Genomic DNA, 56,223 nt, shown 5'->3' with positions numbered 1-56,223 from the left:
ACCGCAGAAGCCTTTGACGGCTACGACAAAGAAGATGTAGCCGGTTTACTGAAAGATCGATTGCAACAAGCCAAAATCGATCTTGATGGTGCTCTGGATGCCGTTCGCACCCTTTGCGAACCAGTAAAAATGCCACGCAATCAACTTGATTATCAGCATTATTTCTGTGGGGAAACAGGAGCATCGATAGAGCAGTTATCTGAGAAAGAAGCTTTACGTCTGACATTGTATCAATCCGTGGCGAAGCTTATCCGCGCTTTTACCAATCTGGCAGGTGAGCTAACAGATGCTGGTTATAGCGAGCAGCAGGCAAATCAAATCCGCATAGATGTTGAGTTTTATACAAAAGTCCGCGACGAAATAAAAATAGCCAGTGGCGATTTCGTGGACATGAAGCAGTTCGAGCCAGGTATGCGGCAGATGCTGGATCTTTGGGTGGATGCCGATCCTAGTGAAACCCTTATGGATTTTGAGGAACTAGGGCTGCTTGAGTTGATTATTGAACGCGGAGAAGAAGCACTGGATGGACTTCCAGCCGACATGCGTGGCAACCAGGAGGCGATGGCTGAAGCGATTGAAAATAACGTTCGCAGAACCATTGTTGATGAAAACCCAGTCAACCCGAAATACTACGAAAAAATGTCGGTGTTGCTTGATGAACTGATCGCACTTCGTCGTCAACAGGCGATCTCCTATCAGGAGTATCTGGAGCACGTACGTGAACTGGCGAAGCAGGTTAAACATCCGCAGTCAGGTAGTAAAAGTACTTATCCAGCAAGTATTGATACCCTCGCCAAGAAAGCGTTGTATGACAACCTCGGGCAGGATGAAGTGTTAGTTATAAAGATAGATACTGCAGTACGTCACACTAAAAAGGCCGACTGGTATGGGGATCGTTTTAAAGAGCGCGAGATCAGCTTTGCTATCGCAGAAGAAATTAAAGATTATTCAGTGACGGTCGCGGATGTTATGGCTCTGGTGAAGGCACAAAAGGAGTACCGCTGATGCCATTGGTTACCTTTGGTGAGCTCACTGTGGATTTACAGCGTAAAAAAATTAAAAACCTGCATATCAGCGTACTGCCTCCGGATGGCCGAGTAAGGGTATCGGCCCCCATCTCACTGTCAGACACCGCTATTAGGATGGCTGTAGTAAGAAGGCTGGTATGGATCCGACAGCAGCAAGCACAATTTCAGGCTCAGCCCCGCCAGAGCGAGCGCGAGATGTGCAGCGGTGAAACGCATTATCTCTGGGGAAGAGGCTATCGGCTGGATGTAGTTTTGGTAGATAGGACCGCCGAGGTGAAACTTAATGGCGGTTGGATACGCATGAAAGTACCCCCACATTACGACACTGTCCAGCGGGAAACAGTTCTCAACCAATGGTATCGTGGCATTTTGAAACAAAGACTGCCTAAGTTAATGGCAAAATGGCAGACCGAGATGAAGGTTGAAGCGAGCTTTGTTGGTATCAAGCGTATGAAGACTAAGTGGGGTAGCTGTAACCCTCAGTCTTCGCGTATCTGGATCAATCTCGAACTGGTTAAAAAGCCTCCTGAATGCCTTGAATTCATTGTGGTCCACGAACTCGTTCATCTTCACGAACGTAAACACAACGAGCGTTTTATCGGCCTGATGAACATGTACTTACCAAATTGGCGCGAACACAGAGCTAAGTTGAATAAAATGCCCTTGGCTTATAACCATTGGGGGTATTAACCTTTATATCTATAATAGATATAAAGGTTATTCAATGAATAGTAATGCGTTCTGCCTTTTATCCTAACGACACTTCATACAGCCTGAAATAGGATTTAATCGAAGCTAGAATCGGCGACTAGCCTTTTTAGCCCGAGGTTTTGTGAGTATAGTTGAGCTCTATAGGGGAAATTTTTTGCTCTTTAGTGAGTTGTAAAGATTTGATATTTACTCTCTTCTCATTCGTACAAATTTACATCCACCTGGCGAATATCCTACCCAAAACGCAAATAACATGCCAATAACTTGCTAGCCACAAGTTATTGGTAACTATCTTTTATAAATTTTTCACGTAGGTTATGATCGCGAATAGTACTTTTATTGTCGGCGACGCTTAATTGCTGCCACTACAACTTCGACTACATCTCGTGCTCTGTGTTGTTCTAACTCTCCCAAAGCACCAACCAACATGGAAAGCTTTCCACCACGTGCTTCTAAGCGCTCGGATAGTGCGCGCTTTTCTACCACTCCAACATCATTGAGCTTTACGCCGCGAATAGTCCGTTTTCCCTCGGGGGTCTTACCATGAAAAAACCATCCTTTTTTAATTTCAATATGTTCCGAATAGTTGTGAACATACGGGTTGACCCACCGAAACTCCGCAGAGCTAGTTGGAAAATTTACATTGCCCAATATCTGATTTTTCAAAACAGGACAATAAGCATTATAGGGAATTCCACGTATCATATAACGCTTTGAAAACCGCTTTGCCCATGTAGAGAAATAGCCATTTTTATTTGTGTTGCATGTTCCACAAGCCAGTGCTAGGTTTCGAATCTCAAATGTGTAAGCAGGATATCCGCCCTTATCCACAAAATGCTCAATATGTGTTGCATAGTCATGGTACATGAGGCGCCGACAAAAACAACAACGTGCGAATTGTGATTTCCTAAGTGCTTTTTTTATACCTACTTTGAAGCTACTAACTTGATTAGTACCAGAACTCCACGTAAGACCGGATAAAGTAGCTGCACTTGTACCATCCGGATAATTCGGTACTGGCTCAATTCTCTCAAACCCGATATTAATCACACTGGATCCTTTTCAAGAAGCGCATTTATAATATCAATCATCGGATCCTCTAGTGTCAACGAATCCCGAATATACTGTAGTTTCGGAGTCATTAACTCAAACTCAGGATTATTAAAATCACCTCGTTCCACAAATGATATAGCACGCTGTACAGTATCAACAACAACCCTATTACGACTGGACCCAACACCGAATTGGGATAAGAGTAACTCATCTGATGATGCACCGTAGCTTACGATTCTTAACTGGGCTTCTTCATCCGTTAAATCCACTAAGGTGCTTCCTTCAAGCGCGGAGCCTACAATTAGTGGCGAATGAGTAGATACAATAAGATGGCCTTCAGTCATAACTTTTTCACATATGTCGTATACAGACGACATTAAATCTCGTTGCCATTGTGGGTGAAGATTATTTTCAGGTTCATCAATGAGTAGTACTGCTGAATCCACAAGTGTAAAACCAATTCCCATTATAGTGGTAAACATGTGGAACTCCCCGGAGCTCAATTCATATATTGAAAAGGTTTCTCCTGAGCGTATTTTGTTGATTTTTACTTCAGCCAAACTCAGTAAGTCAGTAAGAAGACCTAGCCGCAAAACATTTGAGCTTACTTGACTGCAATGAGGTCCATCACTGTCAATAGTTAACTCTACCCTCCGTTTACCAGTCGTTAACAAGTTTTCAAGGTCTCTAAATTCCTCATGACTAAACTCAGCTAGCAGCCATTGAGCAGTCGCATATGACACATCTGGTAAAGATCTTGATGATGCGCGAGCTGAATCACTATCAGGTGTTTTTCTCTCAATCTCATTACGTAAATTTGCAAGTTCTTGACGCTTAGTAACCCGTGAATTCAAAACATAATTGATTGAAGGATAAATACCCGCATATTTGTGCGCAGCAGAAAAAAACTGCCATTTATAACGCTCTATGCGGCTAGGGCAAAGCGCATAACTAAGCATTGTTTCCAGGGGTGCTTTTTTACTCAAAAGGTTCGAGAAAACACGCTGTCCAAAATAGGTATAGTGAGGTACATCAAAAGCAGTATGCACCCCACTGGATAATTCTTTCTGTGGAAAGCGATCGGCCAATGAACCTGATATGCACAAAAGTTGAACGGGATTCATGTGACTTTGGTCGTTGTTGATGCCTACAGGCTTCGAGCTAACCACCAAGTCAGATACAATTTTATTGAGAAGCGTACTCTTGTAAGAACCATTTTCCCCCGTTATCAATGACATTTCAAAACCATGCCCCAGGAGTTCTCTTTCTGGATGCAGCAGCTCTATATGCTTCAAGTCCCCATGCCAAGTTTTGAACTGCACGGTATTAACTACAGTCATAACCCTCTCTCTCCTGATAAATATTTATATCCATAGTATTTATGGGTATTTAATGAATAAAAGGTTGAAACCCTACTGCTAATGTTACAAAATGCGTCCCATCTCAAATTACAGAGTAAGTCATCAAGGAGACTTCTCCGCTCTGTTCTTAGCTATCCACATAATGCCACTCCAACACATCCCGATACTGCGCATGGTTGTATACATGAGCTAACTGTAACTCTATCCAAAGCCTTGTTCATATAGGATCGTACTCATCTGTTTGTTGATCTTACTGCGCTCAGGGAATATCCGTTGGTACTGACCAGCGCTGGTGCGGAGTTCCTCGAATATATCTGTTGATATGGGACCATAATAATTCAGCGATAAGAAACCTCCGGCTAAAATATACCGTAAATGTCCGTAGGACATTTATAGCATCAGGATGATAAGGAATTTACAAAATGCCATTGGTCCAAGTATGAATAAACTTAATAAACGTGCTGATTGACCAAAACTCTCTACCTGCTGCGGTTAACAGAATTATGACCAAAAGAATGACGACAGCAGAAGTCATTCTTTCTACCCGGCGATATGACCCCATAGCATCTTTTACGGGACGACTAGCTAGCTCATGATAGTCCTGCTCATCCAGAAATCCATATAACTTAGTGCGCCATGTCGTTCTTACTCTTTCAAGCAGTGAAATAGTTTGCCTGTTGATATAGACAGACATTCCATACGAGATAACGATATAAATTGCAATGCCACAAAAAACCAAGGCGTAGACCTTTTGTAACCCAGCTGATTTGGCAGCATCCAGACTGTAACGAACGACCAGGACACTAATGACAAGAGCCATATCTTTCCAAAGAGTGGAAGATAATTCTCGGGATTGCTGAATAATCTTTTGTGTATCTTCAGTCAGCGTTTTCCGCAAATCTCCCAAGGATTTCATAGTGTCTTTACTACCACTCCGAATATGTGCCTTGTACAATAACCGCGCTGACTCTAGTGCAGAAGGGAGACGGAGCATTATACCCTCACAGAAGTCAACATCTGCAGGCCACTCTCTGGCCAATTCGCTGGATAGAAACGTATGTTTGAGCTCTGTTTCATTTCCCTCCAAGAAAATCCACTTTGCCGCCTCCTGAATAATATCAAAAGAAGGTAGCGCTAAGGTTTCATCGCCAAATGCTATTTTTCTTGGCGGCTTACCGGCAAGCCCTACCATCATTTTTTCAGCAGAAAAAAGCTCATTCGCAAAACATTTCAATAACTCGCGACATCCAATTGATTTCCATAGCGTTAATGCTTCATCAGCTGTTTTCCCTGAAGTTTCAAGTATCCAAGGGGCAATGGCATCCGGAGGTAGAAATGCTGTTGAATAACATTTGATGATGCTTTTTGTTACTGAGGTTTTTTTGGCTGTATTATTGCAACTAGTCTGAACCGGTAGCATCTCTTTCCACGGGAGTACAGACCAGCAAAGTGTCTGAAATTCTTCAGTAATAAACAGTCCATAAATATATTTATACTCACAGAGTTTGTTGTCTTGAAGTAAAAAAGTTCGCCACCCCTCGAAGGTGAAGAGCCTCAGTATCCCCGGGAGCTCATTACAGGTAATGGTGATGTAGTGTTTCTGGCCTGATATCCCCTCTCTTGGGTGAATAACATCCCGGCTCTCATCGACAAAAATAATCCTGAGATCTTCTGCATATGCATCCACTACTTCTCCCCATAGCTCAAGGGATTCATTATCCATTGTGCCGGAAATAAATAATTTACGGATGGACAGCTGATGGTCCTCCGTGATCACCAGGTCAGATGAATGACGTGAGTGGTCTATTGCCTTACCGATTTTTTCCAGTATCGATGTCATCTGTCACAAGCCCTGCCGTCACAATTACAATTCGTTTTCGCCCGTCTTCCATAGTTTCGACTATTGGCGCATTCTCTTCATCGTAGATAACGATAACATCTTCAAGAGTTTCCAGTTTTCTTTTACGTGGCTTCTGGATGTTATCCGGAATGATGCGGAAAGATTCACCCGAAATTCCTAAGTCCTTTATCTTACGGAAAAAATACTTAACCAGAGCGTGATCTTCTTCTAGGGGACCAAAAATCTGGGTCAGCAAGGGAAGTGCTTCATCAGTGTTAAAGTCCTGCTCGCCATGGCGTAAAGTTTCATAAATTTTGTTAACGCCGCTGCGCTTGATCTCTTCAGGTAGTAAGTTACGATGTTTCTTGTAGACATCTTTTAATACGGTAACCAGTTTATCGCTGAGATCAGTTGGGTCATTGACGCGCTTGACCTGCAGAAAGCGTTCAAAATAGACAGAGATGTTGGTACGTTTGCTGCGATCTCGTACGACAACTAGCCCACCCGGAAAACCTTCATTCAGGCGTACCAGTGCAATCTTCTGCATGGCTTCGGCTTTTTTTACGAAACTCTCACGAAAACGTTCGAGTTTTGGGACCTGAAACTCATCTCCTTCAGCATCCAGCACATAACGAACCACATCTTCATTATCATATTTAATTAGCGCATACAGTTTCTCATCGCTGAGGGTATGAAGTTCGAAAAGGAAAAAAACGCCCATACTGGCATTCTTCGTATGATGGTGAGACTGGAAATCGCTTGCCAATAAGGTGGATTGCTCAGTAAAACAGGTGGTATCGGTGTCTGCATGGTCCCTGATGATCCTAAGGATTCGTTCTGTATTGGATAATTCCTTGAAATGGAACATATTGCCACTCAGTGCAGATTTAATCCGTTCCAGAAAGAAATCAACATGCGCCGGGGGCGAAATTTCACTAAGTAAAACAGGAATTTCCAATTCCCCGCCAACCACATGAAAAATCATCTTTTTTATTGATAATGCGTTGATTTCTTCATCCGTTAAAAAACTCATATTCAGTTCCCAAGATAGTGTTTTTATTTATTAGCATAAGTCACTTTACCTAAGCGTAGAGCGATTCGGGGCACGAATCTAGCATTGGATAGTTAAACTTTGGTTGTTTATCTTATGCTCTCGCAGGACAGAATATACGTCAAAATAAAATAATAAAAATATGAACCCGGTGGCATTAGCCACCGGGTTCAATATGATTTCTCAAGGTTTTCTGGCAAAATCAAACGGACTCACCGCCTTCTCCCGATTAGCATCAAGATAATCAGCCCACCACTGCAGCATTAGCCTGCGCTCCCCCAGATGCTCGGCCTTATGAATGTAAGCCGCACGCACAGAGTTACGCTCCTGATGACTCATCTGCCGTTCTACCGCATCCTTCGACCACAATCCCGACTCAATCAGTGAACTACAGGCCATGGTTCTGAAACCATGACCACATACTTCAATCTTCGTGTCGTAACCCATAACCCTCAGTGCTTTATTCACTGTATTCTCACTCATCGGCTTACGTGGATCGTGATCGCCAACGAAAATCAGCTCACGGTTTCCACTCATGCTTTTGATCTTTTCCAAAATGGCGAGAGCTTGACGCGACAAGGGAACAAGATGAGGCGTCCGCATCTTTGAACCACGCTGAGAATGTTTAACGCCTTCCAGTGGTTCACGCTCTCCCGGAATCGTCCACATAGCGGTTTCAAAATTCACTTCTGACCAGCGCGCAAAACGCAGTTCGCTTGAACGAATGAAAACTAACAGCGTGAGTTCCACAGCCAGCCTAGTTAATGCTCTTCCAGTATATGTATCAATACGATGAAGCAATTCAGGAATACGACTGAGGTCTAGCGCAGCGCGATGCTGCCGTTTAGCAGTAGCTATCGCTCCAGCAATATCTTGTGCGGGGTTGTAATCGATTAAACCGTTCTGTACCGCAAAGCGCATTATTGCCGTTGTTCGCTGTTGAAGACGCGCAGCTACTTCAAGACGTCCTGACTTCTCCACAGCTTTAATTGGAACCAGTAAATCGCGAGTACCAATATCTACTATATTTCGCTTCCCTACTGCGGCAAATAAATTGTCTTCCAGACTTTTCAACACTCTAGCACTGTGTGATGGAGACCACTTCTGATTGCTGGCGTGCCAGTCTCTAGCTACCACTTCAAAAGTTATCGCTTCTTGTTCCTGCTCTACCTGAACGGCTTTCTTGTTCTCACTAGGATCTACACCGTTAGCTAGATGCTTACGGGCTTCGTCGCGCCGTGCCCGGGCATCAGCCAATGACACTTCAGGGTATTTCCCCAACGCTAGCATCTTTTCTTTGCCGCCAAAGCGATAGCGTAGCCGCCAGTATTTTGAGCCGTTAGGATGAACCAGCAAAACCATCCCGTCACCATCGGTAAGCTTATAGGCTTTTGCTTCAGGCTTAGCCGTACGAACCTTCACATCACTCAGAGCCATGTTGAGTATCCTTTCAAGGGTTCTGTATGGGTACAAACATTATCGAACCGGGATATACCCGCATTTGTACCCACATCAGTAAGTTGATGTAGATTGAATCAGGTTGACTTATGTTGACTGAAAAAGCGAGGGAAGCCTTGCGGGGACTGGATTTTAGATATAAAAAAAGACCTCAGTTGAGGTCTATTTACATACTAATGGTGCCGAAGGCCGGACTCGAACCGGCACGTCTTTCAACGGTTGATTTTGAATCAACTGCGTCTACCGATTTCGCCACTTCGGCACGAAGAGGTATGCGGAAAACGTTGTGGATTATACCTGTCGCTGGCTACCTTGCAAGCGCCGCTCTTCCCTTCCCTCGCTGAGTGCTGAAAAAAACAGCGGCGGTTCAATCCTTTGTCTGGCCCTGCACGTCTGCCCGTCGCCGTTCTGTATCACAAATTCACTAAATCTATCGTTGTTCGGTTTACATCACCTTTCATTTGTTATGTGATCCCGTTACGGGTTTCAGTAACCCACTCCCCCTCTGCTTTGCCGGACAACCAGGACAGGTGTATGCGTTTTTATCAGGCCGACCCCACGCTTGAAAGCTACTGGCGCGGTGTGATCCTTTTTGGAAGCAACTTCGCAACTTACAAATTTGCTCTCGCGCATGCGCTTTATGATGTGGAACGGCACAGCACGCTTGTCCTGCTCGAAGATCTGGCCGTGCCGTTCAGCAAGCATATCTGTGAACACCTCAAACAGGCACCGAAGCAGATCCTCAACGAGAAGAATCCCGGCAAGTTTTTAAGCGCCTGCATGCAGTTCAACAACGGCGAGATCTCGCCAGAGGAGCTTCGGCAGATGACCGTGCGCTACGGCTTCTCTGTGGTGCTGGATAAGTTTCACAACGTGAAGGGCGGCGCTATTGAGAAGCGCTTTTACCTGAAGCAGGGCGGCGCGCAGAAGGGCATTTTGCTGACGGACGAGTTTTATCAGCTGGCTGAATCCGCGCAGTTTCAGAATCTGGTGCAGGAAACCGATGCGCGCTGGCGCCTGGTAGAGAAGGCCTGGGAGATGGCGCTGCCGCCTAAGCTGCTGGATGTGCACTACGACGCACAGCAGGAAGTGCTGTTCACGAAGCTCAGGAACGACAGGATTACCCTCACCAGCTGCCGCAACAGCCTTAACGGCTACCAGAAGGGCTACTGTTTTTACTGTAGCGCGCCCGTTAGCCTGCATTCCGGGGATGCCCAGCTGGCGGAGGTGGACCACTTTATCCCGCTGATGACGCAGAAAGCGCTGCCGGGCATTAACCTTAACGGCGTCTGGAACCTCGTGCTGGCCTGTCGGGAGTGCAATCGCGGCCCGAACGGCAAGCACGCGCAAATCCCTAATCTGGAACTGCTTGAACGGCTGCATACCCGTAACGAATACTTTATTAACAGCAGGCTGCCGCTGCATGAAGCGATTGAAAACCAGACGGGCAGAAACGAGGCCCTGCGCAAAGGCTTTCTGAACGCCCGCTGGAACGAAGCGAAAATCGGCACCAGCCAGCCCTGGAAACCAGCCGCTAACGGGAACATTATTCTCTGATGACCATTAACTACTACCAGACCCACGCTCAGACCTTTTTCGACGGCACGGTGAATGTCGATATGGCATCACTGTATGACTCCTTCACGCGCCACCTGCCGCCGGGCAGCCGGGTGCTGGATGCGGGCTGTGGTTCCGGGCGCGATGCGAAGGCATTTCATGAAATGGGCTATCAGGTGGATGCTTTTGACGCATCTTCCGGGATGGTTGCGCTGGCGCGCCAGCATACGGGTCTGCCCGTTGAGCTGATGTCGTTCGGGGAGGTAAGCGCCTGCAATATTTACGACGGCATCTGGTGCTGTGCTTCCCTGCTGCACGTCCCTGCCGCCGGGCTGCCCGCCGTAATGCAGAAGCTGGCGGATGCGCTTAAGCCAGGCGGCGTCTGGTATGTGTCATTCAAATACGGGAATAGCGAGCGCGAAAAAGATGGGCGGCGGTTCACCGATATGAATGAGGCAGGCCTGGGCGCGGTGTTGAGCGGCATTCCGGAGATACAGGTTGTCGAACTTTGGACCACTCAGGACAAACGCCCGGACAGGGATGAAGTGTGGCTGAATGCCATTTTGCAGAAGCCTGGCCCCACCTGATCCCGGTGGAAGACGCTTACGCTTTTCCACCCTACAAAGGCGTCGTGGTGTTATCCCCCACGGCGCCCAACAAATTCCGAATCCTCCAGACAGCACATTACGTGATCACCCTCCGCGCTCCCCATGTTCTACACTTCCAGACTGAACCTTCGCTTAAGGAAACCACATGTCCATTATCAAAAGTTACGCGGCAGCCGAGGCCGGTGCCGAACTGGAGCTTCACGAGTTAGACGCGGGCGAACTGCTGCCAGAGGACGTTGAAGTCAAGGTGGAGTACTGCGGTGTCTGCCATTCCGACCTGTCGATGATCGATAACGAATGGGGCTTCTCCCAGTATCCGCTGGTGCCGGGCCACGAGGTGATTGGCCGCGTGCATGCGCTGGGCAGCGCCGCTCAGGATAAAGGGCTGAAGGTCGGGCAGCGCGTGGGCATTGGCTGGACGGCGCGCAGCTGCGGGCACTGCGATGCCTGTATCAGCGGTAACCAGGTTAACTGCCAGGAAGGCAGCGTGCCGACAATCATGAATCGCGGTGGCTTCGCCGATAAAATCCGCGCCAACTGGCAGTGGGCCATTCCGCTGCCGGAATCCATTGATATCGAGTCCGCCGGTCCGCTGCTGTGCGGCGGCATTACCGTATTCAAACCGCTGCTGATGCACCACGTGACGGCCACCAGCCGCGTGGGCGTGATCGGTATCGGCGGCCTGGGGCACATCGCCATCAAGCTGCTGCACGCCATGGGCTGCGAGGTGACGGCGTTCAGCTCTAACCCGTCGAAGAAAGAAGAAGTGCTGAAGATGGGCGCGGATAAAGTGGTGAACAGCCGCGATCCGGAAGCGTTAAACGCGCTAGCGGGCCAGTTCGATCTGATCATCAACACCGTTAACGTCGATTTAGACTGGATGCCGTACTTCCAGGCGCTGGCCTGGGGCGGCAACTTCCACAGCGTCGGCGCGGTGATGACGCCGTTCCAGGTGCCTGCCTTTACGCTGATCTCCGGCGACCGCAGCGTCTCCGGCTCGGCAACCGGCTCCCCACACGAGCTGCGCTCGCTGATGAAGCTGGCGGGCCGCGCCAAGGTGCAGCCGCAGATTGAGCTGTTCCCGATGTCGAAAATCAAAGAGGCGATTCAGCATGTGCGTGACGGCAAGGCCCGTTACCGCGTGGTGTTAAAAGCCGATTTCTGATGCGATGAGGCCCCGATAAGGGGCCTTTTTTATGGGGATATTCGCCGGATGGCGCTTCGCTTATCAGACCAGATTTTTAAAGACTTCGGCCACGGCAACCGCACCGGGGTCTTTCACACCGTTCAGGTTGCCGCTGTTCACGTACGACGAGCGACCCGCATGCGCCTTTTGCATCTTCGCGGTGTCATCCGCACCTTTTTCTGCGGCCTTCGCGGCGGCCTTCAGGTCTTTGCTTTGCAAGGCTTCCAGCGCGGGTTGTAACGCGTCGATTAACGTTCTGTCGCCCAGCTCTGCCCCACCGTAGCGCTTCATCTGCGCAAGCCCGAACAGTAAGGACTCCGGCAGCGGTTTTTTCTCGCTCACCTTCTGCCCGGCGGCGGTGAAGAAGATGGACATCAGCACGCCGCTCGAGCCGCCCATCACCGTTGCCAGCCGTTCACCCACCAGCTCCAGCAGCGCCGCCGTGTCGTTCAGCGGCAGTTTGCCCTTGTCGTTCAAGTGCGCGATATCGCGCGCCCCTTCCGCAAACGTCGAACCCGTGTCGCCGTCGCCCACCTTCGCATCCAGCGCGTTCAGGTGGCTCTCCTGGTCGATAAGCGTTTTGGTTACGCTCGCCACCAGCGCCTTCACGGCTGCATTTTCAGAGGCTTTCGGCTGCCCGCTTTTGCTGAGCACCTTATGTTTTTGCAGCGGCATGCTCTGGAGTTTAACCAGCGGCTGCCAGCCCGCCGTCTCCACGTCCGCCTGCAACGCTTTGATAAATTTGTCGTTCAGCACGATGGCCGAAAGAGAGAAGCCTTTCATGTCCAGCGCGCTCACCAGCGGCGCGGGGCCAATCAGGTACTCCAGCTGATCTTTCAGCGCCGAGTACGCCAGCTCTTTGGTCAGCAGCGCCATCTCCAGCGACGACACGCCGCCCAGGTTGTTGACCAGCACCGCCAGCTTCGCCTCTTTGCCCGTCTTTTTACGCAGCGGCTTCACCAGCGCGGCGATAATCTCTTTGCTGTTCTGCGTGTCGACCGTGCTGGCCCCCGGCTCCCCGTGGATGCCCAGCCCCAGCTCGACGTGGCCGCCTTTAATACGCCCTTCTTCTTCGTCGCTGCCCGGCAGGTTACAGGTCTGCATGGCCACGCCGATGCTGGCGATGCTGTCGCAGGCTTCCTGCGCAATGGCTTTAACGTCGCTGAGGGACTTGCCCTTTTCTGCGGCGTAGCCCGCAATTTTATGCACCAGCGCCGTTCCGGCGATGCCGCGCGGCTGTTTGTTATCCGGCAGCGAGATATCGTCGCCGACAATCACCATCTCGACCTTCAGGCCGTGCTTTTTCGCCTTCTCCGCCGCGAGGCCGAAGTTCAGGCGGTCGCCGGTGTAGTTTTTGACGATCAGCAGGCAGCCCCGGTCGCCGGTTACCGCCACAATCGCATTCAGCACCGCGTCCACGCTCGGCGAGGCGAACAGGTCACCGCATACCGCAGCGGTGAGCATTCCTTTGCCTACAAAGCCGACGTGCGCCGGTTCATGGCCGGAGCCGCCGCCGGAAATAATCGCCACTTTGCTTTTGTCCCAGTCGTTGCGGACGACCACGCGGATGGCGGGGTCGATATCCAGGCGCGTCAGATTGCGGAATCGGGAACTGATGATAACGCCTTCAATGGCGTCGTTGACCAGCTGTTTGCGGTCGTTATAGAAGAATCTGGACATAGGTTCCTTAGAATCTGAAAAACGTATGCAAAGCATAGTTCTTCCTTCGAGGGCTGCCGCAAACATGGGAATATGCTGATGACGTAATTTATCTGCTTGCTATGCTTATGGAAAATACCTGAGGGAAACGACAAATGACCGCGCCACTGCTGATTGCCCGCACCACAGAAACTGAACTTAGCCTGCTGCCGAATATGGCCAACCGCCATGGGCTGATCACCGGCGCAACCGGCACGGGTAAGACCGTTACGCTGCAAAAGCTGGCGGAATCCTTCTCTGAAATCGGCGTGCCGGTATTCATGGCAGACGTAAAAGGCGATCTGACCGGCGTTGCCGAAGAGGGCGCGGAGTCAGAAAAGCTGCTCGCCAGGCTCAATAAAATTGGTGCTACGGGCTGGTCGCCGCACGGCAACCCGGTGGTGCTGTGGGACATCTTCGGTGAGAAAGGCCACCCCGTGCGTGCAACGGTGTCGGACCTGGGGCCGCTGTTGCTTTCCCGCCTGCTTAATCTGAACGACGTGCAGTCCGGCGTGCTGCAAATCATCTTCCGCATCGCGGACGACCAGGGCCTGCTGCTGCTGGACTTCAAAGATCTGCGCGCCGCCACGCAGTACATCGGCGACAACGCGAAATCCTTCCAGAACCAGTACGGCAACATCAGCAGCGCCTCCGTGGGGGCCATCCAGCGCGGGCTGCTCCAGCTTGAGCAGCAGGGGGCGGAATACTTCTTCGGCGAGCCGATGCTGAATATTAAAGACTGGATGCGCACCGATGCCAGCGGCAAAGGCATCATTAATATCCTTTCGGCAGAGAAGCTTTACCAGATGCCGAAGCTCTATGCCGCAAGCCTGCTGTGGATGCTTTCGGAGGTTTACGAACAGCTGCCGGAAGCGGGCGACCAGGACAAACCTAAGCTGGTGTTCTTCTTTGATGAGGCCCACCTGCTGTTTAACGATGCTCCACAGGTGCTGCTGGACAAAATCGAGCAGGTTATCCGCCTGATCCGCTCCAAAGGCGTGGGCGTTTACTTCGTTTCCCAGAACCCGTCGGATATCCCGGATACGGTGCTCGGCCAGCTGGGTAACCGCGTGCAGCATGCCCTGCGCGCCTTTACGCCAAAAGATCAGAAGGCCGTTAAGACCGCCGCGCAGACCATGCGGGCAAACCCGGCGTTCGACACTGAAAAAGCGATTCAGGAACTGGGCACCGGCGAAGCGCTGGTCTCCTTCCTCGATGAGAAAGGCAGCCCGACGATGGTCGAGCGCGCCATGGTTATTGCGCCCTGCTCGCGCATGGGGCCGGTGACGGACGACGAGCGTAACGGCCTGCTGAACCACTCGCCGCTGTACGGGAAGTACGACGAGACGGTGGACAGGGAGTCGGCCTATGAACGTCTGCAAAAAGGCGTTCAGGCGGCGGGTGAAAAGCAGGACGCCCCTCCGGCGAAAGGCGCAGCGGTTGCGGTGGACGACGGCATTCTCGGCGGGCTGAAAGACATTCTCTTCGGCACCACCGGTCCGCGCGGCGGCAAGAAAGACGGCGTGGTGCAGACCATGGCGAAGAGCGCCGCCCGTCAGGTCACCAACCAGATTATCCGCGGCGTGCTCGGCAGCATTATGGGCGGCCGGAAGCGTTAATTTTGCGTGCGGAATGCCCTCATTCTGCACTCGTTCCAGTCCCCTCGCCTTAGGGTGAGCGGCTCGATCCAGTCCCCTCGCCCCTCCGGGGAGAGGGTTAGGGTGAGGGGGAAGGCGTCACCGACCTGCCCCCACTCATTCGTTCTTTGAATCCCGTCACAATCGCCGGATCGCTTTTTTCCATTCCCGGCACGTCAGGCTAAATTACTAACTCATCCGACCACATAATAATAACGACATCCCAGGAAGAGAATATGAGCTATCCGTCGCTGTTCGCCCCGCTAGATCTCGGCTTTACCACCCTGAAAAACCGCGTGCTGATGGGTTCCATGCACACCGGCCTTGAAGAGCATCCGGACGGTGCCGAACGGCTGGCGGCGTTTTACGCCGAGCGCGCCCGGCACGGCGTGGCGCTGATTGTCACCGGCGGCGTTGCCCCCTCGCCTTCCGGCGTTGGCGTAGAGAGCGGTGCGGTGCTGAACGATGCCGGCCAGCTTGCCCATCACAAAGTGGTGACGGACGCGGTTCACCGTGAAGGCGGCAAAATCGCCCTGCAAATCCTGCATACCGGGCGCTACAGCTACCAGCCAAATCCGGTCGCGCCGTCTGCTATTCAGGCGCCGATCAACCGCTTTAAGCCCCATGCGCTCATCCACGACGAGATCCTGACGCTTATCGAAGAGTTCGCACAGTGCGCCAGCCTCGCCAAAGAGGCCGGGTACGACGGCGTGGAAATCATGGGCTCCGAAGGCTATCTGATTAACCAGTTTCTGGCCGCCCGCACCAACCAGCGGGATGACGAATGGGGCGGCGACTATTCACGCCGCATGCGCTTTGCCGTGGAAGTTGTGCGGGCGGTGCGCGAAAAGGTCGGTGCTGACTTCATCATTATTTATCGCCTTTCAATGCTCGATCTGGTGGAAGGGGGCGGCACGTTCGATGAAGCTGTCCTACTGGCGAAGGCCGTTGAGCAAGCCGGGGCGACGCTGATTAACACCGGCATCGGCTGGCACGAAGCGCGCATTCCAACCATCGCCACGCCTGTTCCTCGCGGTGCGTTCAGCTGGGTGACGCGCAAGCTTAAGGGCGTGGTGTCGATCCCACTCGTCACCACAAACCGTATTAACGATCCGCAGACCGCCGAAACGATCCTCGCGGCTGGCGACGCGGATATGGTATCGATGGCGCGTCCGTTCCTGGCGGATGCCGAGCTGGTGTCGAAGGCGCAGCAGGGTCGCGAAGACGAGATTAATACCTGCATCGGCTGCAACCAGGCATGCCTGGATCAGATCTTCGTCGGCAAGGTGACCTCCTGCCTGGTCAATCCCCGCGCCTGCCATGAAACCAAAATGGCAATTGTGCCTGCGCAGAAACGTAAAAAGCTGGCGGTGGTCGGCGCTGGCCCGGCAGGGCTGGCGTTTGCGGTTAACGCGGCGGCTCGCGGACACCAGGTCACGCTGTTTGACGCGGCGGCAGAAATCGGCGGCCAGTTTAATATCGCCAAACAGATCCCCGGCAAAGAAGAGTTTTACGAAACGCTGCGCTATTACCGCCGCATGCTCGCCCTGACCGAAGTAGACGTTCGCCTGAACCAGTACGTCACCGCCCCCATGCTGGCAGGGTTCGATGAGGTGATTCTGGCCTGCGGCATCGTCCCGCGCATGCCGCCAATCGACGGGATTGATCATGAAAAAGTCCTGAGCTATGTCGACGTGCTGCGCGAAAAGATGCCGGTCGGCAGGCGTGTCGCCATTATCGGCGCGGGTGGCATCGGCTTCGATACGGCGATGTATCTCAGCCAGCAGGGGGAGTCCACCAGCCAGAATATCGCCGAGTTCTGCGTTGAATGGGGGATTGATACCAGCCTGCAGCATTCTGGCGGGCTACGCCCTGAGGGCGTACACCTGACCAAAAGCCCGCGGCAGATAGTGATGCTGCAACGTAAAACCAGCAAACCGGGCGAAAATCTCGGCAAAACTACGGGCTGGATACATCGCACTACGCTGCTGGCGCGCGGCGTAAAAATGCTGGCGGGCGTGAGCTATCAGCGCATTGATGATGCAGGGCTGCACATCACCGTGGGCGGTGAACCCCAGTTACTGAAGGTGGATAACGTGGTTATCTGTGCAGGCCAGGATCCGCGTCGTGAACTAGCTGAGCCGCTGCGGGAGCAGGGTAAAACATTGCACCTGATTGGCGGTGCGGATGTGGCGATGGAACTGGATGCCCGACGCGCGATTGCGCAGGGCACCCGTTTAGCGCTGGAGATTTAGCGGGTGCGGCCTAACTTCACCGCTTTAAGCACAACAAACTTATTATTACCGATAATCGTTTCGCAGTTACCAAAGATTTTTTTCAGCTTGCGGAAATAGTCCAGGTGACGGTTAGCCACGATGTACAGCGCGCCGTTGTTCACAAGGCAGCGGCGTGCGTGGTGGAACATCTCCCACGCCACCTGGTCGGTCAGTGCGTGCTGTTGGTGGAACGGCGGGTTACACAAAATAGTATTGAAGCGGTAAGGCTCCACGCCGGACAGCGCGTTGTTGATCATGAACTCGCAGCGATCGAGGTTTTCCGGCATGTTTACTTCAACGTTCATGCGGCTTGATGCCACCGCCATCGGGGATTCATCCACGAACACAACGTTTGCTTCCGGGTTCTGGTCCAGCAGGTGAAGACCGACCACGCCGTTGCCGCAGCCCAGATCGACAATCTCACCTTCCAGACCGGTCGGCAGATTCTCGATAAAGAAACGCGCGCCAATATCCAGGCCCGTGCGGGAGAAGACGTTGGCATGGTTGTGAATGGTCCACGGCGTGCCTGCCAGCTTCCAGCTCAGGGTTTCCGGGGCATCCTTCAGCTCTGGGTTCGTAAAGGTGCCGTTAATCAGGCGTGCCTTTTTCCAGGCAAGCGTGGTGGTGGTTGGGCCAAGAATTTTTTCGAACAGCTCAAGCGTGGAATTGTGGATATCACGCGCTTTGGCACCGGCAATAATGCGGGTATCCGGCGTCACCACTTTACGCAGCGCGCGCAGTTGCTGTTCCAGCAGGGCCAGCGTTTTCGGCACTTTAATCAGCACCACGCCTGGGGCATCCGGGTAGTTCGCCGTGCTGTCCAGGAAGGTGACACTGGATTCGATAATGTCGTTCAGGCTTAAGTTCTGACGTGTGGCCAGCTCGCTCAGATACGAATCACTAATGCTGTACGGCTTGTGCCCGGCCAGTACGGTTGCCAGCGTACCGAAGGTATCGTTAAAAATCAGGACCGGGCCGCTGATTTCGGTGTCGTCCAGCTGTTGCAGCAGATAGTCATCCGCCGCTTCCCACGCCTGTAGCGGGTTGACGTCGTCCGTTTCCGGGAAACGTTTTAGTGTCAGTGAACGGAAACCGTTGTCTGATTGGCTCATCGGCCCTCCTGGATGGTAAAATTTGGTGTGATCCCCTGAATGGGGGCGTGAGTATACCCTTTTTTCCTTCCGAAGAGCGTGTGAATGAGTGAACTGACTTACTTAAGCGGCTACCCCGAGCACCTGCTCGCCCAGGTTCGTACGCTGATTGCGGAGCAACGTCTCGGTGAAGTGCTGCAAAAGCGCTACCCGCAGAGCCACAACATCGCCACCGACAAAGCGCTCTATGCCTATACCCAGGATTTGAAAAGTCAGTACCTGCGCAACGCGCCGCCGATCAATAAGGTCGCCTACGACAATAAAATTCACGTCCTGAATAATGCGCTGGGGTTACATACCGCCATTTCCCGCGTGCAGGGCGGCAAGCTCAAAGCGAAAGCCGAGATTCGCGTGGCGACGGTGTTCCGCCAGGCGCCCGAAGCGTTTCTGCGGATGATCGTGGTGCATGAACTGGCGCACCTGAAAGAGAAGGATCACAACAAGCAGTTTTATTCGCTGTGCTGCCATATGGAACCGCAGTACCACCAGCTCGAGTTTGATACGCGCCTGTGGTTGACCGAGATGGCGCTTAAAGGATCCGGTGGATGACACTGCCGCTTATCCACCCTACAAAACCGGCCCGTAAGTCGGATAAGCGCCAGCGCCATCCGACAAATCCGACACCATAATAGAGAATGGCGCTTGCTTTGATCCCCCCTCCAAAGCCTATAGTAACGGCTGGTTAATTCGGAGATAACAACGCTCATGATCAGATTCGCCGTGGTTGGAACTAACTGGATCACCCGTCAGTTCGTCGATGCCGCCCACGAAAGTGGCCACTACAAGCTCACCGCCGTTTACTCCCGCACCCTCGAACAGGCCCAGGCCTTTGCCAATGACTATATGGTGGAGCATCTGTTTACCGATCTGGAGGCGATGGCAAAAAGCGATGCTATTGATGCGGTTTATATCGCCAGCCCGAACGCCCTGCACGCGCCGCAAAGCATTCTCTTCTTAAGCAACAAAAAGCATGTCATTTGCGAAAAGCCGCTCGCGTCTAACATTCGTGAGGTGGAGGCGGCCATAGCCTGCGCGCGCGAAAATCAGGTCGTCCTTTTCGAAGCCTTTAAAACCGCCAGCCTGCCGAACTTTATCGCGCTGCAACAGGCGCTGCCGAAAGTGGGCAAAGTTCGCAAAGTGCTGCTCAACTACTGCCAGTATTCCTCCCGCTACCAGCGTTATCTGGACGGCGAGAACCCCAACACCTTTAATCCGGCATGGTCGAACGGCTCGATTATGGATATCGGCTTTTACGTGCTGGCCTCCGCCGTAGCGCTGTGGGGCCAGCCGCACTCGGTGAGCGCCACCGCAAGCCTGCTGGAGAGCGGCGTTGACGCTCACGGTTCCGTGCAGATGAACTACGGCGATTTTGACGTGAACCTGCTGCACTCTAAGGTCAGCGATTCGGCGATCCCGAGCGAAATTCAGGGCGAAGAGGGTTCGCTGGTTATCGATAAAATCTCCGAATGCCAGCGCATTACCTTCGTGCCGCGCGGCGGCAAGCCGCAGGATCTGTCGCAGCCGCAGCACATCAATACTATGCTTTACGAGGCCGAAACGTTCGCCCGTCTGGTGACGGCAAACGAAGTGAATCACCCAGGACTTGTGACCTCGCGCATCACTTCTGCGTTAGCCACAGAAATCCGGGCGCAGACCGGGGTGAAGTTCCCGGCAGACGACGTCCCGGCGTCCGTCACGGCGTAAAGCTGTGTAAAACAGGGGTAGCATGATATTGACCGGAGTAATGGTTCGTAATATTTTGTTACTCGCAAAGGGGAGTAACTTCATTGCCGGTTAATCGTCATTACGGTGCGAAAGCACCCGGTTACCGGGCAATGCGAATGGCTTTTTATCGAAAAGGCTATTCCGCGTTGTAAGTGAGACCTTGCCGGAAGGCGAGATCCCTGTTGCAAGCATTAGCGGCTGGCGTCTTCCGACGTTGGCCGTTTTTGTTTTTCAAGGAATCACTTTTATGAATAGTGTCGGCACACCATTGCTGTGGGGCGGTTTCGCCGTCGTCGTCGTCATCATGCTGGCAATCGACCTGCTGCTGCAGGGGCGGAAAGGCTCGCACACCATGTCCATGAAGCAGGCTGCGGCCTGGTCACTGGTGTGGGTTTCACTCTCTTTGCTGTTTAACGCCGCTTTCTGGTGGTACCTCACCGGCACCTCCGGGCGCGAAGTGGCGGATACCCAGGCCCTTGCCTTCCTCACCGGCTACCTGATTGAAAAAGCGCTGGCGGTGGATAACGTCTTCGTGTGGCTGATGCTGTTCAGCTACTTCTCCGTGCCTGCCGCTTTGCAGCGCCGTGTGCTGGTTTACGGCGTGCTGGGTGCGATTGTGCTGCGTACCATTATGATCTTCACGGGCAGCTGGCTAATCACCCAGTTCGAATGGCTGCTGTACGTCTTCGGCGCGTTCCTGCTGTTCACCGGTATCAAAATGGCGCTGGCGAAAGAGGATGAGGCGGGCATTGGCGACAAACCGCTGGTGCGCTGGCTGCGCGGCCATCTGCGTATGACGGACAAAATCGAAGGCGAGCATTTCTTCGTGCGCAAGAACGGCCTGTTGTTTGCCACGCCGCTGCTGCTGGTCCTGATTCTGGTTGAACTGAGCGACGTGATTTTCGCGGTCGACAGTATTCCGGCTATCTTCGCCGTGACCACCGATCCGTTCATCGTGCTGACCTCTAACCTGTTCGCGATTCTGGGCCTGCGCGCCATGTACTTCCTGCTGGCGGGCGTGGCTGAGCGCTTCTCGATGCTGAAGTACGGCCTGTCGATTATCCTGGTGTTTATCGGCGTGAAGATGCTGATTGTCGACTTCTACCATATCCCGATTGCGATTTCGCTGGGCGTGGTGGGCGGTATTCTGGCGCTGACGCTGATTATTAACTCGGTGGTTAACTACCGGAATGACCAGAAGAAACTGGCTAAGTAAACTTGTCGGATGGCGCTGCGTTTATCCGAACTACAAAACCATCTGGTGACGTAGGGCGGATAAGCGAATGCGTCATCCGCCATTTTTGACAACTGCCGACAATGTCACAATATTGTTACGTAATAGTTATAAAACCTGAATGACCGCTAAGTTTTTAGTGATAAACACTTCCTGACCCGCCGCTTTTCCTTATACTCGACCAGGCAAACATACTTTATTACATCCGATCATACAGGTGCCTCAGAGTACGGATTCAGGATGGGACGACACACAACAGGAAGGTAAGACATGGCAACACAATCTCCAGGACTTCTCCGGCGTCTGGCGCAGGGCAGTCTGGTTAAGCAAATTCTCGTCGGACTGGTGCTGGGTATCGCGCTGGCGCTGGTTTCTAAAGACGCGGCAATTGCCACCGGCTTACTGGGTACGCTGTTCGTCGGCGCGCTGAAAGCCGTGGCCCCGGTGCTGGTTCTGATGCTGGTTATGGCGTCCATCGCTAACCACCAGCACGGGCAGAAAACCAGCATCCGCCCTATTTTGTTCCTCTATCTGCTGGGCACCTTCTCGGCCGCGTTAACCGCCGTTGTTGTCAGCTTTATCTTCCCCTCAACGCTGCATCTGACTACTGGTGCCACGGATATCGTGCCGCCGTCAGGCATCGTTGAAGTTCTGCGTGGCCTGCTGATGAGCATGGTATCCAACCCAATTGATGCGCTGCTGAACGCTAACTATATCGGTATTCTGGTGTGGGCCGTGGGGCTGGGCTTTGCGCTGCGCCACGGTAACGAAACCACTAAAAACCTGATTAACGACGTTTCCAACGCCGTGACCTTTATCGTGAAGGTGGTCATCCGCTTCGCGCCGATTGGTATTTTCGGCCTGGTAGCCTCTACCCTTGCCACCACCGGTTTCGCCACGCTGTGGAGTTATGCGCAGCTGCTGCTGGTGCTGATTGGCTGTATGCTGGGCGTGGCGCTCATCGTCAACCCGCTGCTGGTCTGGTACAAAATCCGCCGCAACCCGTATCCGCTGGTATTGACCTGCCTTCGTGAGAGCGGCGTTTACGCCTTCTTTACCCGCAGCTCTGCGGCGAACATTCCGGTGAATATGAACCTCTGCGAGAAGCTGAATCTGGATCGTGATACCTACTCCGTGTCGATTCCGCTGGGTGCAACTATCAACATGGCCGGTGCGGCTATTACTATTACCGTGCTGACGCTTGCTGCGGTTCATACGCTGGGCGTGGCGGTAGATTTGCCGACGGCATTGTTGTTAAGCGTAGTGGCTGCGGTTTGCGCCTGCGGTGCGTCCGGCGTGGCGGGTGGTTCACTGCTGCTGATCCCGCTGGCGTGCGGCATGTTTGGTATTCCGAACGAGATCGCCATGCAGGTGGTCGCGGTTGGCTTTATTATTGGCGTACTGCAGGATTCTGCCGAAACGGCGCTGAACTCTTCGACGGACGTGCTGTTTACCGCAGCGGCCTGTCAGGCCGAAGATGCGCGTCTGGCAAATAAAGACCCGCTGCGCGGTTAACTCTTCCCCTCCCCGTCGGCAACGGCGGGGATTTTTACTCCTGCTCCTGCACTTTCTTCTCGACAAGGAACGGGTCAATCCCCCGCTTCTGCATCCGCCAGAACCGAATAATATTCAGCCCGTTCATGATCAGAAAGCTGCCCTCAATGAGCGTGCCGCCGATCGATCCCAGCCAGAAGTTATGCGTCACCCAGCACGCCGTGGAACACCACATGACGCAGCGGGTGGTAAGCCCTTTGCAGCGGAACAGCGCCCAGGTACTGGCTACGGTGCCGACAATCGGCAGCAGCTCCATCAGATGGGTGAACTTCGCAAGCCCGAGGCCCAGCGTCAGCGCGATAAACAGGGACATGATCCACACGCTGCGGGTTCGCAGCGAGATAACGGTGCGCACGGCGTTGAGTTCGGCGCTGAAGCCCGCCGGGGTAGCGCCCATAAGAAAGAAATGCAGCCCGATGATGGCGCTGTAGCCTGCCAGCTGAAGCTTGAAGCGCCGCTCGTCGCGGTTGATGAACGTCGTGATGCCGACGGCAAAGGCGAGTACGCCCACGCCCTGGGCGATCCAATACGCGGTCATGTTCTGTCCTTGCCAGCCTCCGGCTGTGTCTGGTACGCCTCTACGTAGGGGGAGTAGCGGCAGCGTCATCCACCAGAAAATCGACGGGCGACGCGCTGCTTTCCAGCCCGGAGTTACAATGTTACTCCGCTTTTAAAGATAGCAAGTTCACGGAAGTCGTTGCGTTCATTACAGGTTTTTTTGCCGTTGGCGATGTCAACGATACGGTCGATGAACTGATTAAGCAGGGTCGGCATGTCGCTGCCGTGTAGTAACTGCCCCGCGTCAAAATCAATCCAGTGCGGTTTTTTCGCCGCCAGCTCGCTGTTAGTGGCGATTTTCACGGTTGGCACAAAGCCGCCGTACGGCGTGCCGCGTCCGGTGCTGAACAGCACCATATGGCATCCCGCCCCGGCCAGCGCGCTGGTCGCTACCGCATCGTTGCCCGGCGCGCTCAGCAGGTTCAGGCCCGGCGTTTTCAGCCGTTCGCCGTAGCGCAGCACGTCCACCACTTCGCTCTCGCCCGCCTTTTGGGTGCAGCCGAGGGATTTCTCTTCGAGCGTGGTGATGCCGCCAGCTTTGTTACCCGGCGACGGGTTTTCGTAAATCGGCTGGTTGTGGGCAATAAAGTACTGTTTAAAGTCGTTAACCATGGCGACGGTTTTATCAAAGGTTGCTTCGTCGCGGCAGTGGCTCATCAGGATGCGTTCGGCGCCGAACATTTCCGGCACTTCCGTCAGCACCGTGGTGCCGCCGTTCGCCACCATATAGTCCGAGAAGCGCCCGAGCATTGGGTTGGCAGTGATGCCGGACAGACCGTCAGAGCCGCCGCACTCCAGACCGAACTTCAGTTCGCTGAGCTTGCCCGCCTCGCGCCTGTCGTGACGCATTGCTTCGTACAGCTCCTGCAGCTGCTCAAGCCCTGCTTCCACCTCATCGTCCTGCTGCTGGCAGATCATAAAGCGCACGCGCCCGGAGTCGTATTCCCCCAGCGTTTCGCGGAAGGCGTTCACCTGGTTGTTTTCACAGCCCAGGCCGATAACCAGCACCGCGCCCGCGTTCGGGTGATGCACCATGTTTTGCAGCATGGTGCGGGTGTTGATGTGGTCTTCCCCCAGCTGGGAACAGCCGAACGGGTGGCTGAACAGGAACACGCCGTCGATATCTTCCGCGTCGTTGTTCTGCTTCAGGAAGCGATTCTGGATCTGCCGCGCAATGCCGTTCACGCAGCCGACCGTCGGCAGGATCCACAGCTCGTTACGCACCCCGACCGCGCCGTCGGCACGGCGGTAAATATTTACGTCACGATCTGCGGCCTGCTCCGCAAGTTCCAGCACGTCAGGCTGATAGCGATATTCATCCAGATCGCTGAGGTTGGTGCGCGCATTGTGGGAATGAATATGCTCGCCCGCTTCAATGGCCGCCAGCGCATGACCAATCGGCAGGCCATATTTAATCACGTTCTCGCCCTGGGCTATGGCCCCCAGCGCAAACTTATGGCCGCGCGCGACCGGCTGGCGCAGGGTAATTTCCGCGCCCTCAACGGCAATCACTTCGCCTTCTGCCAGGTCCACTAACGCGACGGCGACGTTGTCCTGCGCATGGATCTTGATGTATTGCATATCAGCCTCGGTCCCGACTAGTTCAGTTCAATGCCGAAGTATTCTTTGGCGTTGTTAAAGCAGATGTTTTTCACCATGCCGCCCAGCAGCTGGATGTCCGCCGGTGCCTCACCCGCAGCAACCCAGCGGCCAATCATCTGGCAGAGGATGCGGCGGAAGTATTCATGGCGGGTGTAAGACAGGAAGCTGCGGCTGTCGGTCAGCATGCCGACAAAGCGGCTCAGCAGGCCGAGCTGCGCGAGCTGGGTCATCTGGCGCTCCATGCCGTCTTTCTGATCGTTAAACCACCAGCCGGAGCCAAACTGCATCTTGCCCGGCATCCCTTCGCCCTGGAAGTTACCGACCATGGTGCCGATCACTTCGTTATCGCGCGGGTTCAGGCAGTAAAGAATGGTTTTTGGCAGCTCGTTGTTTTCATTCTGCTTGCTCAGCAGGCGGGAAAGCTCGATCGCCAGCGGACGGTCGTTGATGGAGTCAAAGCCCACATCCGCGCCCAGCAGTCTGAACTGGCGCTGGTTGTTATTGCGCAGCGCGCCGATGTGGTACTGCTGCACCCAGCCGCGGCGGCTGTACTGCGATCCCAGCCAGACCAGAACTGCGGTTTTAAACTGCGCGACTTCGTGCTCGCTCAGCTCGTTGCCCGCCAGGCGGCTTGCCAGAATACCGTCCAGCGTAGCTTCGTCCGCTTCGGCAAACAGCACGACGTCCAGCGCGTGGTCGGATACTTTACAGCCGTGGGCGGCAAAGTGGTCCAGACGTTTGTTCAGCGCCGTCAGCAGATCGCTGAAGCGACGAATATCGGTGTCGGAGACTTCCGCCAGCCTGCTCATATAGTCGGCAAAGGTCGCCTGCTCGATGTTAAACGCTTTGTCCGGGCGCCAGCTTGGCAGCACTTTTACGTCGAAGCCGTCTTCGGCGATCTGACGGTGGTAGCGCAGATCGTCGATCGGATCGTCGGTGGTCCCCGCCATTTTCACGTTCATCTGCTTCATGATGCCGCGCGCGCTGAAGGCATCCTGCGCCAGCAGGTCGCTGCACTCGTTCCAGATCTCATCGGCGGTGGCAGGGGAAAGCAGCTTGCCGGTAACGCCGAACGGACGGCGCAGCTCAAGGTGGGTCCAGTGGTAGAGCGGGTTACCGATACAGTGCGGTACGGTGGCGGCCCAGGCATCAAACTTTTCGCGGTCGCTGGCATCGCCGGTACACAGGCGCTCGGCCACGCCGTTGGTACGCATGGCGCGCCATTTGTAGTGATCGCCTTTCAGCCAGATGTCATACAGGTTTTTAAAACGGTAGTCCTCGGCAACCTGCTGCGGCGGAAGATGGCAGTGGTAGTCAAAAATTGGCTCATCTTTCGCGTAGTCATGATACAGGCGGCGGGCGAATTCGGTATCCAGAAGAAAATCTTCAGTCATAAACGGGGTCATGGTAGGGATTCCTCAGTTCATAGCAGTTCGATGCTTGCGCATAATGACGACAAAGTTATCACACCAATTTGCGCGAACGGAGCGGATTTTTGCGGGATTCATCACAAAAACCATACTTTTATTGTTAATACTCTGTATAAAATCAGCCCAAAACCCGCGTCAACGCTGGCTCCAAAGCCGCTCCCGCCCTGAAAGGCCTAAAAAACCCTTTTGTGATGTCACTCAACTTTTAAAGCTGTATGACAAGTTATCTTGCAGCCGTCGCAATACCTCTTAACACGGACAGATTCAGACGCTGGCATTCAAAGCCGCGCACGACGGTAAGGACACCGGGTTTGCCAAAGGCACTTTTTAATTTATGGCAAGGTACGGGTCTTACCGGGTAATACCCCCGGCAGGCAACCCTTCAAAAGACTCACGTTCAGGCACGAGCCTGACGTCAGCCGCGCTCGCGGGGCTGTAAAAAGACGGGATGAGGATCGAAATGCGAAAGATTAAAGGCTTGCGCTGGTACATGATTGCACTGGTTACGCTGGGTACGGTGCTGGGCTATCTTACTCGTAATACCGTGGCGGCTGCCGCACCGACTCTGATGCAGGAGCTGCACATTTCGACGCAGCAATATTCTTATATTATCGCGGCCTATTCGGCCTGCTATACCATCATGCAGCCCGTTGCGGGCTACGTGCTTGACGTCCTGGGCACCAAAATTGGCTATGCCTTCTTCGCCATCGCCTGGGCGATCTTCTGTGGTGCGACGGCGCTTGCAGGAAGCTGGGGTGGCCTGGCCGTCGCCCGTGGTGCGGTAGGCGCTGCGGAAGCGGCCATGATCCCTGCGGGTCTGAAAGCCAGCAGCGAATGGTTCCCGGCGAAAGAGCGCTCCATCGCGGTAGGCTACTTTAACGTCGGTTCGTCCATCGGTGCGATGGTTGCGCCGCCGCTGGTGGTCTGGGCCATCCTGATGCACAGCTGGCAGATGGCGTTTATTATCTCCGGCGTGCTGAGCTTCGCCTGGGCCATGGCGTGGCTGATTTTCTACAAGCACCCGCGCGATCAGAAAAAACTCACCGAAGAAGAGCGTGAATATATTATTGGCGGCCAGGAAGCCCATCACCAGACCAACAACAGCAAGAAGATGTCCGCCTGGCAGATCGTGCAGAACCGCCAGTTCTGGGGCATTGCCCTGCCGCGCTTCCTGGCAGAACCGGCCTGGGGGACCTTCAACGCCTGGATCCCGCTGTTTATGTTCAAGGTGTATGGCTTTGATTTAAAACACATCGCCATGTTCGCCTGGATGCCAATGCTGTTCGCCGATCTCGGCTGTATTCTTGGCGGCTATCTGCCTCCGCTGTTCCAGCGCTGGTTCGGCGTGAACCTGATTGTTTCCCGCAAGATGGTGGTCACCATGGGCGCGGTGCTGATGATTGGTCCAGGCACCATCGGCCTGTTTACCAGCCCGTATGCGGCTATCGCGCTGCTGTGCGTGGGTGGCTTTGCTCACCAGGCGCTTTCCGGCGCGCTGATTACCCTTTCCTCTGACGTGTTTGGCCGTAACGAAGTGGCAACGGCAAACGGTCTGACAGGCATGGCAGCGTGGACCGCGAGTACGCTGTTTGCGCTGGTCGTTGGCGCACTGGCGGATACGCTGGGCTTCAGCCCGCTGTTCGCGGCTCTGGCCGTCTTCGATCTGCTCGGCGCGCTGGTTATCTGGACCGTGCTGAAGAACCAGCCGATTAGCGAGCTTAAGACGCCGTCAAAAACGGGGCCAGCCGTTCCTCAGTCGTGATTGTTGAGCGTTCTCTCAAAAGCCGCCGAAAGGCGGCTTTCGCATTTTTGAGCACAGGGACAAACTAGAGCGAATATCAGAAAAGTGGTATAACAAATCATGTCACTTGCCGTATCCCCCCGGAGCCTTAAATGGAAGTCATGGAACCCCGCCGCCTGTATCAGCAGCTGGCCGCTGAGCTAAAACACCGCATTGAAAGCGGCGTCTATCACGTGGGTGAAAAACTCCCCGCCGAACGCTTTATCGCTGAGGAAAAGAACGTCAGCCGCACGGTGGTGCGCGAAGCGATAATCATGCTGGAAGTGGAAGGCTACGTCGAAGTGCGTAAAGGCTCCGGCATTCACGTTATTTCCAGCCAGGCCAAACATACCAATATCCCCGATGAACGTGTTGAATTTGCCAGCTTTGGGCCTTTTGAGCTGCTGCAGGCGCGCCAGCTTATCGAAAGCAATATTGCTGAATTTGCCGCCACTCAGGTGACCAAGCAGGATATTGTGAAGCTGATGGAAATTCAGGAGATGGCCCGCAAAGAGATGAGCTTCCGGGATTCAGAGTGGGATTTGCATTTTCATATTCAGGTTGCCCTTGCCACGCAGAACAGCGCGCTGGCGGCTATCGTGGAAAAAATGTGGAGCCAGCGTATTCATAACCCATACTGGCAGAAGCTTCATGAACACATTGATATGCGCACGGTGGATAACTGGTGCGACGACCACGACAATATTCTTAAAGCGCTGATCCGCAAAGACCCGCACGGGGCAAAACTTGCTATGTGGCAGCACCTGGAAAATACCAAGCAGATGCTGTTCAACGCCACCAGCGACGACTTCGAATTCAACGCTGACCGCTACCTGTTTGCGGAAAACCCCGTGGTTCATCTGGAAACCGCGTCAAACGGTCAAAAATAGTCATTTCTGCCCGCGGGGGTAAGCAAACCAACCAATAGTGTCAGCGTTTGTAAATACCCTCGCCAGCCCCCTCCCCGGTAAGCAAAATCAATCCTCAACAAACCACAATTTATCTGACGCTTTACCCGTGGCTTTGTTACAATTAGATGCAATTTCACAGTCCCTGAAGCGCTTTGTCTTCCAGCGGTTAATTCGATCACACAAGGAGGGGTGGCGAGTGAACTGAGCGGGCTGTTTTGCAAGCGGCTAAATAAAATCAACTCCAGCGCCGCTTTATTATCCGACCCGATTCATACCGGCGACCTTAATCGATGTGCCAGGAACACTGAATGGAACTTTTGACCCAACTGCTTAACGCTCTGTGGAGCCAGGATTTCGAAACGCTCGCCAATCCCGGGATGATTGGCATGCTCTATTTTGTCCTGTTCATGATCCTCTTTCTTGAAAATGGTTTACTGCCCGCCGCTTTCCTGCCGGGCGACAGCCTGCTGGTGCTGGTTGGCGTCCTGATTGCCAAAGGGGCAATGGGCTTTCCGCAAACCGTTTTATTACTGACTACCGCCGCCAGCCTCGGCTGCTGGCTGAGCTATATCCAGGGCCGCTGGCTGGGTAATACGCGTATCGTGCAGAACTGGCTTTCGCATCTGCCCGCCCACTATCACCAGCGGGCGCACAACCTTTTCCATAAGCACGGCCTCTCCGCCCTGTTAATCGGCAGATTTATTGCGTTCGTTCGCACTTTGTTACCAACTATTGCCGGAATTTCGGGTCTGAGTAATGCCCGCTTCCAGTTCTTTAACTGGATGAGCGGACTGCTGTGGGTGTTAATTCTCACCTCCCTGGGCTACCTGCTGGGTAAAACGCCGGTATTCCTGAAATATGAAGATGCATTGATGTCCTGCCTGATGCTGCTGCCCGTCGTGCTGCTGGTGTTTGGCCTGATCGGTTCGTTAATTGTGCTCTGGCGTAAGAAATACGGTAACCGCGGTTAGAGGGATAACGATGAAACCAGAATTACTGCGTCGCCTGCGGGCGGCGTTACTGATCGCCGGGCTATTCGCGAGCGCGCTGCTCGTGTGGTCCGGCATGCAGCGAACGGAATCCACCCTGCAAATCAGCACGAACCAGCAGGGTATCAGCATGCCCGACGGTTTTTCTGTCTGGCATCACCTGGATGCTAACGGCATCCGCTTTAAAAGCATCACCCCGGAAAACAACTCGCTGCTGATTAAGTTTGATTCCAGCGCGCAAAGCGAAGCCGCTAAAGCAGTGCTCTATAAGACGCTGCCCCATGGCTATGTTATTGCCCAGCAGGAAGATAATGACAGCGCCAGCAACTGGCTCTCCCGCCTGCGCAATCACGGCGACCGCATCGGCTGAAGCGGTTGAATATTCTTAATTCATAGTCAAAAATTGGGTTTTTATCCGCTTTTTGACTATGCTTAAGTTTGATTTAATCGCGCCAAATCAGCGTCTTTAATCAGCATTTTTGGACTTGGCAACCGCTGCTTTGCGGACATGCCCGCTTTCACAATGGAAGGTCACAACCATGAATTATCGTACCGTACTGGCTATTGCTCTGTTATCCCTGACGTCCGCCACTCATGCTGCTTCTTTATGCAGCGAAAAAGAGGCGGATATTCAGCGTGAAATTGGCTATGCGGAAAAGCATCAGAACCAGCACCGTATCGACGGGCTAAATAAAGCGCTGAAAGAAGTTCGCGCGAACTGTACCGACAGCAGCCTGCGTGCCGAGCACCAGAAGAAAATCGACGAACAGAAAGAAGAGATCGCTGAACGTAAAGCGGATCTTCAGGAAGCCCGCCAGAAAGGCGACGCGGACAAGATCACCAAACGTGAAGAAAAACTGTCTGAAGCTGAACATGAACTAAAAGATCTCGAAGCTCGCGATTACTAGCATCGAAGGACCAACCTCAAACACCTGGAGAGAACCATGTCAAAAGATACTACATCAGAACATTTGCGCGCTGAGTTGAAATCCCTGGCAGATACGCTCGAAGAGGTGCTTAGCGCATCGTCGGACAAATCCAAATCGGAACTGGAAAAGCTTCGCGGTAAGGCAGAGAAAGCGCTTAAAGAGAGCCGTTCCCGCCTGGGCGACACCAGCGATGTGATTGCAAAACAAACGCGTGAAGCGGCGGCAAAAGCTGACGACTACGTGCGTGAAAATCCATGGACTGGCGTAGGTATTGGTGCGGCGATTGGCGTCGTGCTGGGCGTTCTGATGACGCGACGCTAATTATGGCTGAATCTCGTCAACCTCAAGGGCCGGGTAAAGGCGTCCTCGGTATCGGTCAGCGTCTGGTCACCATCCTCGTGGGGATGGTGGAAACACGCGTTCGTCTGGCAGTCGTGGAACTTGAAGAGGAGAAAGCCCATCTCGTTCAGCTGCTGCTGATGCTTGGCTTAACCATGCTGTTTGCCGCCTTTGGGCTGATGAGTCTGATGGTGCTGGTTATCTGGGCCGTTGATCCGCAGTATCGTCTGAACGCTATGATCGCGACCACCGTTGTGCTGCTGGCTCTGGCGCTGATAGGCGGCGTCTGGACGTTGCACAAGTCCCGCCAGTCAACCCTGCTGCGCCATACGCGCCGCGAGCTTGAGAACGACCGTGAACTGCTTGAGGACGATAAGTCATGAGCGATCGCGAACGTGACAAGCGTAAGGCGCTGCTGCTGAGCCGCATTCAGCAGCAGAGGCTGGATATGAGCGCGGGCAAACGCGACTGGCTGGAGGCGACCGGCGCTTACGATCGCGGCTGGCTGACCATCATGAGCCTGCGCAGCTATGCCATCATCGCCAGCAGCGTGATGGCCATCTGGAGCGTTCGACACCCGAGCTTCCTGATGCGCTGGGGCAGACGCGGCTTCGGTGCCTGGAGCGCCTGGCGGCTGATCCGCAATACGGTTCAGCAGCAAACCCATCACTGAACGTACCGCTCTTCGGAGCGGTATTTTTTTACCTGTCATCCTTACTCAATATATTTGAAGAACAATGACAGTATTCCTTGCTAACAATCTTTTTTCGCCCCGTCTATTATCCTCTCCATCGACAGCGACCGCCGGTAACCCCCGGAAATAGCTAAGACATAAATCACCGGGCCGATAGCACCCGAATAAAAAACGTTGGAGAGTAAAATGAAAAAATTAGATGAAGCTGGTGTTCTGTTAGCGCGTATCCTGATGCCGGTTCTGTTCATCGTGGCGGGCTGGGGAAAAATTACGGGCTACGCTGGCACCCAGCAGTACATGGAATCCATGGGCGTTCCGGGCTTCCTGCTGCCGCTGACCATTTTGCTTGAATTCGGCGGCGGCCTGGCGATTCTGTTCGGTTTCCTGACCCGCACCACGGCGCTGATCACCGCGATCTTCACCCTGCTGACGGCGTTCCTGTTCCACAGCGATTTCGCTCAGGGCCCGAACTCCATTATGTTTATGAAGAACTTCACCATTGCGGGCGGCTACCTGCTGCTGGCGGTCTTCGGCCCGGGTGCGTACAGCATCGACCGCGCGCTGAATAAAAAGTGGTAAGCGATCTATACTGAATCGATGAAAGCGAAGGCTAATCCCTTCGCTTTTTTTATATCTGCATGACGAGGAGAAAAGCATGGGACAGTTAATTGACGGCGTCTGGCACGACGTGTGGTACGACACCAAATCTACCGGCGGCAGCTTTAAGCGCTCTGAGTCAGCCTTCCGTAACTGGCTGACCGCCAACGGCGAAGCAGGCCCTTCCGGAAAAGAGGGGTTTGCCGCAGAGAAAGGACGCTATCATCTTTATGTTTCTCTCGCCTGCCCGTGGGCGCACCGCACCCTGATCGTGCGCGCGCTGAAGGGGCTGGAGTCGTTTATTTCCGTGTCGGTCGTCAGCCCGCTGATGTTTGAAAACGGCTGGACGTTCGACGACGATTTCCCGGACGCTACCGGCGACGGGCTTTACCAGCACGACTATCTCTATCAGCTTTACCTGCAGGCCGATCCGCACTATTCCGGACGTGTGACCGTTCCCGTGCTGTGGGATAAGAAAACGCAGACCGTGGTCAGCAATGAATCAGCTGAAATCATCCGCATGCTCAATTCCGCTTTTGACGCCCAGGGCGCGCGGGCCGGGGATTACTATCCGCCGGAGCTGCGCGGCCAGATTGACGAACTGAACGGCTGGATTTACGACACGGTTAACAACGGGGTATATAAAGCCGGTTTCGCCACCTCCCAGCAGGCCTATGACGAAGCGGTCGTTAAAGTGTTTGAGTCGCTGGCGCGCCTGGAGCAGATCCTTGATAAGCACCGCTATCTGACGGGCAATACCTTAACCGAAGCGGATATCCGCCTGTGGACTACGCTGGTGCGCTTCGATCCGGTGTATGCCACCCACTTCAAGTGCGATAAGCACCGTATCAGCGACTATCCAAATCTTTATGGCTTCCTGCGCGATATTTATCAGATGCCGGGCGTGGCGGAAACCGTGAACTTCCCGCACATCCGCAGCCACTATTACCGCAGCCACAAGACCATCAACCCGACAGGGATTATCTCCATCGGCCCCGCGCAGGATCTGAATGAGCCGCACGGTCGCGACGTCCGGTTTAGCAAAGGTTGAAAACATTCATCATTCATATGATTTACGCATAATCCATTCACGGCTATTCTTGAAGAGATCGCTTACAGATCAAGTGATTGACCGACTACTCAAGGCAGGCCGCAAATGGATTGGTATTTCAAAGTATTAAGAAACTATGTTGGCTTTCGCGGACGTGCGCGCCGCAAAGAATACTGGATGTTTATTCTCGTCAACCTGGTGTTGACCGGGGTTCTGAGCATTCTGGATAAAATGCTGGGGCTGAAAATCGCCGCCGATGAAGGGATGCTCACCACGATTTACGGTTTGCTGATCATGTTACCGTCGTGGGCCGTTCAGTTCCGCCGCCTGCACGATACCGATCGTTCAGCGTGGTGGCTGCTGCTGGTGCTGATCCCAATTATCGGCTGGATCGTGATCCTGATTTTCAACTGTCAGAACGGCACGCCGGGCGAGAACCGCTTTGGCAGCGACCCTAAGCTGATGGATGCGAGACTGGTGAGCGACTGAATATTGCTGGCGGATGACGCTTTGTCATCCGCCCTCAGGGTTCACGCTACGCAGGGTGGATAAACGAAAGCGCACCAAGCTTTTATTTCAGAAGCTTGGGTATCTCGCGCAGGCACCACGCCTTCGCTTCGCCCATGCTGTCACGTCGCCACGCCATAATAATATCAATTTCCCTGATGTACTCCGGGCTGACTACGCGTAAGCGCCCTTCGGCAATGTCCTGCTCCACCAGCGGGTACGGCATGGTCGCCACGCCCAGGCCCGCCAGCAGCGCCAGACGTTTATCTGCCATTGAGCTGACGGTTAAACGCGGCTGCTTATCCAGAAGCTGAACGGTCAACACCGGGCGTTCGCGGGCCGTATCCGCCACCGCAATGCCGCGATACTTCACGCGGGTGACTTCCGACAGCGGTTCTGGCTCGCTGTGGATAGGGTGATCCGGTGCGGCGACATACACGCTCATCACCGAATAGAGCTTGCGCGAGTTGATCTCTGAGGATGAGCGGAAGTGCATGTCTGGGGCAATGACGATATCGGCCCTGCCCTGCTCCAGCCGCTCCCATGCCCCTGCCAGCACTTCCGTGATCACGGAAAGCTGGGTATCCGCCTTCTCCGCGAGCTTATCGACCAGCGGGAACAGTTTAACGGAGGGGATCAGGGCTTCGGTGACAATCGTCAGATGGGTTTCCCAGCCGCGCGCCAGCGCCTCTGCGTCAGTCGTGAGTTTGTCCGCCGCCTCCAGCAGGACGCGCCCGCGCTCCAGCAGCATTCGCCCGACGTTGGTGAATTTGGTGCGATGGCCAGAGCGGTCAAACAGCACAACATCCAGTTCTTCTTCTAATTTTTGCATGGTGTAGCTAAGGGCTGACGGCACGCGTCCCAGCTCGTCCGCAGCGGCGGCAAAGCTGCCACGGCGGTCGATCGCGTCCATCACCCTCAGTGCCTCAAGCGTCAATGCTCTCTCTTTAGCCATCTCGTTCTCATTCAGGAAATTTGAACATGGCGAGCAGATTAACTGGCTAACAATGCACCGTCCAGACCTTTACCATGGGTTGAGTGTAAAAAGAGGTCAAAATATTATGATTACGCCAAGAACTGCCAAACAATGCGGGAATGCGGACTACGGATGGCTGCAGGCGCGCTATACGTTCTCCTTCGGTCACTATTTCGACCCCAAATTGCTGGGCTATGCCTCCTTGCGCGTTCTCAACCAGGAAGTGCTGGCTCCGGGCGCCTCTTTCCAGCCGCGCACCTATCCGAAGGTGGATATTTTAAACCTGATTCTGGAAGGTGAAGCCGAGTACCGCGACAGCGAAGGTAACCACGTGCAGGCTAAAGCGGGGGAAGCCCTGCTGCTTTCCACCCAGCCGGACGTCAGCTACAGCGAGCATAACCTCAGCAAGGAGCGTTCGCTGACGCGCCTGCAAATCTGGCTGGACGCCTGCCCTGAAAGGGAGAATCCGCAGGTGCAGAAGCTGACCGTTGCTGACCAGGCCCAGCAGCTGCTTGCCTCGCCGGACGGCAGCCAGGGGAGCCTTCAGCTTCGCCAGCAGGTCTGGCTGCACCATATTGAGCTGCAGAAAGGGGAGCAGCTGAGCTTCCAGCTGCACGGCCCAAGGGCCTATCTGCAATCCATTCACGGTACCGTTCACGCCGTGACGCATACGAAGGAGCAGGAAGGACTGACCTGCGGCGACGGCGCGTTTATCCGCGACGAGGCCAACATCACGCTGGTTGCCGATTCCCCGCTGCGCGCGCTGCTCATCGACCTGCCGGTTTAAACTGCACGAAGAAAACCAGGCTGGTTGATGAACCCAGCCTGTCCACAAGTCTCGTCACGCAACCTTGTTCGCCATTATTTTTATGATCTGCCGATCAGTGTACTGCATCGACTGGCAGGCCAGCGCGCAAAGGTTGCGGATAGACTGTTCCACATCGTCGGCTACAATCCCCTCGTTGCCGGTAACCGCCGTATTATCCAGGGCCATCAAAACTGATTTCCATGCCGAAGCCGCGCTGGTGGAGACTTTCATCGCACAGCTATTGGAAGCACCATCACATATCATGCCGCTTACGTCGCCAATCATACTGCTGATGGCCATGGCGATAGTCCGATAGCTGCCGTTGATCATCCAGGCGATGCCCGCCGCCGACCCCATTGCCGCCGTTGTCGCAGCACACAGAGCAGACAGCGAAGGCAGCTGATAGTGGATATAGATTGCCGTCAGATGCGACAGAATCAGCGCACGCGTCAGCTGTTCACGATCGCATCCAAGATGTTCTGCGACCACGACCACCGGCATGGTTGCGGTAATGCCCTGATTGCCCGAGCCGGAGTTGCTCATAGCGGGAAGACAAGCCCCTCCCATTCGCGCATCAGATGCCGCGGTAGTGCGGATCAGAATGTCGCTCAACAGATCCTTCGCCAGCAGACCTCTTTCGCGCTGCCGTTGTAACGTCGAGCCTATATGCAAGCCATACTGAGCGCGAAGCCCTTCGCGGGACAGCTCGCCGTTCAGCAAAGCGGCATCCAGAATAAAACCGATCTCCTCCAGCGGCACACCTTCAGCAAACTCAACTATATCCCTAAGCGTAAAACGCTCGAGGTGATAAACCTGAACCTCTTCCTCGTGCTGAAGTCCCGCTTTGTTTTCATAGAGCACCGCACCATTTTTTTCTATTCTGGTGACGTTTGTATGTCCACCCGCAATGGTGACGGTGGCCGACTCATCTGCGGTAAAAATCTCAACGCAGCTATATAAAACCTCTTCACAGGGTTCCTGAATGGTGACCTGCACCCGGCCGCTGGCAAGCATGAGTTTAGCCGCTGCAATTGCTTTAACCGACGCGCTTTTCAGCACCTCCAGCCCCGTTTCGGGATCGCCGCCCAGCGCACCCACCGCTGCTGCAATGGGCAGGCCCACCATCCCAGTTCCAGGTACGGTGACGCCCATACCATTTTTCATCAGGTTGGGAGAAACTCTGGCTTCTATTCTCACAGGAGTGCCAGCCAGATGAGAGGCCGCAATTGCACTTGCTAACGCCAGTGATACAGGTTCAGTACAGCCTACGGCTGGCCTGACGTTTAGTTTGACAGCACGAATTAATTCAGCCCACTGCGGGTTCACTTCTGGATTTACCATTTTTTAGCCTTAACGCTTAGCACTTTACGATAGCCGTCCGGCTATCAGGAGAATGCAAGGAACGGAGAAACACATAGCAGGATCCCGGTAATAATAATTATCACCAGTGATACACCTTTATATTTATGTAATGCGGGCACTTTATAGACCAGCCATGCCGGAATAAGACAGCCAACCATGCCGAATATAGGGCTACAGATTGAAGTGAAGCTTAATACAGGTGCATTAAGTACAATGGCACTCCATGCCAGCAGAATGGCAAACACCATGATCCCGCGCTGCACTAACTTCTCGTTTATTTTTTCCTGCGGCATTCTGCGGCGTAAAATATTTATCACAATGCCCTGGGTAGCTTCACGAAAGCCGAGGTAGACTCCAAAGAATGCGGTCATTACGGCAAAAATATTCAGTACAACGCTAACGACGGTGACCCACGCACCGCTGCTGCCGTTAATAAACTGCGCGGCAATGGCGAGGGCTGAAATGTTCTGTTGATAGGCCTTAACTGCTTCGTCATGCCCCATGGCAAGCGTGAAGGAGACGGCGTAGAAAAAGACGGTAACAAAGAGAACGCCAAAGGCAATATTCATCGCGCGCAGCGCTTTAAAGCGGGCGACTTCACGTGATTTTTCTTTCGAGCGGTACGATATCACCATCGGGCTGAGAGTCTGAATAAACAGAATAGAGGTCAGCGTAAACGGCAGCGTGATGATTGCATTCTTGATAAGCAACCCCGCAGGTGGCAGCGTGCCTGCATTATATAAATGCCACAGGCCAATCATTGAGACGCCCAGCGCGGCAACGACAAGCAGCTTGGTGAGCACCATGAAGCTGGAGACTTTAAAAAGCAGCTTTTCCCCGCGTGATGATATGGCGACAAGTATGCAGATTAATACTAATCCGTAGAAGGGATTATCTGAGAGCAGCCCTTTGGTTACACCGAAGGTATGTAAATAGGAAGCGCTGTCGTTAGTGATGGCCGTGGAGTAAACGAACATCCAGATGACGAGCATAATAAAATAGAGCGCACCCAGCAGCACCCCCCAGTTTTTACCTAAATATCCGCTAATGACGCTGGGATAATCTTTACACTCCGGTGACTCCGCCAGAGTATTAATAAAGAGACGCTGGAAGAGATACATCGCCGGATAGCCAACAATTGACGAAAGTAAAAATACCCATAACCCCATCAGGCCGACCTGCACGGGTAAAAAAACAATCCCGGCACCAATTGCCATACCGATGCTCATAATAACCCAGCCAACATCCGTGCTGTCGAATTTCGTGGCTGCCTGCCATTCACTTTCCGTCATTCCGGCTCGTGCCGCCGCCGGTTTGTTTATAATTGCAATGCTTCCTGTTTCCATAACAATGCTCACTTATATGTGTAGGTTTAAAGTTGTTATTAATACAGAGTTTTTTCCGTGCAAATTTAAGCCGGAATTATTATTTTTGGAATAGATAAAGCTTGCTAAGAATAGCGCTGTATTGAGAGAAAAAATTTACTACTACTGACGGGCAAGCGCAGTGAAAGAGAAAATAATTCTCCATATAGTGAATAATCGTTACTTTTTAATATTGAGATAGCTAAATGGGGAGAATTGTATTTTTCACCCGCCGGGGTAAAGTTGTAACCAACTGATATTTAATGGTTTATAACTTCTTGTTTCTGAACGTTTCATTCATGCTGGCCAGCGGACTGTGAGCAAGCTCAACAACCTCCGTTAAAAGAGTGTGACGCCTCAAGCTCAACCCTTTGCGCGACCTCACACTCCGGCATCTGTTTAGCATCAACCTCTTTTTATTGTTGCAATAAAGTAACCGCTCAGCATTTTCCTCTACCGCCCGGCCTGATGATGACTTCAGGCATTACGTCAGCCGGTTTACCTGCGTTTCTCCGTTTTCGATGCCCAGTTCGTATAGCGTAAACGCCGTGTGCTTTTCGATAAGCTGCGCCAGCTCGCGGGAGTGGCTGGTCAGCCAGATTTGCGTATAGCGGCTGGCTTCGGCGATCAGACGCGCCAGGGCCGGGAGCATCAGCGGGTGAAGGCTGTTTTCCGGCTCGTTGAGGGCGATGAAACCCGGCGGGCGCGGGCTTAGCAACGCCACGGCCAGGCACAGGAAGCGCAGCGTCCCGTCGGAAAACTCGGCCGACTCAAGCGGACGGTTGATTCCCCGGCGGTTCATCATCATCTGGAAGCGGCCGCTGCCGTTATCGCAGAAGAAAGCGCACTCCGGGAAAGCTTCTTCCAGCACGGTAAACAGCAGTTCGCTGTCCCCTATTTCCACAATCGTCTGAAACGCCGCCGCCAGGTTTAATCCGTCGCCGCTGAGTATCGGTGAGCGATAGCCAACCTGCGGCAATCGCAGCCCGGCCCCCTTCGAGATATCAAACTCATGGTAAAAGCGCCAGTTGCGAAGCGTTTCCCGCGCGCTGGAGACTTCCGGGTAGAGATGCGGCTCACCGAGCTGGCCGAACAGCGATTCGTTTTCGTAGAGCGTGGCGGCGTGGGTGACCTTTTCGCCATTTACATTGTTCAGGAAAACGGTCTGGTTGCGCCGCTGCATGATGCTGGACGAAGGGCGGCGGCGAAAACCACTTAGCCAGATCTGCTCTTCTTTAACGATGGGATCGAGGCCGAACATGGTCGGATAAGGCAGCTTCTCCGGAAAGCCGACCTGCAGTTCATATTCGAAACTGTCCGTCTCTACGCCAAGCGTTATGCGCCGGGGCGCGCTGGCGTAGCCCTTTGCACGATCCCCCGCCCACATCGCCTTATGGATGCCGCCCTCGTCAGAAAGCCAGTGCGACAGCTGCCCGGTGGCCGCCCCGTGGATCAGGTGAATCGCCTTGTAGATATTGGATTTGCCGCAGCCGTTTGGCCCGAAGACGACGTTAAGACGTTCCAGATCGATGGATAATTTTCTGACGGAGCGGTAGTTATCGATATAGAGGGATTTAATCATCGCGATAGCTGTTCTGAGGTTCGGCTTTGATTATGGCAAAAAAAAACCGGGGATGGCTAAACCCCCGGTCTCTGAGACTGCGAAATTATTCGCCGCCGCTGCCTTTCACACGTTCGATGTTCGCACCCAGCGCCTGAAGCTTGGCTTCAATGCACTCATAGCCGCGATCGATGTGGTAGATACGGTCAACGATGGTTGTCCCTTCAGCGATACAGCCCGCCAGCACCAGGCTTGCGGAAGCGCGTAAATCCGTCGCCATGACCTGCGCGCCTGACAGCTTCTCGGTGCCGTGGCAGATAACGGTGTTGCTTTCGATTTCAGCGTGCGCGCCCATACGAATCAGTTCAGGCACGTGCATGAAGCGGTTTTCGAAGATGGTTTCGGTGATCACACCGGTCCCTTCCGCAACCAGGTTCAGCAATGTGAACTGGGCCTGCATATCGGTCGGGAAGCCAGGGTGCGGCGCAGTACGGAAATTGACAGCTTTCGGGCGCTTGCCGTGCATATCAAGGCTGATCCAGTCGTCGCCCACTTCGATGTCGGCACCTGCTTCACGCAGCTTGGCCAGCACCGCATCAAGCGTGTCCGGCTGTGCTTTATGGCAGACGATTTTGCCGCGGGAGATAGCGGCCGCGATCAGGAAAGTCCCGGTTTCGATACGGTCTGGCAGCACACGGTAGACGCCGCCGCCCAGGCGCTTAACGCCTTCGATGGTAATGCGGTCGCTGCCTGCGCCGGTGATTTTCGCACCCAGCGTGTTCAGGAAGTTTGCGGTATCAACGATTTCCGGCTCGCGCGCGGCGTTTTCGATGATGGTGGTGCCTTCCGCAAGCGTTGCTGCGCTCATGATGGTCACGGTGGCGCCAACGCTCACTTTATCCATCACGATGTGCGCGCCCTTCAGGCGGCCGTTTACGGAAGCTTTAACGTACCCTTCTTCCAGTTTGATCTCTGCGCCCAGCTGTTCCAGGCCGGAAATGTGTAAATCAACCGGACGAGCGCCGATAGCGCAGCCGCCCGGCAGAGAAACCTGGCCCTGGCCGAAACGTGCGACCAACGGTCCCAAAGCCCAGATAGAAGCGCGCATGGTTTTCACCAGATCGTACGGCGCACAGAAGATGTTCACCTGGCTTGCGTCGATGTAGACGGAGCCGTTGCGCTCAACTTTGGTGCCCAGCTGGCTGAGCAGCTTCATGGTGGTGTCGATGTCTTTCAGCTTAGGGACGTTCTGGATCTCAACCGGCTCTTCCGCCAGCAGGGCGGCGAACAGGATCGGCAGCGCGGCGTTCTTCGCCCCGCCGATGGTGACTTCACCGCTTAGCTGAGTGGGACCTTGTACACGAAATTTATCCATTGCAAAAATTCTCTATTGAATTCAAGTATTACAACCCGCCGTGGCGAATTGCTCAAAGACCATTTAGCTTGCGATCGCGGGCCCACTCCTGGGGAGTAAAGGTTTTGATCGACACGGCGTGAATCCGGTTATCGGCGATGAGTTCCATCAGCGGCGCATAGACCGTTTGCTGTTTTTTCACGCGACTTAACTCGCCGAACAGCTCTCCCACCGCAATCACCTGAAAGTGGCTACCGTCGCCGGAGACGTGAACTTCCTGGAGGGGCAGCGCGTTCATCAGCACTGTCTGAATTTCATGATTTTCCATGGGATATATATTCGTCGGTTAGTGAATTAGCCACACATCTTAGAGGAAAGTGGCGTCAGCTTAAATAAGCAAAAAGCCCCCGGGTCGGGCAGACCTGAGGGCGCGGAGAGTAACGCTATGAAATTATTGGTTTGCAAAGGCGGGGAGCAGGCCTTGCGGCAGGTTATAAAGTTGCACCAGCGTTTGCAGCTTGTCGCTGGCGCCGTGCAGCGTGACCTCATTACCCTGCCTGCGGGCCTGGGCAATCAGATGGATGAGCAGGGCAACCCCTGCGGTATCCACCCGAGATAAATCTGAAAGATCGAGCGACTGCACGCCGCCCATCACTTTGTGACGATCTGCCCACAGCGTCTGGACCGTTTCGCTGTCCAGCTCACCGGCAAGCCTCAGCGTGCTGCCCTCACGGGTCCAGCTCAGCTGTTCGCTCATTACTTTTTGTTTTCCAGGGTGATCGGCTGCTGTGAAATAGATTTCAGCTGCGCGGTCAGGCCGTCGATACCCTTGGTGCGCAGAATATCGCTCCACTCATTTTGCTTGGTGGTGATCATGCTGACGCCTTCGGCAATCATGTCGAACGCCTGCCAGTTACCGGTCTGGCTGTTCTTACGCCACTGGAAGTCCAGACGCACCGGCGGGCGGCCGTTTGGATCGATGATGGTGACGCGGATTGGGATGATGGTCGCATCGCCCAGCGGCTGTTCCGGGGCAATCTGATAGGACTGGCCGTTATACATTGCCAGCGCCTGGCCGTAGGCCTGCTTCAGGTACTCTTCGAACGCTTTGAAATAGGCGTCACGCTGTGCCGGGGTCGCATCTTTGTAGTAGCGGCCTAACACCAGCGCACCAGCGTATTTGATTTGCACGTATGGCAGCAGCTCCTGGCCGACGATATCGCGCAGATAGTTCGGATTCTGACGGATTTTTGGCTGCTCGGTTTTCAGACGGTCGAAGGTTTTCTGCGCCGCTTCGTTCATCAGTTTATAAGGATTAGTCTGGTCTGCCGACGCCATAGCGAAGGGTGCAATCACCAGCATGGCGATCATCACAAAACGTTTAAACATAATAACTTTCCTCGTTGATTAGTTCGTCGTGCCTGGCTGCGGCGAAGCTGCATCAGGCTGCACGGCCGCCGGCTGGTTATCCCCGGATTTCTGTTCGTCACCGTTCCCGCTCTTATACAGGAACTGACCGATCAGATCTTCGAGAACTAAGGCTGATTTGGTGTCCTGGATGGTGCCCCCGTCTTTAAGGATAGACGAGCCGAGCTCCGGGTCGTCAAAACCCAGGTTCAGCGCCAGGAACTGCTCCCCCAGCAGGCCGGAGGTCCTGATCGCCAGCGAGCTGGTGTCGGGAATGTGGTTGTAGCGCTGTTCGATTTCCATGGTGACGCGGGGAAGATAGGTCTTCTCATCAAGCGCGATGCTTTCAACACGGCCGATAACCACGCCGCCCAGACGAACCGGAGAACCGGTATTCAGGCCGCCAATATTGTCGAAGGTCGCATAGACGCGATAGGTCGGCTCGCTGCGTAACGAGGTGACGTTCGCCACTTTCAGACACAGGAAGATAATGGCCAGCAGCGCCACAATCAGAAACGCACCCACTCCAGTTTCAAATTTCTTTGTTTGCATGAACTCAATTCCCAAACATCAGTGCTGTGAGCACAAAATCAAGGCCAAGAACGGCCAGTGAAGCGTGCACAACGGTACGTGTCGTTGCCCGGCTGATCCCTGCGGACGTCGGAATAGCATCGTAACCATTAAATAACGCAATCCACGTTACGGTAATGGCAAACACCACGCTTTTAATGACACAGTTAACTAAATCGAGACGCCAGTTAACGGCGTTCTGCATCGCGGACCAGAAGAAACCGGCATCAATGCCCTTCCAGTTCACCCCGACCAGCGCGCCGCCCCAGACGCCCACCGCGACAAAAATCAGCGTCAGCAGCGGCAGAGAGATTACGCCCGCCCAGAAGCGCGGTGAGACAACGCGCCTGAGGGGGTCAACGGCCATCATCTCCATGCTGGAGAGCTGCTCGGTGGCTTTCATCAGGCCGATTTCTGCGGTCAGCGCCGATCCTGCCCGTCCGGCAAACAGCAGCGCGGCAACCACCGGCCCCAGCTCGCGAAGCAGCGAGAGCGCCACCAGCATGCCGAGGCTTGACTCCGCGCTGTAGGTGGTGAGGACCAGGTAACCCTGTAAACCCAGAACCATGCCGATAAACAGGCCGGAGACGACGATAATCACCAGCGAGAGCACGCCAACGTTATAGAGCTGGCGCACCAGCAGCGGCGCGTGTTTACGAAATTCCGGTTTCCCGACCACGGCGTTAAAGAGCATCAACCCGGCTCGCCCGAACGACGCGCAGGTTTTTAAGCCTCGCCGCCCGAACGATGCCAGTGCATTAAATAGCATAGTCCGCTAACTCCCTGTTTCAGATAATAGATCGGCCTGGTAATCCGCCGCTGGATAGCGGAATGGCACCGGGCCGTCCGCAATCCCGTCGAGGAACTGACGCACCCGAGGCTCCCGGTTGTCGCGAAGCGTTTCCGGGCTGCCCTCGGCCACGATGTGCTGGTCGGCGACGATATAGGCGTAGTCGGCAATGCTCAGCACCTCCGGCACGTCGTGGGAGACCACGATGCAGGTTACGCCTAAGGCGCTGTTTAGTTCAGAGATGAGTTTTACCAGCACGCCCATGGTAATGGGATCCTGGCCGACGAAAGGCTCGTCAAACATGATCAGGTCTGGCTCAAGCGCAATCGCACGGGCAAGCGCGGCGCGGCGGGCCATACCGCCGGACAGTTCAGACGGCATTAAATTCGCCGCGCCCCGCAGGCCAACGGCCTCAAGCTTCATCATGACCGTACTGCGCAGCAGCGGCTCCGGCAGACGACGGTGTTCGCGCAGCGGGTAAGCGACATTTTCAAAGACGTTGAGATCGGTAAACAGCGCCCCGGACTGGAACAGCATGCTCATGCGTTTACGCACGGTGAACAGGCGCGAACGCGACATCTCCGGGACGTTTTCACCGTCGAAAAGGATCTCGCCGCGTTCAGGGGCGATTTGCCCGCCAATCAGGCGCAGCAGCGTCGTCTTCCCTATGCCGGACGGGCCCATAATGGCCGTGATCTTGCCTCGCGGCACGGTCAGCGAGATGTTGTCGAAGATCTGCCGACTCCCCCGAGAGAAACTCACTCCGCGAATGTCGACCAGATTCGCCTCTGTCTGGCTCATCATCCTTCCTTTTAAAGAGTGTATGGGTAAAGCCTGATGCCAAAACGCAGTGGAAACCGATCATTTTTACAGAATATTACCTGCTGCGATTAGCGAAAGCTGGCATTTGTTTTACTTTTAGGGCGCTTAAAGTCAGAATTAAGGATTACTGGATACCCTTCAGATCTGCACGCCCGTCGGATATTTTCAGGCCCAGGACCGGCGATTATACCTGAATAAAGGATTTTGCATGCTGTTAGCTACGGCTCTGTTAATTATCGGTTTACTTCTGGTGGTCTATGGTGCCGACCGTCTGGTGTTTGCCGCTTCTATACTGTGCCGCAATGTCGGAATTCCGCCCCTGATTATTGGTATGACCGTCGTCAGCATCGGGACGTCCCTCCCGGAGATGATTGTCGCAGGCTCGGCGGCCCTGCACGGCCAGCTGGATCTGGCAGTTGGCACGGCGATAGGGTCGAATATCACTAACATTATGCTGATTCTGGGGCTGGCGGCGCTGCTGCACCCTTTTACCGTCAATTCCGATATCCTGCGCCGCGAATTGCCCCTAATGTTAGTCTTCAGCGACATCGCGGGCTTTCTTCTTTACGATAATCATCTGAGCCGGCTAAACGGCGCGCTGCTTATCGCGGCGGCGGTGCTCTATCTGCTGTTTATCGTTAAACTGGCGCGCCTGGCTGAAAAGCAGGGGCACGACAGCCTGACCAGAGAGCAAATTGCCGAGCTCCCCAGGGAGGGTAGCCTGTCCGTAGCGTTTTTGTGGCTCGCGGTAGCGCTGATTATTTTGCCAATGGCAACGCGCATGGTTATCGACAACGCCACCGTGCTGGCCAATTTCTTTGGCGTTAGCGAGCTGGTCATCGGCCTGACGGTGATTGCCATCGGTACCAGCCTGCCGGAGCTGGCCACCACCATCGCCGGGGCGCGGAAAGGCGAAGATGACATTGCTATCGGTAATATCATCGGATCGAATATATTTAATATTGTGTTCGTGCTGGGCATCCCGGCGCTCATTGCCCCGGGCGATATTGACCCGCTGGCCTTTGCCCGTGACTACTGGGTGATGTTAGCGGTTAGTGCCATTTTCGCCCTGTTTTGCTGGCGTAAGCCACGCTCTATCGGCAAGGCGACCGGCGCTCTGTTAACATGCGCCTTTATCGTATGGATCGTGATGCTGTGGTTTATGGCGTCACCAGTCGTTGGATAAATCGGAAACGGAAAATATGTCACACATAGAACTACAGCCGGGCTTTGACTTTCAACAGGCGGGAAAAGACGTCCTTAACATTGAACGTGAAGGCCTGGCGCAGCTCGATCAGTACATCAACGCTGATTTCTCCGCCGCCTGCGAGAAGATTTTCTACTGCCCGGGCAAAGTCGTCGTGATGGGCATGGGTAAATCCGGCCATATCGGTAAGAAAATGGCGGCGACCTTTGCCAGCACCGGAACACCGGCGTTCTTTGTTCATCCAGGTGAGGCGAGCCACGGCGATCTGGGCATGGTTTCCCCTCAGGACGTGGTGATTGCCATCTCCAACTCCGGTGAATCTAACGAAATCCTCGCGCTGATCCCCGTGCTGAAACGTCTTCAGGTGCCGCTAATTTGCATGACTGGCCGCCCTGAGAGCGCCATGGGCCGCGCGGCGGATATTCATCTGTGCATTAAAGTGCCGCAGGAAGCCTGCCCGCTGGGCCTGGCGCCAACCACCAGCACCACGGCGACGCTGGTCATGGGCGATGCCCTCGCGGTGGCGCTGCTGAAGGCTCGCGGCTTTACGCAGGAAGATTTTGCCCTGTCCCACCCTGGCGGCGCGCTGGGGCGTAAACTGTTACTGCGCGTCAACGATATCATGCACACCGGCGACGAAATTCCCCACGTCAGCAAAGACGCAACCCTGCGTGATGCGCTGCTGGAGATCACCCGTAAAAATATGGGCATGACCGTCATCTGCAACGACCTGATGAAGATCGAAGGGATTTTCACCGATGGTGACCTGCGCCGCGTCTTCGATATGGGTGTTGACCTGCATACCCTGAATATCGCCGACGTAATGACCGCAGGCGGCATCCGGGTGCGCCCGGGAACGCTTGCCGTCGATGCCCTGAACCTGATGCAGTCCCGCCATATCACCTCTGTTCTGGTAGCCGATGGCGACCAGCTGATTGGTGTGGTACATATGCATGACATGCTGCGCGCAGGCGTGGTTTAACAAAGGATTAGAATTAATGAGTAACCCTGAAGCGTCACTCGATACCTGCTATGGGCCAGTGAGTGCGCGCGTGATGGAGCGGGCAGCAAACGTGCGCTTGCTCATACTGGATGTGGACGGCGTCATGTCCGACGGCCTGATCTACATGGGCAACAGCGGCGAAGAGCTGAAGGCCTTTAACGTGCGGGATGGCTACGGCATCCGCTGCGCCCTCACCTCCGGTATTGAAGTCGCCATTATTACCGGTCGTAAAGCGAAGCTGCTTGAAGACCGCTGCGAGACGTTAGGCATCACCCATCTTTATCAGGGACAGTCCGATAAGCTGCTGGCTTTTCGTGACCTGTTGGATAAACTCGCGCTCTCGCCTGAACAGGTGGCCTACGTCGGTGACGACCTTATCGACTGGCCGGTGATGGCGGAAGTGGGGCTGAGCGTGGCGGTTGCCGATGCCCATCCCCTGCTTATTCCCCGCGCGGATTACGTAACCCGCATTCCGGGCGGACGCGGCGCGGTGCGTGAAGTCTGCGACCTGCTGTTACTGGCACAAGGAAAGCTTGATGAAGCCAAAGGGCTGTCCATATGAGTAAAACCAGGCGTTGGGTTATTATCCTGCTGTCGCTTGTGGCGCTGGTATTAATTGGTATTAACCTGGTGGACAAAGACGACGTCACTGCACCAACGGTGGCCACCAACGAGCCGACTTACCAGAGCGAACACTCCTCTACGGTTGTCTACAACCCTGAGGGGGCGCTGAATTATCGCCTGATTGCCGAGCACGTCGAGTACTTCTCCGACACGGCTATTTCGTGGTTCACCAAGCCGGTAATGACGCAGTACGATGAAAATAAAGTGGCAACCTGGTCATTAACTGCAGATCGCGCCAAACTAACCAATGACAGGATGCTTTATCTGTACGGGAACGTCGTGCTGACAGCCCTGACGCCGGATTCCCAGTTACGCAAAATTACCACAGACAATGCGCAGGTTAACTTAATCACTCAGGATGTCGCCTCTGATGATTTGGTGACGCTGTATGGCACGAGCTTTAACTCCAGCGGCATGAAAATGCGCGGAAACTTACGCAGCAAAAACGCCGAGCTGATTGAAAAGGTTAGAACATCCTATGAAATCCAGAATAAACAAACTAAGCCTTAGTTTAGCCCTGAGCAGTACACTTTTGGCCGCCAGCTTTTCGGCCTCTGCGCTGACCGGTGATACCGAGCAGCCCATTCACATTGAATCTGACCAGCAGTCTCTGGATATGCAGGGCAACGTCGTCACCTTCACCGGTAACGTCATCGTCACGCAGGGCAGCATCAAGATTAACGCCGACAAAGTTGTGGTCACCCGTCCGGGCGGCGAGCAGGGCAAAGAGGTGATTGACGGCTTCGGTAAGCCCGCCACGTTTTATCAGATGCAGGACAGCGGCAAGCCGGTTAAGGGCCACGCCTCTACCATGCATTACGAACTGCAAAACGACTTTGTGGTGCTGACGGGCGATGCGTTCCTTGAGCAGCTCGACAGCAATATCAAAGGCGACAAAATTACCTATCTCGTGAAAGAGCAAAAAATGCAGGCCTTCAGCGAGAAAGGCAAGCGCGTGACCACCGTTCTGGTGCCTTCACAGCTGCAGAACAAAGACGGCAAGGCGGCCCCGGCGCCCGCTCCGGCCCCTAAAAAGAGTAACTAATTCGTTATGGCAACTTTAATTGCGAAGAACCTCGCCAAGGCCTACAAAGGCCGCCGCGTGGTGGAAGACGTTAGCCTGACCGTAAAATCAGGTGAAATTGTCGGCCTGCTCGGCCCGAACGGCGCGGGGAAAACCACGACGTTTTATATGGTTGTGGGTATCGTGCCGCGCGACGCGGGTAACATCATCATTGATGACGAAGATATCAGTATGCTGCCGCTGCACGCCCGCGCGCGCCGCGGTATCGGCTATCTTCCGCAGGAAGCGTCTATTTTCCGCCGCCTGAGCGTGTTTGATAACCTGATGGCCGTGCTGCAAATCCGTGACGATCTGACCAGCGAACAGCGCGATGACCGTGCGAACGAGCTGATGGAAGAGTTCCACATTGAACATCTGCGCAATAACCTCGGCCAGTCCCTGTCCGGCGGTGAGCGCCGTCGTGTGGAAATCGCCCGCGCGCTGGCCGCTAATCCAAAATTTATTCTGCTGGATGAACCTTTTGCCGGCGTTGACCCAATTTCCGTTATCGACATCAAGCGAATCATCGAGCATTTACGCGACAGCGGCCTCGGTGTGCTGATAACTGACCACAACGTACGTGAAACCCTAGCGGTTTGTGAACGCGCTTACATCGTCAGCCAGGGCCATTTAATCGCCCACGGCACGCCGGGAGAAATCCTTGAGGACGAGCATGTTAAGCGCGTCTATCTGGGCGAAGAGTTCAGACTCTGATAGGGTAGGACGCATACACCTAAACATGTGGGGAAGTTCGCTCTGAATATGAAGCAAGGTTTGCAGTTACGGCTCAGCCAACAACTTGCTATGACTCCGCAGCTGCAGCAGGCTATTCGTCTGCTGCAATTGTCGACGCTGGAGCTACAGCAGGAACTTCAACAGGCGCTGGAGAATAATCCGCTGCTTGAGCAAACCGACCCGCATGAGGAAATCGACGCGCAGGAAGCCCGTGAAGACGAAGCGCTGGATATTCGCGATGCGCTGGAACAAAAAGAGATGCCCGAAGAGCTCCCGCTGGATACCAGCTGGGACGAAATCTACACGGCCGGCTCCCCTTCCGGCGCGGGGTCTGACTACAGCGACGATGAGCTCCCGGTCTACCAGGGCGAAACTACCCAGTCCCTCCAGGATTACCTGATGTGGCAGGTGGATCTGACGCCGTTCTCCGACACCGACACCGCTATTGCTACCTCTATCGTCGACGCCGTTGATGAAACGGGGTATCTCACCGTTTCCCTCGAAGAAATTCTGGAAAGCATGGGCGACGACGAAATCACCCTTGATGAGGTGGAAGCCGTCCTTAAACGCATTCAGCGTTTTGACCCTATCGGCGTTGCGGCGCGCGATCTGCGTGACTGTCTGCTGGTGCAGCTTTCCCAGTACGCCAAAGAGACACCCTGGCTCAATGAAGCCCGCCTGATCGTCAGCGAGCATCTCGACCTGCTGGCGAACCACGATTTCCGCAGCCTGATGCGCGTCACTCGTCTGAAAGAGGACGTGCTGAAAGAGGCTATGTGCCTGATCCAGTCCCTCGACCCGCGCCCCGGCCAGTCCATCCAGACCGGCGAACCGGAATACGTCATTCCCGACGTGCTGGTGCGTAAGCTCCAGGGGCATTGGACCGTCGAGCTCAATTCAGATAGCATTCCACGCCTGAAAATAAACCAGCAGTACGCAGCGCTGGGCAACAGCGGCCGTAACGACAGCGATTCGCAGTACATCCGCAGTAATCTGCAGGAAGCGAAATGGCTGATTAAGAGCCTTGAGAGCCGCAACGATACCCTGCTGCGCGTCAGCCGCTGTATCGTCGAGCAGCAGCAAGGTTTTTTCGAGCATGGCGAAGAACACATGCGGCCGATGGTGCTGGCGGATATCGCCCAGGCCGTAGAAATGCACGAATCCACCATCTCACGCGTGACCACGCAGAAGTATTTGCACAGCCCGCGTGGCATTTTTGAACTGAAATATTTCTTCTCCAGCCACGTGAACACCGAGGGCGGCGGCGAAGCCTCCTCCACGGCCATCCGTGCGCTGGTGAAGAAGTTAATTGCGGCGGAAAACCCTGCGAAACCTCTGAGCGACAGCAAGTTAACGACTATGCTTTCAGATCAAGGCATTATGGTTGCACGCCGCACCGTTGCGAAGTACCGAGAGTCTTTATCCATACCACCGTCAAACCAGCGTAAGCAGCTCGTTTGACTCTACTGATAAGGAAGACACTATGCAGCTCAACATTACCGGACAAAACGTCGAGATCACGGACGCACTGCGCGATTTTGTGAATGCGAAGTTTGCCAAACTGGAGCAGTACTTCGAACGCATCAATCAGGTCTATATTGTTTTAAAAGTAGAAAAGGTCACCCATCTGGCGGATGCTACGCTCCATGTTAACGGGGGTGAATTACATGCCAGCGCCGAAGGGCAGGACATGTATGCGGCCATTGATGGCCTGATCGATAAACTGGCTCGCCAGTTAACTAAACATAAAGATAAACTAAAACAACACTGATAATCCGGGTATCTGTTTGCGCCTCGACGGCTCGTTATCCCGTGGTAACGGGCCGTTAGCATTACAGGGTGCTTAGGTGAACTTATGATGAACAACGATTCCGCTCTACAACTTAGTCAGGTCCTTAACCAGGAATGTACCCGCAGCAGCGTGCATTGCCAGAGCAAGAAGCGCGCTCTGGAAATCATCAGCGAACTGGCTGCTAAGCAGCTTGGTCTGCCGCCGCAGGTCGTCTTTGAAGCCGTACTTACCCGCGAACGTATGGGCAGTACCGGCATCGGCAACGGCATCGCCATTCCGCACGGTAAGCTTGAGGAAGATACCCTGCGCGCCGTTGGGGTGTTTATTCAGCTGGAAACGCCTATCGCGTTTGATGCGATAGACAATCAGCCGGTCGATCTGCTTTTTGCCCTGCTGGTGCCGGCCGATCAGACCAAAACGCACCTGCACACGCTTTCGCTGGTAGCCAAACGCCTGGCGGATAAAACCATCTGTCGTCGCCTGCGTGGCGCACAAAGCAATGAAGAGCTTTATCAGATCATTACCGAGTCAGAACAGGGTAGTGAAAGTGAATAATCCGGCGGCTCAGACGCTATTGTCACCGCCTGATATCTCGGGAGAATAAATACATGGTGCTGATGATTGTCAGCGGCCGCTCAGGTTCAGGGAAGTCTGTAGCCTTGCGTGCACTGGAAGATATGGGATTCTACTGTGTCGATAACCTGCCAGTGGTGCTGCTGCCGGATCTCGCGAAAACCCTCGCGGAGCGGCAGATCTCGGCGGCAGTCAGCATCGACGTGCGAAACATGCCGGAAAACCCGGAGATTTTCGAACAGGCGATGACTAACCTGCCGGACGCCTTCTCCCCGCAGCTGCTGTTCCTGGATGCGGACCGCAACACGCTGATTCGCCGCTACAGCGACACGCGCCGTCTGCATCCTCTTTCCAGCAAAAACCTCTCGCTTGAAAGCGCCATCGATGAAGAAAGCGATCTGTTAGAGCCGCTCAAATCTCGTGCTGATCTGATCATCGACACGTCCGAGATGTCGGTACACGAGCTGGCCGAAATGCTGCGTACCCGCCTGCTGGGCAAACGTGAGCGTGAGCTGACGATGGTCTTTGAATCCTTCGGCTTCAAGCACGGCATTCCCATCGATGCCGACTACGTGTTTGACGTGCGCTTCCTGCCGAACCCGCACTGGGATCCGAAGCTGCGCCCGATGACCGGCCTGGACCGCCCGGTGGCGGCATTCCTCGACCGCCACACAGAAGTACACAATTTTATCTACCAGACCCGTAGCTACCTTGAGCTATGGTTACCGATGCTGGAAACCAACAACCGCAGCTACCTGACCGTGGCTATCGGCTGTACCGGTGGTAAGCACCGCTCGGTCTATATTGCCGAGCAGCTGGCCGACTACTTCCGCTCGCGCGGTAAGAACGTTCAGTCTCGTCATCGTACGCTGGAAAAACGTAAAACATGACCGTAAAACATACCGTTGAGATCACCAATAAGCTGGGCATGCACGCGCGCCCGGCCATGAAACTGTTTGAGCTGGTGCAGAGCTTTGATGCGGAAGTGATGCTGCGCAATGAAGCGGGCACCGAGGCCGAGGCCAGCAGCGTGATTGCGCTGCTGATGCTGGATTCGGCCAAGGGCGGGCAGATCGAAGTGGAGGTCACCGGCCCGCAGGAAGAGCAGGCGCTGGCAGCGGTGGTCGCGCTGTTCAACGCCGGTTTTGACGAAGACTAACTTATTTCAAATCATGCTGCGCCAGGAACGACTCCCCACCCAGCTGGCGCATCTGCCTTAGAATCCACTGCTGACGCTGTCCCACGTAGCCAGAAGGCGCATTCGCTTTAAAACGGATCGGATTAGGCAGCACCGCGGCAAGCAGAGCGGCTTCCGATGCCGTTAAACGGCTCGCAGGCTTGTGGAAATAACGCTGCGCGGCGGCTTCAACGCCAAACGTACCTTCGCCAAATTCCGCGATATTCAGGTAGACGGTCAGTATTCGGCGTTTGGTCCACACCACCTCCATTCCCAGCGTCAGCCCGGCCTCCAGGCCTTTGCGCACCCAGCTGCGCCCGTCCCATAAAAAGAGATTCTTCGCGGTTTGCTGGGAGAGCGTGGACGCGCCGCGAATGCGGGATTCATTGCGCTCGTTGTGCGAAATTGCCTTTTCGATAGAGTCCATATCAAAGCCCCAGTGCTCCGGGAACTTCTGGTCTTCGGCGGCCATCACCGCCAGCGGCATCCACGGGGAGATCTCGTCCATGCTCACCCAGTCGGAATGGGCAACGTAGCTGAAATCGCCCGTCAGCCAGGCGCCAAGCTGTCGCTCGACCATTACCGCCGAAAACGGCACCGGCAGGAAGCTGAAGAGCAGAATGCCTGCTATCCATACGCCGATCACGGCCAGCACGGCGCGCAGGGCCCAGCGCTTTATCTGCATCCAGGTGGAAAAGCGACCTTTCCTCATGCGTTCAGATCCAGCACGGAGAACCCGAATTTACCGTCGTCAAAGTGGCCAGCCGCCACGCCTGTTTTCGTCATTAGTACGTCCCTTTTTCGTCATGCGGCCACCATTATTAGCCTGAATAATTTGGCCGCTGTGGCTCACACATTTTACTGATTCATGTAACAAAGTTTGTAGGGTTTGCTATCTTAAATGCTGAGCATCCCGCGAATTGCAGGCTGCGCAGCCTGATTCCCACCTATAAAAACTCAGCGCAGCCTCCAGGTTTCCCTGGTGTTGGCGCAGTATTCGCGCACCCCGGTCTATCCGGGGTCATTTTTTGGCGTTTGCGGCGACCCACGCCCTGAGCACGTCCACGTCGTGCTGCCACTCCTGCTTCAGCTCTTCAATCCATTCACCCACATTATCAGACCAGGCAGGTAAATCCGGCGACTGGATCTGCTGGGCAACCTGCTGCAGATGACGCAAGCCCACCGAACCGGCCGCTCCTTTGATTTTATGCCCCTCTTCCACGACGCCCTTCTGGTCGCGGGCGGTCATGTTGGAGTCCAGGATGCTTAAATAGCCCGGCATCATCTTTTCAAACATTGCCAGCCCGTCGGTGATGAGCTTCGGTCCAACCAGCTCCATGTACTGTTCGAGCATCGGTATATCGAGTAACGCCTGCTGCTTGCTGCTGTCAACTTGAGTCATTACAGGTTCCTTCTCAGGGTCAGACTGTTGGTTATCCCAGAATTTCTGGATGACCGCCATCAGCGCCGGCACCGCCAGCGGCTTGCTGAGCACGTCATCCATGCCAGCGTTCAGATACTCTTTTTTGTCCTTCAGCACGTTTGCCGTCAGCGCCACCAGCGGCGGCAAATCCTCTTTGGCAAAGCGGACGTTAAGTTCGCGGGAGATATCCAGCCCGGTCATGTCCGGCAGCTGAATATCCAGCAGGACGAGGTCGTATTCACCGGGCGTAAACTTCTCAAGCGCTTCTTTGCCCGTCATAGCCACATCGACGCTGTTGCCGAGCTTTTCCAGCACCGAGCGGGCAACAATCACGTTCAGCTCGATATCTTCCACCAGCAGAACGTGCAGCGCAGGCAGCGGCATCTCGTCGTCGTCCAGCGTGTCCTCTACTTCTTCCGCCACGCGCGGAGCCTGCACCGTAAGGGTGAACAGCGCCCCTGCGCCCGGCTCGCTGCTGACGGTAATATCGCCGCCCATGCTTTTCGCCAGGCGGCGGGAGACCGCAAGGCCTATCCCGGTGCCTGTGGCAGGCTTGCCGCCCTTGCTGTCTTTCACCTGGTAATACATGGCGAAGATCTTGTCCTGCTCGTTCTGCGGGATGCCAATCCCGGAATCCTGCACCTCAAAACGCAGCTGATTTTCGTTTTCATACCGCACGCGCACCGTGACCTGCCCGTCTTTCGGGGTAAATTTCACGGCGTTGCTGATGAGATTCCAGAGGATCTGGCGCAGGCGGGTGCCGTCGGTCACCACTTTATGCGGCAGCGGAAGAGCTGGCTCCATCACAAAACGCAGGCCTTTCTGCTGCGCCTGCAGCCCGGAGAGGTTTTCCAGGTCCGCCAGGAAGCTGGTGAAGTCCACCTGCTGGTTGTCCAGCTGCACTTTGTGACGCTCAAGCTTATCCATATCGATAATATCGTTGAAAATATTGCCCAGCGTGATGGCCGAAACGTGGATGGTTTTCAGGTAGTTGGTCTGCTCGGCGTTCAGTTCGGTATCCAGCAGGATACGGCTTAAGCCGACGATGCCGTTAAGCGGCGTGCGCAGCTCGTGGCTGATGGTAGAGATAAAGGTAG

The 56,223-nt window shown here is 54.3% G+C and carries 57 protein-coding genes and 1 tRNA gene (2 of these 58 only partly in view); 34 read left to right on the top strand and 24 right to left on the bottom strand.

Annotation, left to right across the window (positions count from 1 at the left end):
- Positions 1-1,005: the 3' portion of a type I restriction endonuclease subunit R gene (locus AAE045_RS19415; RefSeq protein ID WP_455549110.1), read on the top strand. 2,091 nt of this gene lie to the left of the window's left edge; 1,005 of the gene's 3,096 nt are visible here — the last part of the coding sequence; its start codon lies beyond the left edge, outside the window; its stop codon occupies positions 1,003-1,005.
- Complete coding sequence (locus AAE045_RS19410) at positions 1,005-1,718, top strand: M48 family metallopeptidase (protein ID WP_313141269.1); 714 nt, start codon at positions 1,005-1,007, stop codon at positions 1,716-1,718. Before AAE045_RS19415 ends, AAE045_RS19410 begins: the two co-directional genes overlap by 1 nt.
- Before the next feature lie 357 nt (positions 1,719-2,075).
- Here the strand turns inward: AAE045_RS19410 and AAE045_RS19405 are convergent, their stop codons facing one another.
- The 6 genes from AAE045_RS19405 to AAE045_RS19380 all read right to left on the bottom strand — a co-directional run bounded on the left by AAE045_RS19405 (position 2,076) and on the right by AAE045_RS19380 (position 8,764).
- A complete protein-coding gene (locus AAE045_RS19405) occupies positions 2,076-2,789 on the bottom strand; it encodes a hypothetical protein (RefSeq protein WP_455549109.1) in 714 nt (237 codons plus the stop codon).
- A complete protein-coding gene (locus tag AAE045_RS19400) occupies positions 2,786-4,132 on the bottom strand; it encodes an AAA family ATPase (protein ID WP_313141273.1) in 1,347 nt (448 codons plus the stop codon). Before AAE045_RS19400 ends, AAE045_RS19405 begins: the two co-directional genes overlap by 4 nt.
- 436 nt (positions 4,133-4,568) lie before the next feature.
- A complete protein-coding gene (locus AAE045_RS19395; RefSeq protein WP_416187202.1) occupies positions 4,569-5,993 on the bottom strand; it encodes a hypothetical protein in 1,425 nt (474 codons plus the stop codon).
- On the bottom strand, positions 5,965-7,026 hold the full coding sequence (locus AAE045_RS19390; protein ID WP_416187201.1) for a nucleoid-associated protein: 1,062 nt from the start codon (positions 7,024-7,026) through the stop codon (positions 5,965-5,967). Before AAE045_RS19390 ends, AAE045_RS19395 begins: the two co-directional genes overlap by 29 nt.
- A gap of 201 nt (positions 7,027-7,227) precedes the next feature.
- The gene (locus tag AAE045_RS19385; RefSeq protein WP_416187200.1) at positions 7,228-8,481 is read right to left on the bottom strand and encodes a tyrosine-type recombinase/integrase; all 1,254 of its coding nucleotides are present in this window, start codon (positions 8,479-8,481) and stop codon (positions 7,228-7,230) included.
- Positions 8,482-8,679: 198 nt separating this feature from the next.
- Positions 8,680-8,764: transfer RNA gene (locus tag AAE045_RS19380), tRNA-Leu, on the bottom strand.
- 272 nt (positions 8,765-9,036) lie between these two features.
- On the opposite strand from AAE045_RS19380, the gene AAE045_RS19375 reads away from it, so the two are divergent.
- From AAE045_RS19375 to ahr, 3 genes are all read left to right on the top strand, one after another.
- On the top strand, positions 9,037-10,059 hold the full coding sequence (locus AAE045_RS19375) for an HNH endonuclease (protein ID WP_455549108.1): 1,023 nt from the start codon (positions 9,037-9,039) through the stop codon (positions 10,057-10,059).
- Complete coding sequence (locus tag AAE045_RS19370; protein WP_455549107.1) at positions 10,059-10,646, top strand: class I SAM-dependent methyltransferase; 588 nt, start codon at positions 10,059-10,061, stop codon at positions 10,644-10,646. The genes AAE045_RS19375 and AAE045_RS19370 overlap by 1 nt, the downstream gene beginning before the upstream one ends.
- Positions 10,647-10,812: 166 nt before the next feature.
- On the top strand, positions 10,813-11,832 hold the full coding sequence (gene ahr, locus AAE045_RS19365; protein ID WP_455549106.1) for an NADPH-dependent aldehyde reductase Ahr: 1,020 nt from the start codon (positions 10,813-10,815) through the stop codon (positions 11,830-11,832).
- A gap of 63 nt (positions 11,833-11,895) precedes the next feature.
- On the opposite strand, the gene AAE045_RS19360 is transcribed toward ahr, so the two are convergent.
- Positions 11,896-13,533, bottom strand: a complete 1,638-nt coding sequence (locus tag AAE045_RS19360; RefSeq protein ID WP_455549105.1) for a dihydroxyacetone kinase subunit DhaK — start codon at positions 13,531-13,533, stop codon at positions 11,896-11,898.
- Between the two features lie 134 nt (positions 13,534-13,667).
- On the opposite strand from AAE045_RS19360, the gene AAE045_RS19355 reads away from it, so the two are divergent.
- Together AAE045_RS19355 and AAE045_RS19350 are read left to right on the top strand one after the other, a co-directional pair.
- Positions 13,668-15,170, top strand: coding sequence for a helicase HerA-like C-terminal domain-containing protein (locus AAE045_RS19355; protein ID WP_455549104.1), 1,503 nt, complete (start codon positions 13,668-13,670; stop codon positions 15,168-15,170).
- Positions 15,171-15,424: 254 nt separating this feature from the next.
- A complete protein-coding gene (locus tag AAE045_RS19350) occupies positions 15,425-17,443 on the top strand; it encodes an oxidoreductase (RefSeq protein WP_455549103.1) in 2,019 nt (672 codons plus the stop codon).
- On the opposite strand, the gene rlmG is transcribed toward AAE045_RS19350, so the two are convergent.
- Entirely contained in the window at positions 17,440-18,576 is a 1,137-nt protein-coding gene (gene rlmG / locus AAE045_RS19345) for a 23S rRNA (guanine(1835)-N(2))-methyltransferase RlmG (protein WP_455549102.1), read from the bottom strand. The two genes, AAE045_RS19350 and rlmG, sit on opposite strands and share 4 nt — an antisense overlap.
- A gap of 84 nt (positions 18,577-18,660) precedes the next feature.
- Between rlmG and AAE045_RS19340 the strand changes: the two genes are divergently transcribed.
- The 4 genes from AAE045_RS19340 to sstT all read left to right on the top strand — a co-directional run bounded on the left by AAE045_RS19340 (position 18,661) and on the right by sstT (position 23,089).
- Positions 18,661-19,164 (top strand): M48 metallopeptidase family protein, encoded by a 504-nt coding sequence (locus AAE045_RS19340; RefSeq protein ID WP_455549101.1) that lies wholly within the window; start codon positions 18,661-18,663, stop codon positions 19,162-19,164.
- Between the two features lie 156 nt (positions 19,165-19,320).
- A complete protein-coding gene (locus tag AAE045_RS19335; protein WP_455549100.1) occupies positions 19,321-20,319 on the top strand; it encodes a Gfo/Idh/MocA family protein in 999 nt (332 codons plus the stop codon).
- A 268-nt stretch (positions 20,320-20,587) separates the two neighbouring features.
- Positions 20,588-21,556 carry a TerC family protein gene (locus tag AAE045_RS19330; protein ID WP_455549099.1) on the top strand — a complete coding sequence of 323 codons (969 nt, stop codon included), beginning with the start codon at positions 20,588-20,590 and terminating at the stop codon, positions 21,554-21,556.
- A gap of 288 nt (positions 21,557-21,844) precedes the next feature.
- Positions 21,845-23,089 carry a serine/threonine transporter SstT gene (sstT, locus tag AAE045_RS19325; protein ID WP_455549098.1) on the top strand — a complete coding sequence of 415 codons (1,245 nt, stop codon included), beginning with the start codon at positions 21,845-21,847 and terminating at the stop codon, positions 23,087-23,089.
- 34 nt (positions 23,090-23,123) lie between these two features.
- Here sstT and AAE045_RS19320 read toward each other — a convergent pair whose 3' ends face one another.
- The 3 genes from AAE045_RS19320 to uxaC all read right to left on the bottom strand — a co-directional run bounded on the left by AAE045_RS19320 (position 23,124) and on the right by uxaC (position 26,694).
- The gene (locus AAE045_RS19320) at positions 23,124-23,666 is read right to left on the bottom strand and encodes a YgjV family protein (protein WP_455549097.1); all 543 of its coding nucleotides are present in this window, start codon (positions 23,664-23,666) and stop codon (positions 23,124-23,126) included.
- Between the two features lie 113 nt (positions 23,667-23,779).
- Positions 23,780-25,267 (bottom strand): UxaA family hydrolase, encoded by a 1,488-nt coding sequence (locus tag AAE045_RS19315; protein WP_455549096.1) that lies wholly within the window; start codon positions 25,265-25,267, stop codon positions 23,780-23,782.
- A gap of 17 nt (positions 25,268-25,284) precedes the next feature.
- Positions 25,285-26,694: a glucuronate isomerase gene (gene uxaC, locus AAE045_RS19310; protein WP_455549095.1), complete on the bottom strand. Its 1,410-nt coding sequence runs from the start codon at positions 26,692-26,694 to the stop codon at positions 25,285-25,287.
- Positions 26,695-27,178: 484 nt separating this feature from the next.
- On the opposite strand from uxaC, the gene AAE045_RS19305 reads away from it, so the two are divergent.
- From AAE045_RS19305 to AAE045_RS19255, 11 genes are all read left to right on the top strand, one after another.
- Positions 27,179-28,480, top strand: a complete 1,302-nt coding sequence (locus AAE045_RS19305; protein ID WP_455549094.1) for an MFS transporter — start codon at positions 27,179-27,181, stop codon at positions 28,478-28,480.
- A 131-nt stretch (positions 28,481-28,611) separates the two neighbouring features.
- The gene (exuR, locus tag AAE045_RS19300; RefSeq protein ID WP_455549093.1) at positions 28,612-29,388 is read left to right on the top strand and encodes a transcriptional regulator ExuR; all 777 of its coding nucleotides are present in this window, start codon (positions 28,612-28,614) and stop codon (positions 29,386-29,388) included.
- A gap of 329 nt (positions 29,389-29,717) precedes the next feature.
- Positions 29,718-30,380 (top strand): DedA family general envelope maintenance protein YqjA, encoded by a 663-nt coding sequence (gene yqjA, locus AAE045_RS19295; RefSeq protein ID WP_202306077.1) that lies wholly within the window; start codon positions 29,718-29,720, stop codon positions 30,378-30,380.
- Positions 30,381-30,390: 10 nt separating this feature from the next.
- Positions 30,391-30,768 (top strand): EnvZ/OmpR regulon moderator MzrA, encoded by a 378-nt coding sequence (gene mzrA / locus AAE045_RS19290; protein WP_455549092.1) that lies wholly within the window; start codon positions 30,391-30,393, stop codon positions 30,766-30,768.
- A 169-nt stretch (positions 30,769-30,937) separates the two neighbouring features.
- The gene (locus AAE045_RS19285) at positions 30,938-31,306 is read left to right on the top strand and encodes a DUF1090 domain-containing protein (protein ID WP_455549091.1); all 369 of its coding nucleotides are present in this window, start codon (positions 30,938-30,940) and stop codon (positions 31,304-31,306) included.
- A 36-nt stretch (positions 31,307-31,342) separates the two neighbouring features.
- Complete coding sequence (locus AAE045_RS19280; protein WP_455426723.1) at positions 31,343-31,648, top strand: DUF883 family protein; 306 nt, start codon at positions 31,343-31,345, stop codon at positions 31,646-31,648.
- A gap of 2 nt (positions 31,649-31,650) precedes the next feature.
- Entirely contained in the window at positions 31,651-32,049 is a 399-nt protein-coding gene (locus tag AAE045_RS19275; RefSeq protein ID WP_455549090.1) for a phage holin family protein, read from the top strand.
- Positions 32,046-32,339, top strand: a complete 294-nt coding sequence (locus AAE045_RS19270) for a YqjK-like family protein (protein ID WP_455549089.1) — start codon at positions 32,046-32,048, stop codon at positions 32,337-32,339. Before AAE045_RS19275 ends, AAE045_RS19270 begins: the two co-directional genes overlap by 4 nt.
- Before the next feature lie 207 nt (positions 32,340-32,546).
- On the top strand, positions 32,547-32,939 hold the full coding sequence (locus AAE045_RS19265; RefSeq protein ID WP_455549088.1) for a DoxX family protein: 393 nt from the start codon (positions 32,547-32,549) through the stop codon (positions 32,937-32,939).
- A gap of 76 nt (positions 32,940-33,015) precedes the next feature.
- The gene (locus AAE045_RS19260) at positions 33,016-34,008 is read left to right on the top strand and encodes a glutathione S-transferase family protein (protein ID WP_455549087.1); all 993 of its coding nucleotides are present in this window, start codon (positions 33,016-33,018) and stop codon (positions 34,006-34,008) included.
- A 105-nt stretch (positions 34,009-34,113) separates the two neighbouring features.
- A complete protein-coding gene (locus AAE045_RS19255; protein WP_455549086.1) occupies positions 34,114-34,497 on the top strand; it encodes a DUF805 domain-containing protein in 384 nt (127 codons plus the stop codon).
- A gap of 82 nt (positions 34,498-34,579) precedes the next feature.
- Here the strand turns inward: AAE045_RS19255 and AAE045_RS19250 are convergent, their stop codons facing one another.
- The gene (locus AAE045_RS19250) at positions 34,580-35,470 is read right to left on the bottom strand and encodes a LysR family transcriptional regulator (protein WP_455549085.1); all 891 of its coding nucleotides are present in this window, start codon (positions 35,468-35,470) and stop codon (positions 34,580-34,582) included.
- A 106-nt stretch (positions 35,471-35,576) separates the two neighbouring features.
- Between AAE045_RS19250 and AAE045_RS19245 the strand changes: the two genes are divergently transcribed.
- Positions 35,577-36,278: a pirin family protein gene (locus tag AAE045_RS19245; RefSeq protein WP_455549084.1), complete on the top strand. Its 702-nt coding sequence runs from the start codon at positions 35,577-35,579 to the stop codon at positions 36,276-36,278.
- A 54-nt stretch (positions 36,279-36,332) separates the two neighbouring features.
- Here the strand turns inward: AAE045_RS19245 and AAE045_RS19240 are convergent, their stop codons facing one another.
- The 10 genes from AAE045_RS19240 to mlaF all read right to left on the bottom strand — a co-directional run bounded on the left by AAE045_RS19240 (position 36,333) and on the right by mlaF (position 45,508).
- Positions 36,333-37,640 carry an L-cysteine desulfidase family protein gene (locus AAE045_RS19240; RefSeq protein ID WP_455549083.1) on the bottom strand — a complete coding sequence of 436 codons (1,308 nt, stop codon included), beginning with the start codon at positions 37,638-37,640 and terminating at the stop codon, positions 36,333-36,335.
- Between the two features lie 44 nt (positions 37,641-37,684).
- Positions 37,685-39,007 (bottom strand): hypothetical protein, encoded by a 1,323-nt coding sequence (locus AAE045_RS19235; RefSeq protein WP_455549082.1) that lies wholly within the window; start codon positions 39,005-39,007, stop codon positions 37,685-37,687.
- Between the two features lie 502 nt (positions 39,008-39,509).
- Complete coding sequence (locus tag AAE045_RS19230; RefSeq protein ID WP_455549081.1) at positions 39,510-40,607, bottom strand: AAA family ATPase; 1,098 nt, start codon at positions 40,605-40,607, stop codon at positions 39,510-39,512.
- 85 nt (positions 40,608-40,692) lie between these two features.
- Positions 40,693-41,961 carry a UDP-N-acetylglucosamine 1-carboxyvinyltransferase gene (gene murA, locus AAE045_RS19225; RefSeq protein WP_455549080.1) on the bottom strand — a complete coding sequence of 423 codons (1,269 nt, stop codon included), beginning with the start codon at positions 41,959-41,961 and terminating at the stop codon, positions 40,693-40,695.
- 52 nt (positions 41,962-42,013) lie between these two features.
- Positions 42,014-42,268: a BolA family iron metabolism protein IbaG gene (gene ibaG, locus AAE045_RS19220; protein ID WP_455549079.1), complete on the bottom strand. Its 255-nt coding sequence runs from the start codon at positions 42,266-42,268 to the stop codon at positions 42,014-42,016.
- Between the two features lie 123 nt (positions 42,269-42,391).
- Positions 42,392-42,697, bottom strand: coding sequence for a lipid asymmetry maintenance protein MlaB (mlaB, locus tag AAE045_RS19215; protein ID WP_455549078.1), 306 nt, complete (start codon positions 42,695-42,697; stop codon positions 42,392-42,394).
- Positions 42,697-43,329: a phospholipid-binding protein MlaC gene (gene mlaC / locus AAE045_RS19210; protein ID WP_455549077.1), complete on the bottom strand. Its 633-nt coding sequence runs from the start codon at positions 43,327-43,329 to the stop codon at positions 42,697-42,699. Before mlaC ends, mlaB begins: the two co-directional genes overlap by 1 nt.
- An 18-nt stretch (positions 43,330-43,347) precedes the next feature.
- Positions 43,348-43,899 (bottom strand): outer membrane lipid asymmetry maintenance protein MlaD, encoded by a 552-nt coding sequence (gene mlaD / locus AAE045_RS19205; RefSeq protein WP_455549076.1) that lies wholly within the window; start codon positions 43,897-43,899, stop codon positions 43,348-43,350.
- A gap of 4 nt (positions 43,900-43,903) precedes the next feature.
- On the bottom strand, positions 43,904-44,686 hold the full coding sequence (gene mlaE / locus AAE045_RS19200; protein WP_455549075.1) for a lipid asymmetry maintenance ABC transporter permease subunit MlaE: 783 nt from the start codon (positions 44,684-44,686) through the stop codon (positions 43,904-43,906).
- Between the two features lie 6 nt (positions 44,687-44,692).
- Positions 44,693-45,508 carry a phospholipid ABC transporter ATP-binding protein MlaF gene (gene mlaF / locus AAE045_RS19195; RefSeq protein WP_455549074.1) on the bottom strand — a complete coding sequence of 272 codons (816 nt, stop codon included), beginning with the start codon at positions 45,506-45,508 and terminating at the stop codon, positions 44,693-44,695.
- A 229-nt stretch (positions 45,509-45,737) separates the two neighbouring features.
- Between mlaF and AAE045_RS19190 the strand changes: the two genes are divergently transcribed.
- From AAE045_RS19190 to npr, 11 genes are all read left to right on the top strand, one after another.
- On the top strand, positions 45,738-46,715 hold the full coding sequence (locus AAE045_RS19190) for a calcium/sodium antiporter (RefSeq protein WP_455549073.1): 978 nt from the start codon (positions 45,738-45,740) through the stop codon (positions 46,713-46,715).
- A gap of 16 nt (positions 46,716-46,731) precedes the next feature.
- Positions 46,732-47,718: an arabinose-5-phosphate isomerase KdsD gene (kdsD, locus tag AAE045_RS19185; RefSeq protein WP_455549072.1), complete on the top strand. Its 987-nt coding sequence runs from the start codon at positions 46,732-46,734 to the stop codon at positions 47,716-47,718.
- Between the two features lie 16 nt (positions 47,719-47,734).
- The gene (kdsC, locus tag AAE045_RS19180; RefSeq protein WP_455549071.1) at positions 47,735-48,301 is read left to right on the top strand and encodes a 3-deoxy-manno-octulosonate-8-phosphatase KdsC; all 567 of its coding nucleotides are present in this window, start codon (positions 47,735-47,737) and stop codon (positions 48,299-48,301) included.
- On the top strand, positions 48,298-48,873 hold the full coding sequence (gene lptC / locus AAE045_RS19175; RefSeq protein WP_455549070.1) for an LPS export ABC transporter periplasmic protein LptC: 576 nt from the start codon (positions 48,298-48,300) through the stop codon (positions 48,871-48,873). Before kdsC ends, lptC begins: the two co-directional genes overlap by 4 nt.
- Positions 48,842-49,408 carry a lipopolysaccharide ABC transporter substrate-binding protein LptA gene (lptA, locus tag AAE045_RS19170; protein ID WP_455549069.1) on the top strand — a complete coding sequence of 189 codons (567 nt, stop codon included), beginning with the start codon at positions 48,842-48,844 and terminating at the stop codon, positions 49,406-49,408. The genes lptC and lptA overlap by 32 nt, the downstream gene beginning before the upstream one ends.
- Before the next feature lie 6 nt (positions 49,409-49,414).
- On the top strand, positions 49,415-50,140 hold the full coding sequence (gene lptB / locus AAE045_RS19165; protein WP_455426703.1) for an LPS export ABC transporter ATP-binding protein: 726 nt from the start codon (positions 49,415-49,417) through the stop codon (positions 50,138-50,140).
- A gap of 48 nt (positions 50,141-50,188) precedes the next feature.
- Positions 50,189-51,622 carry an RNA polymerase factor sigma-54 gene (gene rpoN / locus AAE045_RS19160; protein ID WP_455549068.1) on the top strand — a complete coding sequence of 478 codons (1,434 nt, stop codon included), beginning with the start codon at positions 50,189-50,191 and terminating at the stop codon, positions 51,620-51,622.
- 22 nt (positions 51,623-51,644) lie between these two features.
- Positions 51,645-51,932 (top strand): ribosome hibernation promoting factor, encoded by a 288-nt coding sequence (gene hpf, locus AAE045_RS19155; RefSeq protein WP_121266403.1) that lies wholly within the window; start codon positions 51,645-51,647, stop codon positions 51,930-51,932.
- Positions 51,933-52,016: 84 nt separating this feature from the next.
- On the top strand, positions 52,017-52,508 hold the full coding sequence (gene ptsN / locus AAE045_RS19150) for a PTS IIA-like nitrogen regulatory protein PtsN (RefSeq protein ID WP_455549067.1): 492 nt from the start codon (positions 52,017-52,019) through the stop codon (positions 52,506-52,508).
- Positions 52,509-52,561: 53 nt separating this feature from the next.
- Positions 52,562-53,416 carry an RNase adapter RapZ gene (gene rapZ / locus AAE045_RS19145; RefSeq protein ID WP_121266407.1) on the top strand — a complete coding sequence of 285 codons (855 nt, stop codon included), beginning with the start codon at positions 52,562-52,564 and terminating at the stop codon, positions 53,414-53,416.
- Positions 53,413-53,685, top strand: coding sequence for a PTS phosphocarrier protein NPr (gene npr / locus AAE045_RS19140; RefSeq protein ID WP_202306127.1), 273 nt, complete (start codon positions 53,413-53,415; stop codon positions 53,683-53,685). The genes rapZ and npr overlap by 4 nt, the downstream gene beginning before the upstream one ends.
- Before the next feature lies 1 nt (position 53,686).
- On the opposite strand, the gene mtgA is transcribed toward npr, so the two are convergent.
- Together mtgA and arcB are read right to left on the bottom strand one after the other, a co-directional pair.
- Positions 53,687-54,415 (bottom strand): monofunctional biosynthetic peptidoglycan transglycosylase, encoded by a 729-nt coding sequence (gene mtgA / locus AAE045_RS19135; RefSeq protein ID WP_455549066.1) that lies wholly within the window; start codon positions 54,413-54,415, stop codon positions 53,687-53,689.
- A gap of 309 nt (positions 54,416-54,724) precedes the next feature.
- Positions 54,725-56,223 carry the 3' portion of an aerobic respiration two-component sensor histidine kinase ArcB gene (gene arcB, locus AAE045_RS19130; RefSeq protein ID WP_455549065.1) on the bottom strand. It continues 850 nt past the right edge of the window, so 1,499 of the gene's 2,349 nt are visible here — the last part of the coding sequence; its start codon lies off the right edge, out of view; it ends in the stop codon at positions 54,725-54,727.

Source organism: Dryocola clanedunensis (assembly GCF_038405435.1).
GTDB lineage: Bacteria > Pseudomonadota > Gammaproteobacteria > Enterobacterales > Enterobacteriaceae > Dryocola > Dryocola clanedunensis_A.
This window is presented reverse-complemented; position numbering and strand designations above follow the sequence as displayed.

Coding starts and splice junctions, on each gene's coding strand:
- AAE045_RS19410 (WP_313141269.1), top strand. CDS start 1,005: ATGCCATTGGTTACCTTTGGTGAGCTCACTGTGGATTTACAGCGTAAA.
- AAE045_RS19400 (WP_313141273.1), bottom strand. CDS start 4,132: ATGACTGTAGTTAATACCGTGCAGTTCAAAACTTGGCATGGGGACTTG.
- AAE045_RS19395 (WP_416187202.1), bottom strand. CDS start 5,993: ATGACATCGATACTGGAAAAAATCGGTAAGGCAATAGACCACTCACGT.
- AAE045_RS19390 (WP_416187201.1), bottom strand. CDS start 7,026: ATGAGTTTTTTAACGGATGAAGAAATCAACGCATTATCAATAAAAAAG.
- AAE045_RS19385 (WP_416187200.1), bottom strand. CDS start 8,481: ATGGCTCTGAGTGATGTGAAGGTTCGTACGGCTAAGCCTGAAGCAAAA.
- AAE045_RS19375 (WP_455549108.1), top strand. CDS start 9,037: ATGCGTTTTTATCAGGCCGACCCCACGCTTGAAAGCTACTGGCGCGGT.
- AAE045_RS19370 (WP_455549107.1), top strand. CDS start 10,059: ATGACCATTAACTACTACCAGACCCACGCTCAGACCTTTTTCGACGGC.
- ahr (WP_455549106.1), top strand. CDS start 10,813: ATGTCCATTATCAAAAGTTACGCGGCAGCCGAGGCCGGTGCCGAACTG.
- AAE045_RS19360 (WP_455549105.1), bottom strand. CDS start 13,533: ATGTCCAGATTCTTCTATAACGACCGCAAACAGCTGGTCAACGACGCC.
- AAE045_RS19355 (WP_455549104.1), top strand. CDS start 13,668: ATGACCGCGCCACTGCTGATTGCCCGCACCACAGAAACTGAACTTAGC.
- AAE045_RS19350 (WP_455549103.1), top strand. CDS start 15,425: ATGAGCTATCCGTCGCTGTTCGCCCCGCTAGATCTCGGCTTTACCACC.
- rlmG (WP_455549102.1), bottom strand. CDS start 18,576: ATGAGCCAATCAGACAACGGTTTCCGTTCACTGACACTAAAACGTTTC.
- AAE045_RS19340 (WP_455549101.1), top strand. CDS start 18,661: ATGAGTGAACTGACTTACTTAAGCGGCTACCCCGAGCACCTGCTCGCC.
- AAE045_RS19335 (WP_455549100.1), top strand. CDS start 19,321: ATGATCAGATTCGCCGTGGTTGGAACTAACTGGATCACCCGTCAGTTC.
- AAE045_RS19330 (WP_455549099.1), top strand. CDS start 20,588: ATGAATAGTGTCGGCACACCATTGCTGTGGGGCGGTTTCGCCGTCGTC.
- sstT (WP_455549098.1), top strand. CDS start 21,845: ATGGCAACACAATCTCCAGGACTTCTCCGGCGTCTGGCGCAGGGCAGT.
- AAE045_RS19320 (WP_455549097.1), bottom strand. CDS start 23,666: ATGACCGCGTATTGGATCGCCCAGGGCGTGGGCGTACTCGCCTTTGCC.
- AAE045_RS19315 (WP_455549096.1), bottom strand. CDS start 25,267: ATGCAATACATCAAGATCCATGCGCAGGACAACGTCGCCGTCGCGTTA.
- uxaC (WP_455549095.1), bottom strand. CDS start 26,694: ATGACCCCGTTTATGACTGAAGATTTTCTTCTGGATACCGAATTCGCC.
- AAE045_RS19305 (WP_455549094.1), top strand. CDS start 27,179: ATGCGAAAGATTAAAGGCTTGCGCTGGTACATGATTGCACTGGTTACG.
- exuR (WP_455549093.1), top strand. CDS start 28,612: ATGGAAGTCATGGAACCCCGCCGCCTGTATCAGCAGCTGGCCGCTGAG.
- yqjA (WP_202306077.1), top strand. CDS start 29,718: ATGGAACTTTTGACCCAACTGCTTAACGCTCTGTGGAGCCAGGATTTC.
- mzrA (WP_455549092.1), top strand. CDS start 30,391: ATGAAACCAGAATTACTGCGTCGCCTGCGGGCGGCGTTACTGATCGCC.
- AAE045_RS19285 (WP_455549091.1), top strand. CDS start 30,938: ATGAATTATCGTACCGTACTGGCTATTGCTCTGTTATCCCTGACGTCC.
- AAE045_RS19280 (WP_455426723.1), top strand. CDS start 31,343: ATGTCAAAAGATACTACATCAGAACATTTGCGCGCTGAGTTGAAATCC.
- AAE045_RS19275 (WP_455549090.1), top strand. CDS start 31,651: ATGGCTGAATCTCGTCAACCTCAAGGGCCGGGTAAAGGCGTCCTCGGT.
- AAE045_RS19270 (WP_455549089.1), top strand. CDS start 32,046: ATGAGCGATCGCGAACGTGACAAGCGTAAGGCGCTGCTGCTGAGCCGC.
- AAE045_RS19265 (WP_455549088.1), top strand. CDS start 32,547: ATGAAAAAATTAGATGAAGCTGGTGTTCTGTTAGCGCGTATCCTGATG.
- AAE045_RS19260 (WP_455549087.1), top strand. CDS start 33,016: ATGGGACAGTTAATTGACGGCGTCTGGCACGACGTGTGGTACGACACC.
- AAE045_RS19255 (WP_455549086.1), top strand. CDS start 34,114: ATGGATTGGTATTTCAAAGTATTAAGAAACTATGTTGGCTTTCGCGGA.
- AAE045_RS19250 (WP_455549085.1), bottom strand. CDS start 35,470: ATGGCTAAAGAGAGAGCATTGACGCTTGAGGCACTGAGGGTGATGGAC.
- AAE045_RS19245 (WP_455549084.1), top strand. CDS start 35,577: ATGATTACGCCAAGAACTGCCAAACAATGCGGGAATGCGGACTACGGA.
- AAE045_RS19240 (WP_455549083.1), bottom strand. CDS start 37,640: ATGGTAAATCCAGAAGTGAACCCGCAGTGGGCTGAATTAATTCGTGCT.
- AAE045_RS19235 (WP_455549082.1), bottom strand. CDS start 39,007: ATGGAAACAGGAAGCATTGCAATTATAAACAAACCGGCGGCGGCACGA.
- AAE045_RS19230 (WP_455549081.1), bottom strand. CDS start 40,607: ATGATTAAATCCCTCTATATCGATAACTACCGCTCCGTCAGAAAATTA.
- murA (WP_455549080.1), bottom strand. CDS start 41,961: ATGGATAAATTTCGTGTACAAGGTCCCACTCAGCTAAGCGGTGAAGTC.
- ibaG (WP_455549079.1), bottom strand. CDS start 42,268: ATGGAAAATCATGAAATTCAGACAGTGCTGATGAACGCGCTGCCCCTC.
- mlaB (WP_455549078.1), bottom strand. CDS start 42,697: ATGAGCGAACAGCTGAGCTGGACCCGTGAGGGCAGCACGCTGAGGCTT.
- mlaC (WP_455549077.1), bottom strand. CDS start 43,329: ATGTTTAAACGTTTTGTGATGATCGCCATGCTGGTGATTGCACCCTTC.
- mlaD (WP_455549076.1), bottom strand. CDS start 43,899: ATGCAAACAAAGAAATTTGAAACTGGAGTGGGTGCGTTTCTGATTGTG.
- mlaE (WP_455549075.1), bottom strand. CDS start 44,686: ATGCTATTTAATGCACTGGCATCGTTCGGGCGGCGAGGCTTAAAAACC.
- mlaF (WP_455549074.1), bottom strand. CDS start 45,508: ATGAGCCAGACAGAGGCGAATCTGGTCGACATTCGCGGAGTGAGTTTC.
- AAE045_RS19190 (WP_455549073.1), top strand. CDS start 45,738: ATGCTGTTAGCTACGGCTCTGTTAATTATCGGTTTACTTCTGGTGGTC.
- kdsD (WP_455549072.1), top strand. CDS start 46,732: ATGTCACACATAGAACTACAGCCGGGCTTTGACTTTCAACAGGCGGGA.
- kdsC (WP_455549071.1), top strand. CDS start 47,735: ATGAGTAACCCTGAAGCGTCACTCGATACCTGCTATGGGCCAGTGAGT.
- lptC (WP_455549070.1), top strand. CDS start 48,298: ATGAGTAAAACCAGGCGTTGGGTTATTATCCTGCTGTCGCTTGTGGCG.
- lptA (WP_455549069.1), top strand. CDS start 48,842: ATGAAATCCAGAATAAACAAACTAAGCCTTAGTTTAGCCCTGAGCAGT.
- lptB (WP_455426703.1), top strand. CDS start 49,415: ATGGCAACTTTAATTGCGAAGAACCTCGCCAAGGCCTACAAAGGCCGC.
- rpoN (WP_455549068.1), top strand. CDS start 50,189: ATGAAGCAAGGTTTGCAGTTACGGCTCAGCCAACAACTTGCTATGACT.
- hpf (WP_121266403.1), top strand. CDS start 51,645: ATGCAGCTCAACATTACCGGACAAAACGTCGAGATCACGGACGCACTG.
- ptsN (WP_455549067.1), top strand. CDS start 52,017: ATGATGAACAACGATTCCGCTCTACAACTTAGTCAGGTCCTTAACCAG.
- rapZ (WP_121266407.1), top strand. CDS start 52,562: ATGGTGCTGATGATTGTCAGCGGCCGCTCAGGTTCAGGGAAGTCTGTA.
- npr (WP_202306127.1), top strand. CDS start 53,413: ATGACCGTAAAACATACCGTTGAGATCACCAATAAGCTGGGCATGCAC.
- mtgA (WP_455549066.1), bottom strand. CDS start 54,415: ATGAGGAAAGGTCGCTTTTCCACCTGGATGCAGATAAAGCGCTGGGCC.